This is a genomic window from Hominibacterium faecale (assembly GCF_020734085.1).
In the GTDB taxonomy this organism is placed as follows: Bacteria; Bacillota; Clostridia; order Peptostreptococcales; family Anaerovoracaceae; genus Hominibacterium; species Hominibacterium faecale.
In genome coordinates this window covers 230,687-288,357 of the sequence record NZ_JAJAGH010000007.1, presented here as the reverse complement: position 1 = coordinate 288,357, position 57,671 = coordinate 230,687, and the positions used below count along the sequence as shown (strand labels likewise).

At 47.8% G+C, this 57,671-nt stretch carries 48 protein-coding genes, 1 pseudogene and 2 CRISPR repeat arrays (2 of these 51 running past the window's edge); of the genes and pseudogenes, 40 read left to right on the top strand and 9 right to left on the bottom strand.

Annotation, left to right across the window (positions count from 1 at the left end):
• The 23 genes and pseudogenes from LG211_RS10960 to LG211_RS10850 form a co-directional block, all read left to right on the top strand.
• A protein-coding gene (locus LG211_RS10960; RefSeq protein ID WP_148398060.1) for a hypothetical protein crosses the window boundary here: on the top strand, positions 1 to 193 show its 3' portion. It extends 50 nt beyond the left edge of the window; the window shows 193 of its 243 coding nt (coding positions 51-243); its start codon lies beyond the left edge, outside the window; the stop codon is at positions 191 to 193.
• Between the two features lie 4 nt (positions 194 to 197).
• Positions 198 to 1,301, top strand: a complete 1,104-nt coding sequence (locus LG211_RS10955) for an aldo/keto reductase (protein ID WP_269477518.1) — start codon at positions 198 to 200, stop codon at positions 1,299 to 1,301.
• On the top strand, positions 1,298 to 2,413 hold the full coding sequence (locus LG211_RS10950; protein WP_269477517.1) for an MBL fold metallo-hydrolase: 1,116 nt from the start codon (positions 1,298 to 1,300) through the stop codon (positions 2,411 to 2,413). Before LG211_RS10955 ends, LG211_RS10950 begins: the two co-directional genes overlap by 4 nt.
• Before the next feature lie 17 nt (positions 2,414 to 2,430).
• The gene (locus LG211_RS10945) at positions 2,431 to 3,603 is read left to right on the top strand and encodes an iron-containing alcohol dehydrogenase (protein WP_269477516.1); all 1,173 of its coding nucleotides are present in this window, start codon (positions 2,431 to 2,433) and stop codon (positions 3,601 to 3,603) included.
• Between the two features lie 5 nt (positions 3,604 to 3,608).
• Positions 3,609 to 4,415 carry an alpha/beta hydrolase family protein gene (locus LG211_RS10940; protein ID WP_269477515.1) on the top strand — a complete coding sequence of 269 codons (807 nt, stop codon included), beginning with the start codon at positions 3,609 to 3,611 and terminating at the stop codon, positions 4,413 to 4,415.
• Positions 4,412 to 5,536 (top strand): aldo/keto reductase, encoded by a 1,125-nt coding sequence (locus tag LG211_RS10935; protein WP_269477514.1) that lies wholly within the window; start codon positions 4,412 to 4,414, stop codon positions 5,534 to 5,536. Before LG211_RS10940 ends, LG211_RS10935 begins: the two co-directional genes overlap by 4 nt.
• A 77-nt stretch (positions 5,537 to 5,613) precedes the next feature.
• A pseudogene (locus LG211_RS10930) lies at positions 5,614 to 5,793 on the top strand (DapH/DapD/GlmU-related protein); the annotation flags it as partial.
• Positions 5,794 to 5,803: 10 nt separating this feature from the next.
• Entirely contained in the window at positions 5,804 to 6,322 is a 519-nt protein-coding gene (locus LG211_RS10925) for a cyclophilin-like fold protein (protein ID WP_269477513.1), read from the top strand.
• A gap of 371 nt (positions 6,323 to 6,693) precedes the next feature.
• On the top strand, positions 6,694 to 7,953 hold the full coding sequence (locus LG211_RS10920; protein WP_269477512.1) for an NAD(P)/FAD-dependent oxidoreductase: 1,260 nt from the start codon (positions 6,694 to 6,696) through the stop codon (positions 7,951 to 7,953).
• Between the two features lie 51 nt (positions 7,954 to 8,004).
• The gene (locus LG211_RS10915) at positions 8,005 to 8,190 is read left to right on the top strand and encodes a ferredoxin (protein WP_148398067.1); all 186 of its coding nucleotides are present in this window, start codon (positions 8,005 to 8,007) and stop codon (positions 8,188 to 8,190) included.
• Positions 8,191 to 8,211: 21 nt separating this feature from the next.
• Complete coding sequence (locus LG211_RS10910) at positions 8,212 to 8,988, top strand: enoyl-CoA hydratase/isomerase family protein (RefSeq protein ID WP_269477511.1); 777 nt, start codon at positions 8,212 to 8,214, stop codon at positions 8,986 to 8,988.
• A 24-nt stretch (positions 8,989 to 9,012) separates the two neighbouring features.
• Complete coding sequence (locus LG211_RS10905; protein WP_148398069.1) at positions 9,013 to 10,443, top strand: acetate--CoA ligase family protein; 1,431 nt, start codon at positions 9,013 to 9,015, stop codon at positions 10,441 to 10,443.
• 18 nt (positions 10,444 to 10,461) lie between these two features.
• Positions 10,462 to 11,250, top strand: a complete 789-nt coding sequence (locus tag LG211_RS10900; protein WP_253020001.1) for an enoyl-CoA hydratase/isomerase family protein — start codon at positions 10,462 to 10,464, stop codon at positions 11,248 to 11,250.
• 6 nt (positions 11,251 to 11,256) lie between these two features.
• The gene (locus LG211_RS10895; protein ID WP_253020000.1) at positions 11,257 to 12,420 is read left to right on the top strand and encodes a thiolase family protein; all 1,164 of its coding nucleotides are present in this window, start codon (positions 11,257 to 11,259) and stop codon (positions 12,418 to 12,420) included.
• A gap of 46 nt (positions 12,421 to 12,466) precedes the next feature.
• Positions 12,467 to 13,831, top strand: coding sequence for an acyclic terpene utilization AtuA family protein (locus tag LG211_RS10890; RefSeq protein ID WP_148398072.1), 1,365 nt, complete (start codon positions 12,467 to 12,469; stop codon positions 13,829 to 13,831).
• Entirely contained in the window at positions 13,832 to 14,149 is a 318-nt protein-coding gene (locus tag LG211_RS10885) for an AtuA-related protein (RefSeq protein WP_148398073.1), read from the top strand. It abuts the gene before it with no gap.
• Positions 14,150 to 14,231: 82 nt separating this feature from the next.
• On the top strand, positions 14,232 to 15,431 hold the full coding sequence (locus LG211_RS10880) for an iron-containing alcohol dehydrogenase (RefSeq protein WP_269477510.1): 1,200 nt from the start codon (positions 14,232 to 14,234) through the stop codon (positions 15,429 to 15,431).
• Between the two features lie 108 nt (positions 15,432 to 15,539).
• Complete coding sequence (locus tag LG211_RS10875) at positions 15,540 to 16,517, top strand: SMP-30/gluconolactonase/LRE family protein (protein WP_269477509.1); 978 nt, start codon at positions 15,540 to 15,542, stop codon at positions 16,515 to 16,517.
• A gap of 63 nt (positions 16,518 to 16,580) precedes the next feature.
• Complete coding sequence (locus LG211_RS10870) at positions 16,581 to 18,194, top strand: class I adenylate-forming enzyme family protein (RefSeq protein WP_269477508.1); 1,614 nt, start codon at positions 16,581 to 16,583, stop codon at positions 18,192 to 18,194.
• 126 nt (positions 18,195 to 18,320) lie between these two features.
• Positions 18,321 to 19,676 carry an MmgE/PrpD family protein gene (locus LG211_RS10865; protein WP_269477507.1) on the top strand — a complete coding sequence of 452 codons (1,356 nt, stop codon included), beginning with the start codon at positions 18,321 to 18,323 and terminating at the stop codon, positions 19,674 to 19,676.
• A gap of 33 nt (positions 19,677 to 19,709) precedes the next feature.
• Positions 19,710 to 20,801 (top strand): zinc-dependent alcohol dehydrogenase, encoded by a 1,092-nt coding sequence (locus tag LG211_RS10860; protein WP_148396252.1) that lies wholly within the window; start codon positions 19,710 to 19,712, stop codon positions 20,799 to 20,801.
• 86 nt (positions 20,802 to 20,887) lie between these two features.
• On the top strand, positions 20,888 to 22,153 hold the full coding sequence (locus LG211_RS10855; RefSeq protein WP_269477506.1) for an MFS transporter: 1,266 nt from the start codon (positions 20,888 to 20,890) through the stop codon (positions 22,151 to 22,153).
• A 20-nt stretch (positions 22,154 to 22,173) separates the two neighbouring features.
• Complete coding sequence (locus LG211_RS10850) at positions 22,174 to 23,487, top strand: MFS transporter (RefSeq protein ID WP_148396254.1); 1,314 nt, start codon at positions 22,174 to 22,176, stop codon at positions 23,485 to 23,487.
• 230 nt (positions 23,488 to 23,717) lie between these two features.
• Here LG211_RS10850 and LG211_RS20240 read toward each other — a convergent pair whose 3' ends face one another.
• Positions 23,718 to 24,047, bottom strand: coding sequence for a hypothetical protein (locus LG211_RS20240; protein WP_269477505.1), 330 nt, complete (start codon positions 24,045 to 24,047; stop codon positions 23,718 to 23,720).
• Between the two features lie 35 nt (positions 24,048 to 24,082).
• Here LG211_RS20240 and LG211_RS10840 point away from each other — a divergent pair, with 35 nt between their 5' ends.
• Complete coding sequence (locus LG211_RS10840; RefSeq protein WP_148396256.1) at positions 24,083 to 24,958, top strand: LysR family transcriptional regulator; 876 nt, start codon at positions 24,083 to 24,085, stop codon at positions 24,956 to 24,958.
• Positions 24,959 to 25,028: 70 nt separating this feature from the next.
• Here the strand turns inward: LG211_RS10840 and LG211_RS10835 are convergent, their stop codons facing one another.
• Complete coding sequence (locus LG211_RS10835) at positions 25,029 to 25,958, bottom strand: SMP-30/gluconolactonase/LRE family protein (protein ID WP_253019992.1); 930 nt, start codon at positions 25,956 to 25,958, stop codon at positions 25,029 to 25,031.
• A gap of 225 nt (positions 25,959 to 26,183) precedes the next feature.
• On the opposite strand from LG211_RS10835, the gene LG211_RS10830 reads away from it, so the two are divergent.
• The 5 genes from LG211_RS10830 (at position 26,184) to LG211_RS10810 (ending at position 32,430) form a co-directional block, all read left to right on the top strand.
• On the top strand, positions 26,184 to 27,374 hold the full coding sequence (locus LG211_RS10830; RefSeq protein WP_269477504.1) for an MFS transporter: 1,191 nt from the start codon (positions 26,184 to 26,186) through the stop codon (positions 27,372 to 27,374).
• A 76-nt stretch (positions 27,375 to 27,450) separates the two neighbouring features.
• Positions 27,451 to 29,379 carry an NAD(P)/FAD-dependent oxidoreductase gene (locus LG211_RS10825; RefSeq protein ID WP_269477503.1) on the top strand — a complete coding sequence of 643 codons (1,929 nt, stop codon included), beginning with the start codon at positions 27,451 to 27,453 and terminating at the stop codon, positions 29,377 to 29,379.
• A 36-nt stretch (positions 29,380 to 29,415) separates the two neighbouring features.
• Positions 29,416 to 30,198 (top strand): N-acyl homoserine lactonase family protein, encoded by a 783-nt coding sequence (locus LG211_RS10820; protein ID WP_253019989.1) that lies wholly within the window; start codon positions 29,416 to 29,418, stop codon positions 30,196 to 30,198.
• 36 nt (positions 30,199 to 30,234) lie between these two features.
• Positions 30,235 to 31,464, top strand: coding sequence for an L-lactate MFS transporter (locus tag LG211_RS10815; RefSeq protein WP_148396261.1), 1,230 nt, complete (start codon positions 30,235 to 30,237; stop codon positions 31,462 to 31,464).
• A gap of 27 nt (positions 31,465 to 31,491) precedes the next feature.
• Entirely contained in the window at positions 31,492 to 32,430 is a 939-nt protein-coding gene (locus LG211_RS10810; protein ID WP_269477502.1) for a YitT family protein, read from the top strand.
• Positions 32,431 to 32,522: 92 nt separating this feature from the next.
• Here LG211_RS10810 and LG211_RS10805 read toward each other — a convergent pair whose 3' ends face one another.
• Positions 32,523 to 33,539, bottom strand: coding sequence for an MBL fold metallo-hydrolase (locus LG211_RS10805; protein WP_269477501.1), 1,017 nt, complete (start codon positions 33,537 to 33,539; stop codon positions 32,523 to 32,525).
• A gap of 220 nt (positions 33,540 to 33,759) precedes the next feature.
• On the opposite strand from LG211_RS10805, the gene LG211_RS10800 reads away from it, so the two are divergent.
• Positions 33,760 to 34,458, top strand: coding sequence for a FadR/GntR family transcriptional regulator (locus LG211_RS10800; protein WP_253019987.1), 699 nt, complete (start codon positions 33,760 to 33,762; stop codon positions 34,456 to 34,458).
• 42 nt (positions 34,459 to 34,500) lie between these two features.
• Here LG211_RS10800 and LG211_RS10795 read toward each other — a convergent pair whose 3' ends face one another.
• Genes LG211_RS10795 through hypB form a run of 3 tightly spaced genes read right to left on the bottom strand, consistent with a single transcriptional unit; the run spans position 34,501 to position 38,228 of the window.
• Positions 34,501 to 34,842 (bottom strand): hydrogenase maturation nickel metallochaperone HypA/HybF, encoded by a 342-nt coding sequence (locus LG211_RS10795; RefSeq protein ID WP_253019986.1) that lies wholly within the window; start codon positions 34,840 to 34,842, stop codon positions 34,501 to 34,503.
• A 4-nt stretch (positions 34,843 to 34,846) separates the two neighbouring features.
• Positions 34,847 to 37,525, bottom strand: a complete 2,679-nt coding sequence (locus tag LG211_RS10790) for an FAD-dependent oxidoreductase (RefSeq protein WP_269477500.1) — start codon at positions 37,523 to 37,525, stop codon at positions 34,847 to 34,849.
• Positions 37,526 to 37,556: 31 nt separating this feature from the next.
• Positions 37,557 to 38,228: a hydrogenase nickel incorporation protein HypB gene (gene hypB, locus LG211_RS10785; protein WP_253019984.1), complete on the bottom strand. Its 672-nt coding sequence runs from the start codon at positions 38,226 to 38,228 to the stop codon at positions 37,557 to 37,559.
• Positions 38,229 to 38,649: 421 nt separating this feature from the next.
• Between hypB and LG211_RS10780 the strand changes: the two genes are divergently transcribed.
• The 4 genes from LG211_RS10780 to LG211_RS10765 all read left to right on the top strand — a co-directional run bounded on the left by LG211_RS10780 (position 38,650) and on the right by LG211_RS10765 (position 43,108).
• Complete coding sequence (locus tag LG211_RS10780; protein ID WP_269477499.1) at positions 38,650 to 39,954, top strand: MFS transporter; 1,305 nt, start codon at positions 38,650 to 38,652, stop codon at positions 39,952 to 39,954.
• Between the two features lie 27 nt (positions 39,955 to 39,981).
• The gene (locus LG211_RS10775) at positions 39,982 to 40,755 is read left to right on the top strand and encodes an SDR family NAD(P)-dependent oxidoreductase (protein WP_148396273.1); all 774 of its coding nucleotides are present in this window, start codon (positions 39,982 to 39,984) and stop codon (positions 40,753 to 40,755) included.
• Between the two features lie 251 nt (positions 40,756 to 41,006).
• Positions 41,007 to 41,873, top strand: a complete 867-nt coding sequence (locus tag LG211_RS10770) for a LysR family transcriptional regulator (protein ID WP_269477498.1) — start codon at positions 41,007 to 41,009, stop codon at positions 41,871 to 41,873.
• Between the two features lie 143 nt (positions 41,874 to 42,016).
• The gene (locus LG211_RS10765; RefSeq protein ID WP_269477497.1) at positions 42,017 to 43,108 is read left to right on the top strand and encodes a zinc-dependent alcohol dehydrogenase; all 1,092 of its coding nucleotides are present in this window, start codon (positions 42,017 to 42,019) and stop codon (positions 43,106 to 43,108) included.
• A gap of 549 nt (positions 43,109 to 43,657) precedes the next feature.
• Here the strand turns inward: LG211_RS10765 and LG211_RS10760 are convergent.
• Complete coding sequence (locus LG211_RS10760) at positions 43,658 to 44,527, bottom strand: hypothetical protein (RefSeq protein WP_269477496.1); 870 nt, start codon at positions 44,525 to 44,527, stop codon at positions 43,658 to 43,660.
• Positions 44,528 to 44,764: 237 nt separating this feature from the next.
• On the opposite strand from LG211_RS10760, the gene LG211_RS10755 reads away from it, so the two are divergent.
• Genes LG211_RS10755 through LG211_RS10740 form a run of 4 tightly spaced genes read left to right on the top strand, consistent with a single transcriptional unit; the run spans position 44,765 to position 51,401 of the window.
• On the top strand, positions 44,765 to 47,611 hold the full coding sequence (locus LG211_RS10755) for a molybdopterin-dependent oxidoreductase (protein WP_269477495.1): 2,847 nt from the start codon (positions 44,765 to 44,767) through the stop codon (positions 47,609 to 47,611).
• Between the two features lie 3 nt (positions 47,612 to 47,614).
• Entirely contained in the window at positions 47,615 to 49,954 is a 2,340-nt protein-coding gene (locus LG211_RS10750; RefSeq protein ID WP_417448601.1) for a pyridine nucleotide-disulfide oxidoreductase/dicluster-binding protein, read from the top strand.
• Complete coding sequence (locus LG211_RS10745; protein ID WP_148396280.1) at positions 49,941 to 50,141, top strand: DUF7479 domain-containing protein; 201 nt, start codon at positions 49,941 to 49,943, stop codon at positions 50,139 to 50,141. The genes LG211_RS10750 and LG211_RS10745 overlap by 14 nt, the downstream gene beginning before the upstream one ends.
• A gap of 18 nt (positions 50,142 to 50,159) precedes the next feature.
• Positions 50,160 to 51,401 (top strand): MFS transporter, encoded by a 1,242-nt coding sequence (locus LG211_RS10740; RefSeq protein WP_269477493.1) that lies wholly within the window; start codon positions 50,160 to 50,162, stop codon positions 51,399 to 51,401.
• Between the two features lie 12 nt (positions 51,402 to 51,413).
• On the opposite strand, the gene LG211_RS10735 is transcribed toward LG211_RS10740, so the two are convergent.
• Both LG211_RS10735 and LG211_RS10730 read right to left on the bottom strand, forming a co-directional pair.
• The gene (locus tag LG211_RS10735) at positions 51,414 to 52,004 is read right to left on the bottom strand and encodes an SOS response-associated peptidase (RefSeq protein ID WP_269477492.1); all 591 of its coding nucleotides are present in this window, start codon (positions 52,002 to 52,004) and stop codon (positions 51,414 to 51,416) included.
• A gap of 167 nt (positions 52,005 to 52,171) precedes the next feature.
• Positions 52,172 to 52,951, bottom strand: a complete 780-nt coding sequence (locus LG211_RS10730) for an SDR family NAD(P)-dependent oxidoreductase (RefSeq protein WP_269477491.1) — start codon at positions 52,949 to 52,951, stop codon at positions 52,172 to 52,174.
• A 917-nt stretch (positions 52,952 to 53,868) separates the two neighbouring features.
• Positions 53,869 to 55,482: direct repeats of the CRISPR family, unit length 30 nt; unit sequence ATTAAATAAGTACCAGATTGGAATATAAAT.
• A 519-nt stretch (positions 55,483 to 56,001) separates the two neighbouring features.
• Here LG211_RS10730 and LG211_RS10725 point away from each other — a divergent pair.
• Positions 56,002 to 56,340 carry a nucleotidyltransferase domain-containing protein gene (locus LG211_RS10725; protein WP_253019977.1) on the top strand — a complete coding sequence of 113 codons (339 nt, stop codon included), beginning with the start codon at positions 56,002 to 56,004 and terminating at the stop codon, positions 56,338 to 56,340.
• The gene (locus LG211_RS10720; protein ID WP_253019976.1) at positions 56,333 to 56,731 is read left to right on the top strand and encodes a HEPN domain-containing protein; all 399 of its coding nucleotides are present in this window, start codon (positions 56,333 to 56,335) and stop codon (positions 56,729 to 56,731) included. Before LG211_RS10725 ends, LG211_RS10720 begins: the two co-directional genes overlap by 8 nt.
• 186 nt (positions 56,732 to 56,917) lie before the next feature.
• A CRISPR array of direct repeats spans positions 56,918 to 57,671; the repeat unit is 30 nt; unit sequence ACTAAATAAGTACCAGATTGGAATATAAAG; it runs 70 nt beyond the window's last position.

Sequence of the window (57,671 nt, the reverse complement as noted above, 5' to 3'; positions counted from 1 at the left end):
CAGCCAGCAAACAGCAAAGCAATTTATAAACGGGCTGAAAAACGGCAAAACTGCAGACAGCTTAAAGCTATTGACAGCCCATAGACGCACATTGCTGGATTCCCTCCACGATGCGCAGTGTAAAATAGACTGCCTCGACTATTTGCTATACATGATTAAAAAAGAAAAAACAAACTTAGAAAAAAGAAGGTGAGACTATGAAATATCGCACATTGCCCCATGGCGGCGAAACGGTCAGCGTCATCGGCCTTGGCAGCGGCTCTCTTACGGGTACGGAAGAGGAACTGACCGAGGTGATTGCAGCGGCCATTGAACAGGGTATCAATTACTTTGACATGGCGCCATCGGTAAAAGCGCCTTTCTTTGCTTATGCAAAAGCATTCGAAGGACGCAGAGAAAGGGTCATCACGCAGATGCACTTTGGCGCCATTTACAAAAGCGGAGAGTATGGCTGGACGCGAGACCTCGATGAAATCAAAAGCCAATTTGAATGGCAGCTGAAACTGCTGCACACGGACTATACGGACATGGGATTTATCCATTGCATTGACGACCGGGATGACTTGGACCAAGTGATGAAAGCAGGTTTATGGGAATATATGAAAGCATTGAAAGAGGAAGGGAAGATCCGCCATCTGGGCTTTTCCTCGCACAATCCCGATATCGCCCGCCGAATCCTTGACACCGGGCTTATAGACATGATGATGTTCAGCATCAATCCGGCCTATGACTACCAAGAGGGCGAGTACGCCATCGGAGAAGCGGCGGAGCGCGCGGCTCTGTATCGGCAATGTGAGCGCATGGGCGTGGGCATTTCCGTCATGAAACCCTTTGCGGGAGGCCAGCTGCTGGACGCTAAAACATCCATTTTTCAAAAGGCGCTGACCCATGAACAATGTTTTCAGTACGTTCTCGACCGTCCGGCGGTTCTGACGGTGTTGCCCGGAGTTCGCAATATGCAGGACCTGCAGACAGCTTTACACTACGTGACCGCAGCGCCGGAAGAAAAGGACTATTCCATCATTGGCGGGTTTACACCGCAGGACGCGGACGGAATCTGCGTTTACTGCAATCACTGCCAGCCGTGCCCTGAGGGTCTCAACGTGGGGCTCATCAACAAGTATTACGACCTGGCGCTGGCCGGAGATAAAATGGCAGCAGGCCATTACCGAAAACTGCCCATAAAGGCGGATGCCTGCATCCGGTGCGGACACTGCCAGATACGTTGTCCTTTTCACGTGAAGCAGGAACAGCGAATGGCGGAAATCGCAGCATATTTTATATCGGAGAATAAAGAATGACTTTTTTGAAGAGACACAAAGTAATGAGGGTAATGTTGATCCTCGTCTGCGTCCTCCTGCTCATTCTCGCAGCAGCGCTGATCTTTCTCAAAACCTGGCCGGCGTTCGGCGGCCAAGCGTCAAAAGCGGACATGGAGGATTATGAAAGACGAGCGGATCATTATTCCGGAGGCAAATTCAGCAACAGCGAACCCTTTGAAATGATGACGGACCATATGGAAGAAGACGACAAAATTCTCTCCCACAAAGGAGTGAAGCCGGAAGACACGATTCCCACAAAGCAGCCGGAACTGGAAAATGGGGAGGCACAGGTTACCTGGTTTGGACATTCTTCCTTACTGCTTCAGATCGGCGGCAAAAATATCCTGATCGACCCAGTATTCGCTCAGCGGGCTTCCCCCGTATCCTTTGCAGGGGGCAAACGGTTCAGTCAGCCTCCCCTTTCAGCGAAAGAACTGCCAAAGTTGGATCTGGTTGTTTTGTCCCACGACCACTATGATCATTTGGACTACCACACATTAAAGGAGATCGACAATAAGGTGGAAAACTACGTTGTTCCCCTGGGTGTTGAGAATCATTTGCAGCGATGGGACATTGCCGCAGATAAAATCACCAATATGGCCTGGTGGGAAGAAATCGAACTGGACGGCCTTACCATCGGCTGCACGCCCGCAAGGCACTATTCCAGGAGAAGTCTGAATGACCAGGACGCCACTCTATGGGCTTCCTGGGTGTTCAAAAGCGGATCCCTTCAAATCTTTGAAAGCGGAGACACCGGATATGGAAACCATTTTCAGCAGATTCATGAGCGATACGGAGACTTTGACTTTGCCCTGCTCGACTGCGCCCAGTACGATAGCAGATGGCCGGACGTACACATGTTCCCGGAAGAAGCGGTCCAGGCGGCGGCGTCACTGGGAGCGAGGACAGTCATGCCCATTCACTGGGGCGCTTTCAAGCTGGCCGACCATCCGTGGGATGATCCGGCCCTGCGATTTACAAAGGCCGGAGAAGCCAGCGGTCTGACTGTAGCTACGCCTTTGATCGGTGAAACCATGAAACTAAAAAACGCATCCGGCTATCAGCAGCGCTGGTGGCAGGGTATTCAATAATGAGGAGGATTTATATTATGTTAGGAACATTTACTTACGCAAACCCGACAAAACTGCATTTTGGCAAAGATTCACTGAAGAAGCTCAATGAAGAGCTGCCCAAGTACGGAGAGCATGTACAGCTTGTCTATGGAGGCGGCTCCATCAAGAAAAACGGGATTTACGACCAGGTAGTGGAACTTTTAAAAGCAAACGGAAAAGAAATCATTGAGGACGGCGGCGTCATGCCCAATCCGACGGTAGAAAAACTAAACGAAGGCTGTAAATTAGCCAGGGAAGGAAAGGCTGACCTGATTCTGGCTGTGGGCGGCGGGTCCTGCTGCGATTATGCCAAGGCTGTTTCTATTTCCGCTCACTGCGAAGAAGAACCCTGGGAAAAATACTATCTGAAATTCCAGGATGTTGACCCGGATACCAAGATTATCCCCGTGGGCTGTGTGCTGACCATGGTGGGAACCGGCTCGGAAATGAACGGCGGGGCAGTGATCACCAACCACGAGAGTAAACTGAAAATCGGCCACGTTTTCGACGAGCGGGTTTTTCCAAAATTCTCGATTTTAGACCCAACCTTCACCTATTCCCTGCCCAAATACCAGATGGCGGCCGGATTCTATGACATTCTCAACCATATCTGCGAACAGTATTTCTCCGGCGAAGACGATAATACATCCGATTATGTCATGGAAGGACTGATGAAATCCCTGATCCACAGCTCACGTATTGCCATCAAGGACCCGCAGAACTATGAAGCCAGAAGCAATATTATGTGGACAGCTACATGGGCGCTTAATACCTTCGTCGCCATGGGAAAATCCACTGACTGGATGGTGCACATGCTGGGTCAGGCGGTGGGCGCTCACACTGATGCCACCCATGGTATGACCCTTTCCGCAGTTTCCCTGCCGTACTACCGCTGCATCATGCCTTACGGCCTGGCCAAGTTCAAACGCTTTGCGAAAAACGTATGGAACGTGGACCCGGCCGGCAAAACCGATGAAGAGATGGCGAAGGAAGGCTTGAGAGCCATGGAAGCCTGGATGAAGGAAATGGGCGTCGTTATGAATATCAAAGACTTGGGAGTGACAGAAGACATGCTGGAGGCTGTAGCGGAGAGCACCCTCATCATGGAAGGCGGCTATAAAGTGCTGTCTAAAGAGGAAATTTTGAAAATTCTCAAAGAAAGTATGTGAGGAAGATGAGGCGAAAAATCCGGATCGCCGTGTGCCTGCTGCTGATAGCGGCCTGCTTTTCCGGCTGCGGTGGCGGCGTTCAGCAGCGGGCGCAGACCATGGGTCTTGGGGATGCAAAGGCTGTGAAAACGAGAATCGATTATACTATTTACGAACTGACTTTCCAGCGGGATAACCTGAACATCTATGGACAGCTTTATCTGCCTGCGGGCGATGAAAAAACCTATCCCACGGTCATTATCGGCCACGGGTTCGGCAGCACCTACCGCAATTCGGCTACGGATTGCAAAGCCTTTGCCAAGGCCGGGATCGCCAGTTTTGCCTTTGACTTCTGCGGAGGTTCGGAAGACAGTAACAGCGACGGCGACATGGACGATATGACCGTATTTACAGAATCAGCAGATATGGAAGCAGTTTTAAAGGGGATTCGAACCTACGATTTTGTGGATAAAGACAATGTCTTTCTGCTGGGAAAAAGTTTAGGAGGACAGGCGGCGGCCCTGCTGGCTCCCAGGAAATCGGAGGATATTAGGGGCATGGTTTTATTCTATCCCTATATGATCAATATGGGAGGCAGAGATTTTGACCTTTTCGGCAAGATCGCCAAATATGAGGAGGACGTTTTGATCGTTCAGGGGACCGAGGACAAAGCGGTGCCGGTAGAGCTGTCGCGTAAAACCGCCGAGGCATACAAATCGGCCCGGCTTGTTGAACTGGACGGCGCAGGCCACGGGTTCCGAGATGACGAGGACCGCAAGAAGGCGGATGAGGCAGCAATCGACTATATTCGAAAGAAGGTTTCGGAAAAATGATTTACAAACAATTTAAAAATGATAAGATTTCAGCGCTGGGACTTGGTTCCCTGCGTCTGCCAGAAGAAAAGAATCAGCCTAACCACATTGATCGAGCGGAAGGTCAGAAGATTATCGATGCGGCGATAGCAGGCGGCATCAATTTCTTCGATACGGCCTACACTTACCACGACGGCGACTCGGAGGTTTTCCTGGGAGAAGCACTCCGCAAATATCCCAGAGACAGCTACTATCTTGCGACAAAATTTTATGCAGCGGCGCAAGTCGATATCAGCGAGATGTTTGAACAGCAGCTGAAACGCTGTCAAACCGAGTACTTCGACTTCTACATGCTCCATGGGCTGGACGAGAATTATTATAACGCTTACACCGATAAAGAAAAGGATTATCTGGGCTACCTGCTGAAACAAAAAGAAGAGGGACGGATTCGCTATGTAGGTTTTTCGTCACACGCTGCGCCCAAAACGCTGAAGCGTTTTCTGGATTGGTATTCCGGCTATGACATGGCGCTGATTCAGCTTAACTATCTGGATTGGACCATCTTGGAAGCAAAACAGCAGTATCAGATTCTGGCAGACTACGGCATTCCCATTTGGGTCATGGAGCCCTTAAAAGGGGGACGGCTGAATTCTCTCAATGAAAAAGCAGGAAGCATCCTCAAAGAAGCGGCGCAGGACCGCTCCATATCCTCATGGGCTTTTCGCTTTCTCATGGGACTTCCAGGCGTGCAGACGGTACTGAGCGGAATGTCCGATGTAAGGCAGGTGGAGGAAAACATAGCACTGTTTTCGAACCCCGATCCTTTAAGCAAAGAAGAAGAGGAGGCTCTGCAGAAAGCGGCGGCAGCCTTTATGGACGATTTGGGGGTTCCTTGCTCCGGGTGCCGCTACTGCCTTTCAACCTGTCCGGAAGGGATCGATATTCCCTTGTTGATAAAGGGATTCAATGAAATGAGGGTCAGCGGCGAAACTTGGCGGATCGCGGAGCTTGAACAAAAAGGAAAAGGCCCGGAAAGCTGCAAAAGCTGCGGCGCGTGTCTGAGCCGCTGTCCGCAGAAAATCCATATACCTGAGATTTTGGAGCAGTTTTCCCGGATGTTGAAAGAGGAAGCGGCATCATGAATAACACAGCAGCAGTGACAATGGAAGATACGAGGTTGAAAGGGAGGAAACGACAGTGGAACTAAATAAGTTTTTACATCGTAGTAGGGAAGAAAGTCTGGATCGGCGCCAAGGCGACGATTCTCTCGAACGTAACGATCGGAGACGGCGCGATTGTTGCCGCAGGGGCAGTCGTAACAAAGGATGTACCTGCGATGGCAGTTGTCGGCGGTGTTCCGGCAAAAATCATAAACTATTTGGACACAGCGGAAGGATAATGGAGGAGATATGAAGATTGGAAAAAAAGGTTTCCTGCTGCTGACAGCGCTTTTGTGTGCTTTTATTTGGGCAGGGTGCGTCGACGGGCAGGATGCATCATCTGACCAGTCAACATCCGAAGAAAGCCCTCCTCAAACCGCAGTGGAAAAAAATCAGGGCAAAATACAAATAGGGGATAATGGGAACATGGAAATTGAAATTTATGCCGGCGGCCAGACTTTTGCATCAGTTCTCTTTGACAGCCCTGCGGCGCGGGCACTTGCAGAGCAGCTGCCGATAACTGTGAATATGCAGGAACTGAACGGGAATGAAAAATTCTATGATCTGCCCAATGCCTTGCCTACAGATACGAAAGACATCGACAGCATTCATGCCGGCGACCTGATGTTGTATGGCTCTGACTGCCTGGTGCTCTTTTATAAAGATTTCCAGACGACCTACCGTTATACCAAGCTGGGCAGGGTGGAAGACGCCGCGGGATTGGAAAAGGCCCTTGGCGTCGGTGATGTGCAAGTGACCTTTCGCTGAAGCGGGGAGAGCGTATGCGGTATAGAGCAAGGCCGCAATTATCTGTGTCCGCAGCTGATCGGCGATCATAGGACGCAACACGGAGAAAAAAGTGTTCAATGTCAAACTCTCCGCCTTCATTTATTTTTTTTGAGAATAAGTGAAGGCGGAGAGTTTTGCGTTTGTATTAAAAATTTTCTGATAGCTGCTATCATATCCTCTGTCTTCCCTGCGCAGTAAAACGTGTGTTAAGTTAAAACTGAAGCTAGCTAGTACAGTGCCTGATCGATAATTCGGCAAATGGCTTGCCGGATTTTCCAAGCATTAACCAGACACTGCACAGGAACGATGGAAATGAATGAACTGAAAAATTAAAGGGAGGACTTTTTATTATGAGTATGGAAAAATATTCGAAATCTTACGATGTAGTAGTCATTGGCTGCGGCCCCGGAGGCGCGGCAGCAGGCAAGTTCGCCGCAGAAAACGGCGCCAGAACTTTAATCTTGGAAAAGAAACGGGAAGTCGGACTGCCGGTTTACGATTCCACCGCCGTTATCTACGGTCTCTACGAACTGGAAGAATTCGCCGGATTCAAATTCAACAGAAACAAAGTGAACGAATATCACGTCAACGGCAACTGTTTTATCTCGCCCGACGGCAGCTACGGCGGATACCAGAAGTGGTCCGACGGCTACGGCATCCGCAGACCGGAATTTGAAAAAGCCATGGCAGTGGCAGCCGGAAATGCCGGCGCTCACATTCTGATGGATGCCAAATTCCTCAGCATTGAGCGGGACAAAGCTGGACAGATCAGCGGCGTTATCTTCAAAAAAGGCGGCATTACATACAGCGTGGACTGCAAAATCGTCATTGCAGGCGACGGAGTTTACGCAAGAGCCGTAAAACAGACAAACCACGAAGTATTTGAATCCGAAATCGCCGTATCCCTGGGATACGATATGGTGAATGTGAAAAAGACAAAGCCAATGGAAGGCGAGTTTTACGAACTGTACCTGATTCCCGAACTGCCAGGCTATTTCTGCTGGACCTCCCCAAAGGGAGACAACCGCTACGGCGTTGCCGTTATGTGCAACCCCAAAAGAATCCAGAAGGGCTACACACTGAGAACGGTTCACGACCGATTTGTAAAGCATCTGGAAGAACTGGGAAGATATGATTTCTCTGATGCGGCCGTCGTATCCATGATGTCGGGAACAAGCCTTTCTGTAAAAGAAGCGACCGACGATCTCACCGACGATGCCTTCCTGCTGGTAGGCGATGCGGCCTGGAGACCGATGATGGGAAGTGACTGGGGTACGCCGGGAATGCCGACCGCGGTACGTTCCGGAAGATTTGCCGGCGAGGTTGCCGCACAGGCGCTGAAAGACGGCGACTTGAGCAAAGAATATCTGCACAAGAATCTGAAGGCAAAATATGACGCCACTTACAACGATCCGATTGCCGACAGAAGGGCGATCAATGAGGCCAGACAGTGGTACTTCAAGCTGATGAACGCAACGCCGGAAATGCAGAATAAATGTATCGCGGCGATCGGCGATGCATACTCTTCTCTCCATCTGTACCTGCGGGGCGCGCTGCCGATGGCAGACTGCGTAGACAAGATCAGCGCATGGTGGGCGAAAAATGAATAAGCCGGTAAGGGAAGCAAAGAAAACACATTCAGATTTAGGAGGTAAAAATTAATGTATACAGTGAAAATAGACGGTGATAAATGCCTGGGCTGCAGATTATGCGCAATCGTATGTGAAGGGCTGGATGTACGTTCCGACGTACTGGCCTATGTGGCGGAGCCTGACAAACTGGACAATGTAAAAGAAGCGGCGGCGATCTGCCCGGAAAACGCAATCAAAGTAATCGAAGAAAACTAAGAGACAGATGGAGGTCACAAAATGGGACTTTTGTTAAAAGATTTAACCGAGGGTGTTCTCACACTCACCCTCAACCGAGATGAAAAGCGCAACTCGCTGAACCTGGAATTAATGTCAGAGATCGTCGATGCTCTGAGAGAAGCCAGAGATGATAAAGCCGTAAGAGTAATCGTTATCAAAGGAAACGGCAAAGGCTTCTGCTCGGGAGCAGACCTGGGGAACCTGGACGAAATGCGGAGCAGCGCAATCATGATCCGGGAGCACCTGAGCCACTACGGCGACCTGCTTGTTGAACTGACCGATGCGGGAAAGCCGACCATCGCAGCCGTTCACGGCTTTGCCATCGCAGGCGGCCTGGGCTTTGCGGTTACAGCAGATATTACCTTTGCCACGGAATTCAGCTTCTTCTGGATTCCGGAAATCACCAGAGGCATCTGGGGCATGATGATCACCGCTCCGGTAGCCAGACTAATCGGGACCAAAAAGAGCCTGGAGCTGATGTATTCAGCAGACAAGATCAGCGCTAAGGAAGCGGAGCGAATCGGCCTCATCAACCGGGTTGTACCGGACGATAAGCTGGACGAAGAAGTTGACAAATTCGCAAAACAGCTGGCGAAAAGAAGCCCGCTGGCCGTAAAACTGGGAAGAGAAGGCATGTACAAATGCAGGGACATGGAATTCTACAAATCCATGGATTACCTGACCGATCTGGTGGTACTGCTCAATTCCAGTGAAGACGCCCATGAAGGATCCGTTGCTTTCCTGGAAAAGAGAGAACCGGTCTGGAAAGGAAGATAAGAAAAAACGAAAGAGGTCGATAAAATGAGTATCAAAAATTATGAAATCGGATATGGTGCGGACGCCCTGATCTATGCCAAATCCGTAGCGTTAATCGGTGTTTCCGGTAATGCGGCAAAGAAAAGTGTTGTCGGCGGAACGGCCATCTTAAACAACCTGGTCCGTTTTGGCTATAAAGGAAACGTGTATCCGATCAACCCCAAATATGAGGAAATTTCAGGCAAAAAATGCTATCCATCAGTGGAAGATGTGCCGGAGAAGATCGATCTGGCCATTATCGCAGTGGGCGCAGACAGTGTGCTTCCTACCGTGGAGAGCTGCGGTAAGGCAGGCGTGCGCAGTGCGATCATCATCAGCTCGGGCTTTGCCGAACTGATGACGGAAGAAGGCGCGGCTATGGAAAAGAGCATCGTCGAAGCGGCAAACAAGTACGATCTGAGGCTTCTTGGGCCCAACAACCTGGGATCCTTTAACATGAACGACGGCATGTGTGCCAGCACATCCTCCAGCCTGCTTTATTACGATTCCATGCCAAAAGGCAGCATCGCCTGGGTTTCCCAGAGCGGAGCCATGTGCAGTTCCATCTACGGACGGGCGATGGATGCGGCGATCAATGTGCCGGTGGTCATCACCACAGGCAACGAATGCGATTTGCAGACAGCGGACTTTATCTGGCATCTGGCCGATGATGAACGGATTCATGTCATCTGTGTTTACTGCGAAGGGATCCGGGATAGATTGAAGTTTGAAGCAGCCTGCCGTAAAGCAAAAGAAAAGGGCAAGCCGGTGCTGGTATTCAAGAACGGCAAGACCGAGCGAGGCGGATTTGCCTGCGGCGCCCATACGGCGTCCGATGCGGGAGATATGGAGGATTACAAAAAGTTCTTTGAAAAGTGTGGAGCCGTCATGGTCGAAAGCATTGACGAGTTCTTCGATACGGCCAATCTGCTGGACAAGTGGGCGGACTACGGAGATATCGAAAAATTTGCCGTAATCAGCACTTCCGGCGGTAGCGGCGTCTGCCTGACCGACTGCGTGGAAGCGGCGGGAATGTCCGTTCCCGATCTCAGTGAAGAGACGAGAAACGCAGTTATGGAAAAGATCCCGTCCTTTGCTTCACCGCGGAACCCGATTGATGTTACCGCCCATATTTTACGGACCATCGAAAAAGTGGCAGAGGTGGGCGAAATTTTAGAAAAGAGCGGGGAAGTGGATGCCATGGTTCTGGCGCCTACTACCATTGAACGCAGCGCTTCCATTGCTATTGCTAAAGACTTTATCAATATTATTAAAGCATCCAAGATTCCGGCTGTGGTGCATTGGTATACTGGATCCACCAACATGGAGGCCATCCGTATGATCCGCGAAGCGGGGATACCGGCCTTCACCGAATATGATTCCATCGGCAGAGCCTTCAAAGCCAGAAAAACCTTCTTCGAGATGCAGGGAAAATAAAGAATGGAAGTGGAAAACATGGAAGAATTAATCAAGATTGAACAAAAGGGCAATATCAAAATTGTCACACTGAACAGGCCCAAAGCCCTCAACTCCATTTCCTCCCAGCTTGCCAGGGATTTTCATAAGGTGCTGGGTGAAATTAAGTTTGATATGGAAACCAGGTGCCTGATCATCACCGGCGAAGGCCGTTCCTTCTGCGCCGGCGCCGATTTGAAGGAGAGGCAGACCTATACCCCGGAGGAACGGGGCCGCAAGATTCAGGAGATGAACGAGCTGGTCACAACCCTCTTTGAAAAAATCGAAACTCTCGAAATACCAACTATCGCCGCAGTTAACGGCTTTGCCCTGGGCGGCGGCATGGAGCTGGCCATTTCTTGCGACATGCGCATCGCAGGAGAACAAAGCATCTTCGGTTTCCCGGAGATCGATTACGGCAGCTATCCGGGGGCGGGCGGACCAACCATGCTCCCGAGAAGAATCCCCATGGGAAAGGCCAAGCTGCTGCTCTTTACCGGCAGAAGAATTTCCGCCCGCGAAGCGGAAAAATATGATCTGGTAGAAGAAGTGGTGCCCCAGGATCAGGTTCTTGCCAAAGCGCTGGAGCTGGCCGAAGAAATCGCTCAGCATGCGCCTCTGGCTCTGCGGGAACTGAAAAAAGCTATTACTTACGGCCTGAATACAACTCCCGACCTTTCCCGGAAGATTTCCATCTGGCTCAGAAGGGCCATCGATGTATCGGAGGATTATCAGGAGGGGCTGCGGGCCAGAAACGAGAAAAGAAAACCAGTATTTAAAGGAAGGTGATCGACTATGGGAAAAGAATTGCGTGAAGCAGTGATTGTAGCCTATGGCAGAAGCGCCGTAGGAAAATCCAAAAAAGGATATTTTATAAATACCCATCCGGTTGAACTGGGAGCAGAGATCCTCAAGGGGGTCCTGGCAAAAGTACCCCAGTTAAAACCAGAAGAAATTGACGACGTGGCGATTGGGTGCGCCAGAACGGTAAACCGGTGCGGAAAGAACGTAGCGAGACTCATTTGCCTTCGGGCAGGGCTGGAAAGCGTCAGCGCACAGACGGTTAACCGATTCTGCTCGTCGGGCCTGCAGACCATCGCGGCCATGACCAACGCCATCGCAGTGGGGGATATCGACGTGGCCGTTGCCGGCGGCATTGAATGTATGTCCATGGAACAGACCTATAAGGACGATGACGACGATGCAATTTTAGATGAAATGGTTCCCGGAGCCTATATGGGCATGGGAATCACCGCGGAAAACGTTTGCATGGAAAAGGGCATTACAAGAGAAGAAATGGATGCCTTTGCGGTAGAAAGCCACAAAAAAGCAGCGGCGGCTCAGGAAAAAGGCTATTTGAACAAACCGATCATTCCGGTTGCGGGTATCGATAAGGAAGGAAATCCGGTAACGGCCGACCTGGATCAGGGAATCCGCCCGGGAAGTTCCATGGAAAGCCTGGCCAAACTGAAGCCCTGCTTTAAAGAGGATGGCCTTGTTACGGCGGCGACTTCCTCACAGACCGATGATGCGGCGGCCTTCGTGGTACTGATGAGCAGAGAAAAGGCAGAAGCCCTTGGCTTAAAGCCCATCGCCAAGCTGATCAATTTCGCCACTGCGGGATGCAAATCCGAGACGATGGGATTGGGTCCAATTTACGCAGTGCCCAAGGTTATGAAGCGTGCAGGACTGACTGTCGATGATATGGATGTCATTGAACTCAATGAAGCCTTTGCCGCTCAGGCGATTCCCTGCATCCGGGAACTGAAACTGGATGAGAAAAAGGTGAATCCGTGGGGCGGAGCAATCGCGCTGGGCCACCCGATGGGCGCTACCGGGTCCATCCTGACCATGAAGGCTCTGGACAATATTGCGATAAACGGCGGAAAATATGCGTTGGTGACCATGTGCGTCGGAGGCGGCCAGGGGGCTGCGGGTATCTTCGAATACTTAGGTTAATTGTGTAGAAACGTTAAAACTGATAAAAAAGTTCAGGAGGAAAAATATGAAGACAGTTAGAATCGGATGCGGTTCCGGTTACTGGGGCGATGATATCGAACCGGGTCTGGAGATCGCAAGAAAAGGAAATGTAAAATATCTGGCGTTTGACTATCTGGCGGAATTGACCATGTCCATTCTGCGCAGACAGATGTTAAAAGACCCAACAAAAGGCTATGTGCCGGACATTGTACCCCATTGGGAGAAATTCCTGCCAATTTGTCAGGAAAAAGGCATCAAAATGATCTGTAACGCAGGCGGCTCCAACCCTATGGGAGCAGCCAACGCCATCGAAGAGCTTTGCCAGAAGATGGATATCCACGGATTGAAATTAGGTCTTGTTACGGGAGATGATCTTTCAGATAAACTGGATGAGATTCGTGCGGCAGGCGTCAAGCTGACCAACACCGATACCGGCGAAGAGGACATTGACCGGGTTAAGGATAAAATCGTGGGAGCTTACGCTTATGCAGGTGCGGAAGGTATCATCGAAGCGCTAGATCAGGGATGCGACCATGTAATCGCAGGACGTGTTTCCGATATTTCCCTGTATGTTGGTCCGATGATGCATGAGTTCGGATGGGACTTTTCCGAGCAATACAACAATAAGATCGGCGCGGCCATCAATACCGGACATATCGTGGAATGCGGCAGCCCGTGCACCGGCGGCAACAGCAATCTCTGGGCCAGCTCACCGGAAAACTGGCATATCGGATTCCCAATCATTGAAATGGATGAAAACGGCGATGCGGTCATCTCCAAGGTGGAGGGCACCGGCGGCATGATCAACCAGTGGACCATGAAAGAGCATCTGACATACGAAGTAATTGACCCCAATAACTACATCATGCCCGACGGAATCGCCGACTTTACCTCACTTAAGCTGGACGAAATCGGCAAGGATAAAGTAAAAATTACAAATATGACCGGAAAAGGCCGTCCGGATATGCTGAAAGTCTGCATTGGCGTGGAAGAAGGCTTCATGAGCGAATCCATGCTCATCTACCCATGGCCCAACGCTTACGAAAAGGCTCAGAAGGCTGAAGAATTAGTACGCAAACGTCTTGATTATCTGGGCGTAAAACCGCTGGAACTGCGCTTTGATTATATTGGCGTCAACTGTCTCCACGGCAGCGTAGCCACAGAGCCGGATCCCAACATCAACGAAGTTGCACTTAGAATTTCATGCAAGACCAATACCTTTGCGGAAGCCGCGCTGATCAAGCAGAATACCACCCACCTGTGGACTTATGGACCGATGGGCGCTGCCTGCGGCGTAAACGGCAGACCGCGTAAAGTCATCGGACTGTGGCCGACTCTGGTTCCAAGAGAATTTGTTGTTCCTCAGCTGACCATTAAGGAGGTGAAATAAATGGCAAAAGTACAATTAAAAGATCTGGCCTTTGCCCGCGGCGGCGACAAAGGCGACGTAGCCACCATCGGGATTATGGCCTTAAACCATGATTACTACGAGCAGTTAAAACGGGAGCTGACGCCGGTAGCCATTAAAAAGTTTTTTAAAGACATGGTAAAAGGCGATGTGGAAGTATACCCGGAAGACAATATCGAAAGTTTTCAGATCGTTTGCAGAGGCGGACTTGACGGCGGTGCCACCAGGACTCTTCGCTACGATACAACTGGAAAATCATTAGGATGCGCTCTGCTTCGAATGGAAGTTAACATTTTTTAGTTCCACCATATTATGCGGAAAGACTTTGTGCAGAAAGATGTACAAAGCCTTTCCCGCTCATAAAAAGAAAGGAGTTGTAGTTATGAATTCGTTTGAAAAGAACAGACTTCCCCACATGGTCTTTGGTGAGGGTACGGCAAAGCAGGCCGGAGCAAAGTTCAAAGCAATGGGATGCAGCAAGTGCCTTGTTGTAACCGACAAAGGCGTTATGGAAGTAGGTCTTGTGGATCCAATTGTGGAAAGCTTGAAAAAAGAGGGCATCGATTATGTGATCTATGATAAGACACTGCCCAATCCCCCGGACTACATCTGTATCGAAGTGGCAAAACTTTTAACGGATGAAACATGCGATTGCACATTAGCTATCGGCGGAGGAAGCAGCATCGACACAGCCAAGGCGGCTAACCTGATCGCCAATATCCCAGATGAGATCAAGGACCTGCATGATTACAGCGCCCTTGGCACAAAGATGAAGCCCCAGTTCAACCGCACTGCAAAATTCATCTGTATCCCCACCACATCGGGTACCGGTGCCGAAGTAACCGGAAGCGCGGTTATCCACGATACCAAGCGGAACCTGAAATACAGTTTTGCAAACGAAAATCAGATTGCTGATGTGGTTATCATCGATCCTGAACTGACCTACGGAATGCCGCCAAGGGCTACGGCCACCGTCGGCCTGGATGCCCTGAGCCATGCCATTGAAGTGGTCGTAGGCACCATGCAGCATGATTTCGCAGCTCCCATTGCTCTGGATGCTATCGATCGCATCAGAAGATGGCTACCCATCGTATATAAAGATCCGGCAAACAAAGAAGCGCGCGCCCAGATGGCCTATGCCGCTGACATGGCGGAAAGCACCGGCGGCGCGGCCAACGGTCATGCGGTAGCCCATGCCATCGGTTCAAAATACAATCTGGTTCATGGACATTCCTGTATTATGGTTATGCCGACTCTGATCCGTCATCAGGCCAACACAGCTCCGGAAGGAATCCGCAAGCTGGCCGATATCTTCTCGGTACCTACAATCGGCACCAACGAGGAAGTGGCCGGCTATGTGGCGGATGCGGTACTTGATTTCTACAAGAGCTTTGGCTTTACCACCTGTAAAGAAGCCATCAAGGCCAGCGGTTTTGACGATGATAAGAAGACCTTCGTTGAGAATCTGATCCCCGCCATTCTCGATGATTACAAATCCCAGCTTTGGATGCCGCCGATCCACAGACCGGAAGACAGGCAGATGCTGGTGAAGGTCTGCGAAATGATCTACGACGAAGAATAGAAGGCTTTGCCCGCCATGAACATGGCAAAGCAGACACTTGTAACTTAATACAGAAGCTATATGTAGAAGGGAGAACGGGATGCCGCAGGTCCGGCATCCCGCAAAGAAATGATGATAAATGATTACACCGCTACCTTGAAGTATAATTCTGAAGATAAGTTTGCCCCCATCCCGCCCGCTGAAAGGATGCTGCAGACCATTATCGCCGAGCCCTGGCACAAGGTCCGCCAGCTGGACTTCAGCGACCTGGAAGGCCTGTGCTTTGACCGGGAAGGGAATCTCTGGTACGTGGAGGCAAAAGCTTCGGCCAGCAGGCTCCACAAGATCGACATGAAGACAAAAGAAGATATTGTTGTCTATGAAGATCCAAAAAAGCGAGCCATGTCGGCTGTCAAAATCCATAAGGACGGCACGGTGTTTATCCCCAGCGTAGGACCGGACTTTAACAGCGGCTACATTTTTACCATAAACCCCGACGGGACTGGTTTTGAGGTGCTCATGGAAGGACACGTGTACGATGATCTGGTTTTCGATTCCAAGGGCGGCTTTTATTACACCCATATGCTGGGCGATGTGGCCAATCCCATCGGCGGCGTATATTACGTCCATCCGGACAGAAAAACTGTGACACCGCTGCTGGAACGCCTTTGCTGCCCTAACGGCGTCGCCCTTTCAAAGGACGAAAAAGTGGTATGGATTACAGAATCCAATTCTATGCGGCTGACCCGCGTAAAGCTGGATCCGGAAGGCGGTCCTACCGATATCGCTCCATTCGGCGTGAACGTGCCTTACACTTTTACTGGAGGAGGCGTAGCGGATTCTTGCTATGTAGATAATGATGACAACCTATATGTGGCTATGTACGATCAGGGTAGGGTGATGGTGTTCAATCCGGCCGGCTGGCCCATCGGGCAGGTCCTGCTGGCAGGAAGAGAAGACGGCTTTCACCTGGGTTCGACCCACCCCATGATCCGTCCGGGAACAAACGAGCTGTACATATGTACCAATGACCCGGTAAAGGGAGCCTGGATTTTCAAAGCCGGCGCCTTTGCCAAGGCCAATGAAAACGGATATCAATTTAAGTAACAACAAGTTGGAATGAGCATCCAGGAGGCCGCCCGCAGCGTTTTTACTCAGCGGCGGCCGCGGATGCGAAAAATAGAAAGGAAGATGGTTGTGCTGTATCTGGGACAATTATTGCTGAATAATGTAACCAACGATCCTCTGAGAACTGCGGTTATCAGCTGCACGCGAACGTTAACCTATTATGAACTCAACCGTGAGAGCAACTGCATTGCCAATGCCCTCACAAAACGGGGGATCAAAAAAGGCGATACGGCCGGAATCGTGCTCAAAAACAGCGCTGAATGGGTCATCGCCTGGTTTGCGTGCCAAAAACTGGGGGTTGTGTTCGTGCCCCTTCATGTAAGACTGAGGGCCGAAGAACTGGTGGAAAGCATGAGAATGGTACAGTGCAAGCTTCTGTTCTTTGGCGAAAGTCTCCATGAAAAAGCCAAGGAGATTTGTAAGTCCTACGAAGATCTGCAAATTAAAATCTGTGTGGGAGCACCGGATTCTGCATACCCCTATTCATCGGAATATTCCCTTTCCTGGGAAGATTTGCTGCGGGAAGGGGATGAACGGGAGGCCCAGATTAAGCTGGAGAACGACAGCCCGGCAGTCGTTCTCTTTACCAGCGGAACTACAGGAGCCCCCAAAGGCGTTGTACGCACCCAAGAGCAGGTGGTGCTCCATGGCATGACCCTTGCTATGGAGAATAACCATCCGGGAGTAAGAGATGTGATGCTTTCCACAGCGCCCCTCTATCATATCGGCGGGCTGCAGGGCTTTTTAAAGATGCTGGTGCTGGGAGGAACTTATATTACCCTGGAAAGGATTCATCCGCCGGAAGTCTTTCATATGATTGAAACCTGGCAGGTCACCCAGCTGCAGATGCTCCCGCCTGTCACCTATGAAAGGCTGTATCGCTATGATGGGTGGAGTCAGAAAGATCGATCCTCTGTGTGGGAAGTATGCATTTCCGCCGGAAAATGTACCCGTGACTATATAGAGCACGTCTTTGAACTATTTCCCCAATGTCATCTCAGGCCATCCTGGGGTTCTACTGAAACCTGCAGCGTCACCTGTATGCAGGTGAGCAGAGAAGCGTACCGCCAAAATCCCGCATTATTGAAGGCAGTAGGGAGGGTGATCCCGCTGAATGAACTCCGTATTGTCGATGAACGGGGCCGCGATGTGAAAAAAGGCCAGTCCGGAGAAGCGGTTGTGCGGTCCCCGATGGTGTTCAAAGGCTACATCGGCCAGCAGGAAGAAGACAAAGATATTTTCCTGGATAACGAATGGTTTCGGACCGGGGATATTGTCAGAGCCGACCCGAAAAACGACTGCTATTATTTTCTGGACCGGAAAAAAGATGTGATCAAAACCGGCGGTGAAAATGTGTTTGCGCTGGAAGTGGAGCGGGCTTTGCAGGAGCATCCCGCGGTACGGGATTGCGCCGTGGTGGGAATTCCCGATCCCCGATTCGGAGAAGCCATCGCCGCAGCCGTTGTAACCAATCCGGGTTTTTCTGTGAACGGTATGGAGCTGGCTGAATTCTGCAAGAAAAAACTGCCCAGCTTTAAAAAACCCAGATACCTGGCCCTGATGGAGAAACTGCCGGTCAATAATATCGGGAAAATCGCCAAGCCGGTTTTGCGGGAGCAGGCGGAGCAGTTATTTGCGCCGATTTTTACTGAGTGAATATTCTGATATGTGATATCACTTTTTGTTGGTTCCTTTCACTGATTCTGAACGTTAAGATGTAAGTAGGAAGAGCCTTAGAAAAAAGAAAATGGTTATTTTAAAAGAGAAAAGGAGAAGGTGAAAATGGATATAGCAAAAGCCTTAGCAGAATTCGTGGACCAGGTGGAATTCGACCAGCTGCCCGAGGATGTGAAGGAAAAGAGTAAGACCTGCTTTATGAATTCCATCGGTATCGGCATTTCCGGTTATGAACTGGGACCGGCCGGCCATGCCAAACATGTGGCCAAAGAATTTGACAGCAAGGAATCCGGCAGACGGGCGACCCTGTTTATGGATGGAGCCAAGCTATCCATGCCGGGAGCAGTAGCAGCCAATACGGTTTTGTTCCATTCCCGGGCCCAGGAGGATACCCTGGGCGGCACCCACAATGGAACGATGATCGTGCCGGTAGTTCTAGCAGTTGCAGAGAATTTTCCATGCACAGGAAAGGAAATTCTGGCTGCCACGTTAGCCGGATATGAAGTGACTGCAGTTCTCGAGCGAAAAATGGCAAAGCTGTCAACGCCCAAAGGATTTCGGCCCAGCGCCATTTACGTGACTTTCGGCGTGGCCGCGGCCGCTGCAAAGCTTTTAAAGCTCAGCAAAGAGCAGATCGCTGATGCCATTCGCATTACGGCATCTCTTGTGGGAGGCATTCAGGAATCCTTTGCTGCCGGTACCACAGAATGGTTTTACCAGAATGGCTGCGCCGCAAGAAATGGCCTTACCGCCGCTCTGCTGGCAAGAGACGGTGTTACCGGTGCCGAAAGCGCCTTTGATGGATACAAAGGCTTTATGAATGTGTTCGCTGGCGAAAACGATTATGAGCTGGTACGAGAAGGAATTGAAAACCTGGGAAAAGAATACCGCATTCGCAATGTTACCTTTAAATTCAATCCTTGCTGCGCCATCGCTCAAACACCGTTTATTGTCAGCTGTGAGCTTGCGGATGAGAAAAAGATCGATCACGAGCAGATTGAATCGATCCACTATCATATGAACCCCTTCGACAGCAATTACCCTGGAACCAAAGGCAAAGGACCATTTGTTTCCGATACCCAGACAACCATGAGCTGCGCTTTCAATATCGCCAATGCGATCGTCAATCGAACGTGTACGAAAAAAGGACAGCAGGTCTTTGATGATGAGAGAATCCTCAATCTGGTCGATCGGACTACGGTTGTCGACGACGATCATTACCCGATTCTATGCGGGAAAGTGGTGATCAAGATGAAGGATGGCACGGTCTATGAAAAGGAAATGATGATTACCGAAGAGTATTATCAGCTTTCCTGGGAGGAAAATGCCAAGCTGATGATCAAGGTACACGATGAAGTGGGCCTTGATCCCAACAAGACCAAGAAGCTATTAGACTTGGTTTACACGCTTGAAACTGCTGAAAACGCAGATGCGTTGATTGAAGAAATGAGCAGGCCGTAATAGGCATAAGGAAACAGCGGGAGGCCGTATACCATGAAAAAAACATGCAGGGCAGCAGTGCTCAAAGGCGTCCGGGATATGGAAATACAAGAGTTTCCCATACCTAAGATCAGCGAGGACGATGCTCTCTTAAAAGTAGAAATGGTCGGTGTGTGCGGAACTGATACTCATATGTATCAAGGGAGCGGCTCCAACGTCTGGCCTCTCATCATGGGTCATGAATTTGTCGGTACCATTGAAGAAATCGGCGCTGTGAAAGCGCAGATCAGCGGCTGTAAAAAAGGCGACCGAGTGGTGGTCGAATCCAGATTTGGCTGCGGCGTCTGTGAGCCTTGCATCCGTGGTAAGTACAACCAGTGTGTCCATAAGCTGGGATACGGATTTATGGTTTCCTGCGACACGCCGCCCCACCTATGGGGCGCTTACAGCGAGTATGTATATCTGCCCAAACGAGCAATTTTACATAAAATCAGCAAGGATGTACCGCTAAAAGCAGCAGTACTGACCTGTGCGGTACTGGGTGATTCGGTTCGCTGGCTGGGACATATTGGCGGTGTTTCTCTGGGTGATACGGTTGTGATTCTGGGCGCGGGACAGCAGGGCCTGGGCGGAATCGTAGCTGCAAAAGAGGCCGGCGCCAAAACCGTGATCATAACCGGCAGAAACAAGGATAAAGAACGTTTTAAAATGGCTGAAAAACTTGGTGCCGATCACATCATCAACATTGAGAAAGAAGATGAAGCCGCGGCAGTAAAAAGGATAACCGACGGAGAGATGGCAGACATTGCCTTTGATTGCAGCGGCAGTACGGCAGCCATGGCAAAATCGACGGAACTGGTGAAAAAAGGCGGTGTGATCGTTACCCCGGGCATGTATGGCGGGAAAAAGACGCCCATTGATTTCGATACGGTAGTATTCAATGAAATCCAGATTCGAGGCGCCCACACCCATAACCTGGCATCGGTCAAAGCGGCCATCGATATTATCAACAGCCGGAAATATCCGCTGGAAGAGCTGGTAACCCATGTATACGGCCTTTCCCAGGCAGAGCTTGCCGTACAGGCTGCCGGATATGAAATAGAAGGTGAATTTCCAATTAAAGTGGCGATTGACCCGAGCAAGTAAATTCGATTTCGCATTTGGGGCTTTCAATTTTTGGGATTAAAACGGTTTGCTGCAAAAGACAGCGGCAAAAGAAGGAGGAAGTAGGTATGGAAAAAAAGAAAATTTCCACAAAAGCATGGATCTTCATAGCCATCGGTGTCCTGGCCACGTTTATGATGCCGCAGGTTTCATTTATCATTACACCGGCCGTACAATCCTTGTCGGAAACCTATCCGGACATCGCATATTCGAATATTTTGATGCTCCAGACAGCCGTATACCTGATGATTATACCCTTTTCGATCATTTCAGGGATCGTTACCGGTACCAAACTCAGCTACCGGACCGTGGCCTGTGTGTCCGCAATTTTAATCGGTGTGGGCGGACTTTTTCCGTATTTTGTACAGGATCATTTCTGGCTGATTTACGCCAGCCGGTTTGTCTGCGGAGCAGGAGAGGGCCTGGCATTCCCTCTGGGATCGGCTCTGATCATTGAGTACTTTCAAGGCCGGCGCCGTAACATTATTCAGGGCATCTCCATGTTTGTCCTCAATATATCGGGCGTGGTCTATCAAAATGTATCCGGTTATCTGTGCACCCAGAATGTGGGGCTGATCTGGCTGCTGCATGCATGCCTGATTATTCCGTTGGTACTGATGTTGTTATTCTTAAAGGATCCTGAAAAAGTCAGCGCCGAAGATAAGGCAATGATTGCCGGAGCCACGGAAGAGGAAATACAAGCGGCAAATACGGATCAGGAGAAGGATGAAGGTCAAAAACCATCTCGCCACCCGAGAGCCTTCTGGCTGACAGCGGCCTTTGGAATTATGTTTATACCGTACTACGCGATTCTCCTGAACATGTCCCAGATGCTCGATTACCGGGATATCGGGGATGCGGCTACTGCCGGCATGGTAGCTTCCTGCTATACGGTTGCGGGACTGGTATCTGCTTTCCTTTATCCGGTGCTGTTCCCAATTTTCAAAAAGTTCCTCGTACCCTTTGCCATTGTGTTGGGTTTGATCGGCGTGCTCTTTGCCTTTATTGGAAACAGCGTCATTATGATGATGCTGGCGGAATTGTTCATCGGATTCAGCGCCTTCCTCGTATGGCCGGCATGCCTCAGGGATTATGCAGCTATGACCAATCAGCGCGGCGTGATGTTCTACTCCGGTCTCTTCGCTGCCTTCTGGAATTTGGGAGCCACCATCAGCGGATACTGGATTTCCGGCTGGTATGCTTTCATCGGGGAACAAAATCCGGTCAGCTTTGCAGGAGCCAGCGTTGTATTCGGAGCCATCGTTATCGTTATTTGGATCATCATCCGCCTGAGAAGACCGGTCGAACTGGAAGCGGATTATAAGTATAAGTAAAAGAGAAAGAGAGAAGAAAGATGGAAGCAAACAAAGGTATAGAACCTTTATACACGAAAAAACAATATCAGTTGATTTCCTTTGCGCTGTACATTTATGCGACATCCAATGTTGTTTACATGATTACGCAAAATGTGCGCGCTTATATTGAAATGGAGTATCCGGATATATCACCGGTGGCAGCGGCGCAGCTAATTTCATTTCCGACCTTGTTCGGGTTGTTCACCTCATTGATTATCGGGTTTGTGGCATTAAAGTTCAGTAAGGTGGCACTCCTGGTCATTATCCGAACCTGCATGCTGGCATTCTCAATCCTGATGATTATCGGCGGCGTTCTTCACGCGCCGTTCTGGGTCTATTATGTAGGAACCGTTTTATGCGGAATCAGCTTGGGCGGCTTCGGTCCTTTGATGAACTCCATTGTCGGTGAAATCTTCGATGAGGATCAGCGAGCCTCAAAGATATCCATGTACAATGTATTTGTTAACATCGGCGGCGTGATCATGCTCCAGCTGAGCGGCAGGATCGCTGCCGGAAACGACGGACACAACTGGCCCTTCGCCTATACCCTGGGCTTGTGGTGTGTGATTGCTATTACGGTTTTCCTGATCATGATTAAAAAGGGCGGCTATTCAGACAGCAAGGAAGCAAGGGCGGCAAGAATTGAAAGAAGAAAGCAGCTGGGCCTGGAAGATGAAAACGCTACCACGAAAGTTCGTTTTAAAGATTTACCAAAGAAGGTTGTTGGCTTTGTGATGACCATCGCGATTCTTCACTGCGTGTTCTACATTGGAATCAATGGGTACTATCTGAACCTGTCCAATTATATTATCACCGAACATGAGTTGGGGACATCGGCCCAGGCCGGTAACTGCACGTCTCTGACCAGAGTGCTGTTGATTGTGGTCCAGTTTTCTTACCCCATCTGGATCAAGCTCTTTAAGGATTGGCTGATTCCAATTGGTTATGCCTTTGTCGCCGTTGGTCTTGCGGCCGCATACTTTATTGACAGCAGTATGTTTGGAATCTACTGCGCGGCAGCCTGCGCCGGAATTGCGACAGGTCTTGTTCATGCGTCGGTATTTGCCAAAGCATTGAATTTCGTGCCGCAGGCGTTCCGTTCCATTTCATCCTCGGTAGCTTGGGGAATCGCCAATGCCGGTCCTTTCTTTGCGACCTATGTATATGCCCTGGTAAACGCTACCATCGCACAGGGAATCGGCGCACAGCTGGTTGCTGGCATCGTGATCGCATGTATCACAGTAGTAGCAAGTATCATCATCTTTGTCGTCAAGTATCCGGAGCGCAAAGCGGCGGAAATCAGACTGGGATAAGGATATTCCGTAAAGTTTAGTAATATATCATGTAATTGAACAAATTCGATTCTGAGAGGCAGGGAAAACCCCCTTAGCTTGTCCGCCTCAACGGGATCGAATTTGTTGTGGTTATTGGAATAAGTGGGCCAAGTAGCGCCGGGAACATATATGATCAGGAGCAGTGGCGGATTGGAAATAAAGGTGTACATAAAACGGGAAATCAAGTAAAATATAGAAAGAGAGGCAGCTTATATGGATTTGAGCAGGATGCCGGATGGATGCCCGGATTTCCTAGACATATCTTTCGGCGATCCTGCTCGGAACATATTCAATTCCGATCCGCTGGAATACTTGGCGATGGGCAGCAAGCCGGTCATATAGGCAAGCTCCACGTAGGGGAGCACAACTTTATGAATGATCGAATTTACGAAGCCTATTTTGGGGTCACGGAGGACGAGGTAAGGGACCTTTTCCGGGAGTATAAAAGCGTCAGCTTTGAGGAACTGAAGCAGTGGTACGATGGTTACCGTATGAGCGACGGACGGCGGCTCTTTAATCCCCGCTCGGTCTTGACTCACATATTTGCTATTGCACAAAACAATGAGGGGAAAGAATGGATACAAAAAAACTTGCGGTTTTCCAGGAAGCCATAAAAAACGGAAGCTTAAAAAAGACGGCGGAGAAACTCAATTACACACAGTCAGGGCTGATCTACATGATGAATTCTTTGGAAGACGAGTTCGGCATTCATCTGCTGAACCGGACCACCAAAGGAATTGAGCTTACACAAGAAGGGATTCTGCTTGAACCGTACATCAAGAAAATCGTTGATTGTGAGGAGGAACTGACAAAGGTCATCGCGGATATACATAAAGAGGGTACGAAAAAGATCCGAATCGGCGCGTATCCAATCTATGCGTGCCACTATTTACCGACGATCATGAAATCCTTTTTAGTCGATAACCCGGAAAATGAAATTACCATCCGCGTCGCGACTGCCGACAATTTATCCAAGATGCTGGAAGAAGATGAAGTGGATCTGGCCGTCGGAGAAAAAGGACTGATTAAAAATACCGATTGGATTTTCCTCATGAAATATGAGATCTATGCGGCGCTGCCGCAAACCATCAAGCTGGCGGACGATGTGGAGGCTGTGACCTATGATCTTTTAAAGGATTACCCGCTGCTGTTTTCTTCTTACAATAAAGTCAGTGAACATGTGGAAGAAATGCTGGGCAAGGGGAAAGAAAAACCATATAAAATTAACGTAGCCTCCGAAGACGGATCCGCGCTCCTGAGTATGGTAGAAGAAGGGTTAGGGATCGCCTTTTTATCCAGCCTGTATTTGAGAGAATGCCCGGATACGGTGCGGATGCTGCCGCTGGATCCCCATATTACCAGGGAACTGGGTGTTATTCTGAAACCAGAAAAGAAAAAGTCCGTACAGATCAAAAAGTTCATTGAATATCTGCAGAAACAGCAATACTAAGAATACGATAAAAAATACGGCCTGCTTTGAGGAGTGAAAACAAAGCGGGCCGTATTTTTGTTAAAGGCATTTATTTAAATTGAAAGCTGTTTTCGTTGGCTTTGGCGAAGGCCTCTGTTTTAAAGAGCCAGCAGCCATCGTCACCGGTGTCGTCGGCAGCAATGATATACAGCTGCCTGGTTCCCGGCTTGATATCCGTATGGGTCACCCATAAATTGTGTTCCCGATTGGGAAGCAAAACCTGGCCAATGGGCAGGCCATTTTTGTTTAGGACCAACACCCGGCCCTGCCCGTATACGGCAATGTACAGATTGCCGTCACCGTCCACTTCGCAGGAATCCGGACCGTAAAATCCGGTGATAGTATAGACTACATTTTTTGTCGTGTAATTTTTTCCTTTTAGCATGACTCTGTGGATGCGGCCGGTATGGCTCTCAGTGATCCACAAAACATCGTAATCCGGCGAGATGGCAATACCATTGGGGCCGGCCATACCTGTCATATAGGGTTTGACCTTCTTGAAATCCGGCGTCACATAATGTACCGCTCCGATGGGGTTGGTGGCATCGCCGGTAAGTTCAGTAAAATAAAAGCCTCCATCTTCATCAAAGACCAGATCGTCAATGCTGTATCCGACAACGATATCTTCATAGCCGCTGCCGTCGGGACGGATGGCAAACACCCGGCCTTCTTTGACCCGGTTGAGGCAGCTGATAAAGAGCCTGCCGTCTTTATGTATCTTGACGGAAGCGCATTTGCGTTCCGGATCTTCAAAGATGGTTTTTACCTCCCTGGTGCCGGCATCAATGCGGCAGACCTTGCCCTCATATATAATGGTAAAATAAAGATTTCCATCCTGATCAAAACAGGTGCCTTCTCCGTGGAGTGCCTGCTTGTTGTGGATCTGCAGCCAATAATCGGCCGTAACCGTCTGCAGGCTTTTTTCGTGGGGAGGAATGGGCACGCTGCGATCCTCTTCTCTGTAAACCAAACCGCTCATCTTCATAATCTCCTTCTGCTGATTCAATAATATCTACCATACAAGCATAGCATACCCCCGGGCAAGCGGGAAGACAATGATACTGATACAACCTCTCACAAAAAAAGATATCAAATTTCTTTAACATGGATATCGCTTTTTCAGACTTCCCGCCTAATAAAAAAGGAACGTATAATGGACATAGAGTAAAAGAAAGGAACATGTTGAAGGCAGAAGGTGTTGGCAATGGGAAAAAAGACATTCATATGCGTATTTTTGGTTATCGCGATAGAAGGGATCGATTTGAGCACTTTATCGGTGGCGCTCACAGTGATCAGCGGTGAATTTGGCTTATCATCCATTCAGGCGGGAATGATTTTTTCCATCAGTACGGCCGGAATGCTGGCGGGCGGAGTGGCATGCGGCTGGTTTGCCGATCGTTTCGGACGGCTTAAGACCATGCAGGCAGCGACGCTGACCTTTACGGTATGTATCTGCCTATCGGTCCTCACAAGCAGCTTTACCCTGTTTTGTATCATTCGCTTCTTTTCGTCCGCGGGGATGTCGGGAGCATGGGCCGGTGGTACGGTCCTGGTTTCAGAATACATACCAACCTCGAGACGAAATACGGTTTTGGGCTTGATCCAGGGAGCCAATGCGGTTGGTTCCTTTGCAGCTACTCTGCTCAATGGCGTCATCACCCCGGTCTTTGGATGGAGACCGATCGTACTGCTGGCTGCAGCCTGCGGCGTGGTCATTCTGATTTTTACCCGCTCCCTGACAGAACCCCCGGTCTTTGCCACGCACAATAAACAAAAAGGCGCAAAAGCAGGCAGCTTGAAGCTGATTCTTGCAGACCGGCGATGCAGGAGAAATCTTGTAAAATGGATATGCTGCTCTATGTTTCTCATGGCTGGGTTCTACGGAACCAATACCTGGCTTCCAACTTACATGACGTCGGAGTTTGATGTGGAATTCCGATCCATGACTTACTTTATCGCCGGAAACTACGCCATGGTTTTCATTGGAAAAATGCTGGCAGGAGTTTTGTCGGATAAGATCGGCAGAAAAAAAGTATGGTTTTTGGCTTGCATTTGTACGGCTGTCATACTGCCCATTGTGATTAACCTGGCGACAGCGGATAACGTGGGTATCATTTTACTTGCTTTCGGATTGTTTTACGGAGCGCCGATGGCATTATGCTCCACCTTTATGAGCGAATCCTTTCCCACAGAATGCAGAGCGCTGGGAACGGCTCTTTCCTATAATCTGGGCAGGATCGGCGCTATGCTATCACCTGTGATCATTGGCGCCATTGCAGCCGGTAACCATTCCTATTCCATGGGATTCATGCTCATCGCGGGTTTCTATTTCGCATGCGGCTGCGTGGTGCTGTTCATCAAAGAAAAACAGTTTGATCCCCAGGGCCGCAGTTGATCCGGGAGATGATGGATAAAAACAGCCAGGCGCGGATAATTTTAAGACGTTTCAAGAAAATTGATTGGAGGAAGACATGAAGCATAAAAATCTGTTTAAAGAAGGTAAAATCGGAAATCTGACCATTTCCAGCCGGGTGATTATGGCGCCCATGGGGACCAAGAGCGATCCGGACGGCGGCTTTTGCACAAGAGACATCGACTACTTTGTTGAGCGGGCAAAGGGCGGCGCAGGGATGATTATCACCGGCAGAGTGGCCTGTTCCACAAAATATGAAATGCGGTCCCATCATGTGCTGGATAATTATCATCAGGTAAATCGGCTGGCGATGCTGTGCGAAAAAGTGCACCACTATGGAACAAAGCTTTGCGTTCAGATCGGACCGGGGCTGGGGCGGCTGGTTCATCAGGATCCTTTTACACCGCCTTATTCGGCCAGCGCGGTTCCTTCCCATTACTATCCGGACTTGAAGTGCAAGCCCTATGAAAAAGAGGACATCAAATATCTGGCCTGGGCGACGGGTTTTTCCGCATCCCTTGCAAAGCGTGCGGGAGCCGACGCAGTGGAACTCCACGCTTATGGCGGCTATCTGCTGGATCAGTTCATGTCCACCCTTTATAACAAAAGAACCGATGAATACGGCGGCAGCCTGGAAAATCGGATGCGGTTTACTCTGGAATGTATTGAGCAGATCCAGGAGCAGTGCGGAAAAGATTTCCCCTTGATCGTTAAGTTTACGGCAGATCAGGCCTGCGAAGGGGGTCGGCAGCTCCCCGAAGGGATCGAAATCGCCAAAATGCTGGAAGCAGCAGGCGTACAGGCTATCCATGTGGATAAAGGCTGCTATGAGTGCTGGTATACGCAGATCCCCACGGTTTACGGAAAAGAGGCGCTCCAGCTTGAGGATGGGGCAGCAGTTAAAGCGGCAGTTCATATCCCGGTAATCGGCCACGGAAAACTTAATCGGGCTGCGCTTGCAGAGCGGGTGATAAAGGAAGAAAAGCTGGATTTTGTCGCCATGGCTCACCAAATGATTTCCGATCCCTATTGGGCGCAGAAAGTTAAAGAAGAACGGCTTGACGACATTGTTCCATGTATCGGCTGCAATGAATGTCTGTATGGCAGCCATCAGGGAAAAGATCACAGCTGCGCGGTCAATCCGAGGGCGCTGCGGGAAGCCGATTATCCGGTCATGCCTGCGGAAGAAAAAGATTCGGTGCTGGTCATCGGCGGCGGTCCCGGCGGCATGGAGGCTGCCATTACCGCAGTGCGAAGAGGTTTTAGAGTGGAACTATGGGAAAAAGACGGCGATCTGGGCGGAAATTTGCGAACAGCCGGCGCGCCTTCCTTCAAACAGGATGTGATTCGCTATAAAGATTATTTGATCGGACAGATAAACAAGCTGCCGATTAAAGTGAAGCTGAATTACCCGGCTACAGCCAAGACAGTAGAAGAAGGTGACTTTGATAAAGTAATCCTGGCCAGCGGCGCTGCGCCGTTTATTCCGCCCATACCGGGCGCGGATAAAGACCATGTCAAGGAAGCCATGAACGTGCTGCTGGGCAGAGAAGATCTGGGCAAAAAACTGGTCGTCATCGGCGGCGGCCTTGTGGGCTGCGAGGTGGCGCTTCATCTGAATGAAGAGGCCGGGCAGGTGACGATTGTCGAAATGCTGGATGATATTCTGGCCGTAGCCCAGCATTGCCAGAATAATGATGCGGAACTGAGAAAAATGATTGCAGATTCCAATATCAATGTACTGGTTAAGACCAAGACCACCTGCATCACAGACGATTATGTGGAGGTTTGCGGCCCGGACGGCGTTTCACAGAAGATTCCTTGTGATAACGTAATTATCGCTGCTGGTTTTCGCACCAACCATCAACTGGAGGAAGAATTGAAAGAGCTTTTGGAGGATCATTTGCTGGTGATCGGCGATGCGGTGGCACCCCGTAAGATCTATACGGCCGTCCATGAAGGATTCCATGCGGCCCGGTTAATTTAAATGTAATTGTTTTTAGGCGTGAAGGGAGAGCCTGATATGAATACACAAAAACCGACTTATACCATTAAACCATTATATTTGGGAGAGCTGACAGAATACGAAAAATCCATGCACACCTACCGGGCGGACTACGAAGTGAAGGTCAATTCACCGTTTCTGGCATTTCTCGTACAGGGAGACGGCCTGAATATCCTTGTCGATACCGGACCAAAGGATATAGAGCGGGTCAAAAAAAATCACGGCCACGTAAAAGTTAAACTGCCGCCGGAGCAAAAGCTGATGACGGTACTCGAACGCCACGGGCTGACAGCCGAGGATATCGATTTTATCATTTGCACCCATCTCCATTGGGACCACTGTCAGAACAATGACTGTTTCCCAGGGAAAAAAGTATATGTGCAGAAAAAAGAAGTCCGCTATGCCATCGATCCGCTGCAGGTCCATTATTATACGTATGAAGCCCCGGAGGCCGGGCTGGTTCCCATATGGGCAACTGCCGGAAACAAATTGGTGATTGTCGATGGGGATGTTGAAATTATTCCGGGTATTGAGGTAATCCTCACACCTGGACACAGCCCCGGGTCGCAGTGCGTTCGTGTCAATACAACACAGGGAAAGTATCTGATTGCCGGGGATACGGTCAATCTCTATGAAAACTGGTACGGAAACGAATTATATGACCATATTCCGGGAGGCATTCATGTGAATTTGGCTGAGGTGGAGGCATCTTTCGCTAAACTGGATAATACGGAGTTCGTAGAAATCCTCCCAGGTCATGATATGAAGGTTCTGGCTCATGCCAGCTACCCATATAAGTAACAAAATTTGTCGATCAGAAATGGAGCACAGATAGCTATGGATTTGACGAAAAAAAGATGGTTTATTTTAATAATTTATTGCCTGATTAATCTCTGTATCGGGTCGATCTATGCATGGAGCGTCTTTTCGGTTCCCATGGAGGAGTTTCTCAACGAGACTTATCATCGGAATCTGAGCGACGGCAGTTTATCCATTGTCTTTATGGTGACCAGCACGCTGGCGCCCCTGGTGATGATTATCGGCGGCAGGCTCAACGATAAATTCGGGCCCAGATGGCTGATATTCTTTGGCGGCCTGCTCTTCGGCGGCGGGACATTTGCTTCCGGCTTTGCTGCGGATACGCCTTTTCTGATCGCAAGCTACGGAATTGGATGCGGTGCGGGAATGGGGCTGGTCTACTCCTGTACCATCGGCAATTCCATCAAGTTTTTTCCCGATAAGCGGGGACTGGCCGGGGGAATCGCAACCGCCAGCTATGGGATCAGCTCTATTTTAGTTCCGCCCATAGCGAGTGGACTGATCAACGCCATAGACGTGGTGCATGCCTTTCATATACTGGGTATCGCGTTTCTTTTGATTATCTGCGCCGGAGCCTTTCTGGTTGATCAGTGTCCGCAAGGGTTTGAGCCTGCCGGATGGGAGGGTCCGCAAAGCGGCTCAGCCTCCAACCAAACCCCGTCTGAATTTACGTGGCAGGAAATGATCAGAACACCGATTTTCTATGTGATGATGCTGATCCTTATGTGCGGCACTCTGAGCGGCATGATGTGCATTTCCCAGACCTCCGGCGTTGCGCAGCAGATGATCGGATTGTCCGTTTCCACAGCGGCCCTCTGTGTATCCCTCTTATCCTTGTTCAATACAGGGGGAAGGGTGGCCGCTGGTTTTCTTTCGGATCGGATCGGGAGAGTGCATACCCTTACCATTGGTTTTATTTTATCCCTTGGGGGCTTGCTGCTGCTGTTTGTTTCCAATGCCAATATGACGATTACCTTTTATGGGGCTATTGCTTTGATCGGCCTCAGCTATGGCTCGATTATGGGAACTTTTCCCGCTTTTACTGCGGACCGGTTCGGCAGTAAAAACAACAGCGTCAATTATGGAATTATGTGCATCGGCTATTCCATCGCAGGTTTTGTCGGGCCCATGATTATGCGGACCATGTATGCCAGGCAGGGCGTGTATAACAATGCCTTCCTGGTTGCCGCATTGTTTACGCTGACCGGGCTGTTATTGATTTGGATTTACAAGAGGAAGCGCACATGAAGGCGGAGCGCAGTTAGGTGCAAGATTATGAAAGGAAGAAGAAAGATGGTTCGGGAGAAGATCAAATATTGGAAAGAGAACACCTTTACAAAGAAAAAAATAAACACCTTTTTAAAGGATTTTGTCATATTGCTGGCGGCCTGCTGCATCAGCGCATTTTCTACGGTGGGCGTTCTGATTCCCAATGGACTTACCTCGGGCGGAATCACCGGCATCATCCGTATCATTCAAAATTTTGTCGATGTGGATTTTTCCATACTATATTATGGAGCCTCATTTCTTGTACTCGTTTTAGTAGCGATATTTATGGGGTGGAAGGAGCTGCGAAAGATTTTGCTGCTATCGGTCATGTACCCGGCCGTGCTGATGGTCTTTGAACACTTAGATATCCAGCTGCTGGAGTCCAATGACACCATTTTGGCAGCGGTATTCTGCGGGGTGTTTGTAGGAACCTTTGTCGGGCTTGTATTCTGGCGGGGTTACGCTTCCGCGGGGATGGACGCCATTGCAAAGATTCTCAGGAAGAAACGGTTCCCCGGAGTCAGTCCCAGCAAAATCCTGCTCTGCATGGATGCGATGGTGATCATTGCTTCGGCTTTTGTGTACGATCGGAACATCGCGCTCTATGCGCTAATCACCCAAGTGATCGCCACCAAGACATCGGAAATCATCTTGTTTGGAATGGAAAGCAAGATTGTGGAACTCACCATTCTTACTACCCAGAGAAACGTAATCACGGAGTATATTATCAAAGAGCTGCACAGAGGTGTTACCAGCGCTGCGGTAAGAGGGGAGTACAGCGACAGAAATATGCGCCAGCTGATTCTGCTCTGTTCGCCCCGTGAAAGTATCCTCATTAAGAAAAAGCTGGCGGAAATCGATGCCAACGCTTTTGTAACGGTGACCAAGGTGGAAACCGTTTGGGGAGGAACGGGCAAAGGATTCAGCGATATTGTGAAGGATTGAATAAGATGCTGAAATAGCAAAAAAGGGAAGCGCTTGGTATGAACATATGCCGGGCGTATTTTCGTGGTGCGTACCGAGGCTTCCCCGTCCGATCAGCGGTACCTGTAAAATCCGCCGCTGAATGTCTGTTCAATCTTTTTTTGAAACCGCAGATAATCCAAGTGGCACAGACATTCCCCAAAAGCGTAGCGCAGCAGGGGAAGGGGAATACCCCTGGTTCCTCTTGGTCTGCGAATCTTCCAGGAAAGCAGCCGGGTGATCTCCAGGGCTGTTTTGTCAGGGTAGAGCTTAACCAGCGATTCACATTCGTTAAGCCGCTGCTTATGATGTCTAATTTGATCATCGATCCGTGCGGATAAGCTCCCTGGCTGGCGATGCCCGGGCAGGGCAATGGCTGCCGGGTAGTTCTGGAGCTTTTGCAGACTGTATAAATAGAGTCCCAGAATATTGGGGATCCCTGGCCAAGGAATAATGTTGGGCGAAATATCAAAGAGGATATGGTCGCCGGTAAACATCAGCCCGTGGGCTTCGTCCCAATAACACATGTGCCCGGGAGTGTGTCCGGGAGTGTGAATCGCAGTCAGGGTATAATCCCCGGCGGCAAAAGTCTGCCGATCATCGACAGGTGAAAACTGCCCGGCAAAAAAGTCCGGTCCCTTGGATCCCGGCAGAGTAATGTACATCATTTTTTCAAATTCTTCATCAGAGAGACCTTCTTTAAGATAACGAGGCCGCCTGGATTCCGTATAAACTTTCGGATCATCGCCAATACCAAAAAATTGATATTCCTGCGCCGGAACATAGATTTTTCTCCATGGATGGATCAAATCGGTTGCCGCGCCCGAATGGTCGTTGTGAAAGTGGGTCAGCAGGATATCCGTTTTTTCCGGCCTTACTCCCAGCAGGGATAAGCTGCTTTGGATCGTTTCGATACACGGCTTGGCCCGGTATCCGGTGTCGATGAGAAGGTTGCGGTCACCTCCTCTGATCATGTAAGAATTAATGGTTCCCAGAGAGCTTCCATTTAGTGGAATCTGAATTCGATAAATGTCCTTGCATATCTCGGTAATATGCTCGTTTTCCTGTTTACGGTTGTTTAATATCTCCATTTTCATACCTGCCTAACTGATTTTACAGTAATCTTTATTTCTTACAGTATACGGCTTTTGCAAAAGAGCGGGAAGTCGAAGAATGTGATAGCAAGTTCAGGATTTTATATAGCAAGCGGCTTGAACGCCCGTGTAATAATAAGCTATAATGGAAGCATGGCAGATTGTGAGATTATTACAGTTTTTTCGATGGTATTTGTGCGGGAAAAGGAAGTAGAACATGAAGTTTACAAAGATTTCGGCCCCTAGTATGAAAGAACTCTTTGTCCGGCAGCTGACAGAAGCGATTTTATCAGGTGAGCTGACAGTAGGAGAAAAGCTGCCTGCGGAAAGGGAGCTGGCACAGCAGATGCAGGTGAGCAGAGCGGTTGTAAATAGTGGAATCAATGAATTGGCAAGGTGTGGATTTGTAGAGGTACGTCCCCGTCAGGGAACTTTTGTAGCAGACTTCCGGCGTTATGGCAATATGGATACGTTGATTGCGATTATGGAATATAATGGTGGACAACTAGCTGAGAAACAGGCCAGAGATCTGTTACAGGTACGCAAAGAAATGGAGCACCTGGCTTGTGAGCTTGCTATTGATTGCGCAAGTGAAGAGGAACTTGGAAAGCTGGGAACCATTATAGGGGAGATGAAACGCGCCAGAACATCTCGTCAGGCAGCGGAATTGGCATTTCAATTTCAGCACGAATTGACATATGCGGGAGGAAACAGCATGCTGCTTTTAATCTACTATTCCTTTAAAGGACCTGCTATGGCGCTTTGGGAGTGGTTTTGCAAAAGGCATGGTATGGAAGAATTATGCCACAATTATGCCAGTCTCTATGAATATGTAAGAATGCGGGATAAGAGGGCAGTCCATCAATGGATCGATTACTATCTGGATGGTCTGATAAAAGAATGCGAAAATCCTTGATTGAGGATTTTCGCATTGGCAGTCATTTGATGATTAGTACAATTAGCTGCATAGGATTTCTTTAATAATAAATTCTTTCCCGCATAGCATTTCGTATTGAGCGCTGCCGCATTCAGGGCAGCGTCCCTTGAAAGCAGTCAGGGAGAAAACCTTTGAGCAGCACCTGCAGCAGCCATTGGCAGGCAGTGTTTCAATCTCTAATTTAGTACCTTCCAATATAGTATTGTCACAAGCTGCCGGCCAGCAAGCGTGAACGAAATGTGGTACGCAGCCGGATAATTCTCCGATTTGAAGAATGACTTTCCGGACTTTGGTCACCTGGTTTTTTTCTGCGGTTTCGCATACTGTACGGGCTACCTCCATAACGATACTTAATTCGTGCATAATATCACCTGATTTCTTTGGCGTTTTTCTGCGATTCTCTTTCTGCAATGCGCATTTGGCGTTCCTTTGCAGTTTTCATAATAACAGATCCGGCATTTTCATAGGAAACTCCAGCTCCATCATAACGGCGCACAAGAGACGCGGCATCAAATTTACATTGAGTGGTACATTGTCCGCAGCCAACACAGAGAAATTCGTCTACCAGTGTAGCTCCGCAGCTAAGACAGCGTTCTGTTTCTTTTTTGAGCTGTTCCTCGGTCAATCCGCTGCGAGGATCTGAAAAATCCAAAGAGGCGGCTGGCGAGTATGGGCGCTGGCGAGGGGTACTGTCATAATCAGAAAGCTGTAGATGATTTTTTTCCAGAGACTGGTATGCATGGCGGTCGCGGCCATAGACTAAGCTCTGTCCGGGCTGAACATACCGATGTATGGAAATGGCAGCCTCCTTTCCGGCAGCAATGGCATCAATTGCAAAACGAGGACCGGTGAAACAATCACCGCCCGCGAAGACATCAGGCTGCCCGGTTTGATAAGTAAATCCATCAGCTATGACTGTATTTTTTTCACTCAATTGCAGCTCACTTTCATCTAATAAGTTGCCCCAGTCGATAGACTGGCCGATGGAAAGCAAAACAAAATCAACTGGAGCCGTTCTTGTTTTTTCCCGGTTGAAGACAGGAGAAAAGCGGCGTTCTTTATCAAAGACACGAAGACATTTTTTGAAAGTAATAGCATGAATCTGTCCATCCATGACGGTAAGAGATTCCGGTCCCCATCCATTTTCGATGATAATATTTTCTTTCAGCGCTTCCTCAATTTCCTCATCTAAAGCAGGCATTTCTTCGCGGCTTTCCAGACTGTATAAGGTCACCTGGCTGGCTCCGGCACGTATTGCGGTACGTGCCACATCTATGGCAACGTTTCCGCCGCCGATGACTGCTACTTTTCCAGATAAAGCGGGAGCGCGATTCAAATTTGTCTGTTTGAGGAAATCTACACCGGAAATGATGCCGGATGCATCTTCGCCGTCCAATCCCAGCGCACGGCCTTTTTGAGCACCAACAGCCAGATAAAATGCGGAGTAACCATCTTTACGCAAATCATCTATAGAGCGGTCGTGACCAATTTCTATACCGGTTTTAAATACAACGCCCAGGCGTCGTAGAATTTCGATTTCGGCGTCTACCACGTCTTTTTCAAGGCGAAAGGCAGGTATACCAAGGCGCAGCATTCCACCTACCTGCTGTTCTTTTTCAAAGACTGTCACCTGGTATCCTTCTATGGCCAGATAATAGGCACATGAAAGACCTGCGGGACCGGAACCGATAACCGCAATTTTTTTGTTATAATTGTGGCGAATCCTGGGTATGTAACGGCGATCGCTATCCAAATCCTGCTGGGCGATAAATTTTTTAATATCGTCGATGGCAAGCGGTTCATCGATATGATTACGGGTACATTCAGTTTCACAGTTGTGAGGGCAGATTCGCCCGCAGACAGCAGGGAACGGATTGTTCTTTTTGATCAGTTCCAGGGCTTCTGTGTACTTGCCCTGGCTTGCAAGTTTGATATATCCCTGAACGCTGATATGGGCGGGGCACTCTGCTTTGCATGGGGAAGTTCCGGTATCGACCACGTTCTTTCGATTAATGCGATAGTCCGGATTCCATTTTTCCTTTCCCCAAAGACTATCGCGCGGCGTTTCTTCCCGCTGGAGACTTTCCACAACAGGGATTGAACTGCACAGTTTTTGTCCCAACTGAAGGGCATTGACGGGGCAATGGATCACACACTCCCCGCAGGCAACACATTTTTCCTTGTCGATCTGCGAAACATAGTTGGAGCGTACCATATCCGTATTCAGATACATTTCCGCATGGCGCAGAGAAAGGCAGGAACACCCGCAGCAGTTGCATATAGCGTGGGTTTTGCCGCTGCCATCCATGTTGGGGATGGAATGCATCAATCCGTTTTCTTCAGCGCGCTTTATGATTTCAAAAGCTTCCTCTCTGGTAATTTCACGTCCTCTGCCGGTGCGAATATAGTATTCGGCGGCATGCCCCATCTGTATACACATATCTTCTTTCAAATGCCCGCATCCTTCGCCCATAGCTTCGCGGACGGTCCTGCAGGCGCAGTCTGATACGGAGAAAAGCGTGTGTTCGTTCAGATACTTGCTGATTTCTTCGTAGGATGCGCGGCGGGATTCGCCGGAGATAGCAGTTTCTATAGGAATTACACGCATCATTCCTACACCAACAGGGAAATTGCCAATAGTGCTTTCACCCCGCAATCGACTGTATTCCTCAAAGGCTTGTGCAATTTGAGGATATTTTTTTACATTTTCCAGGTTGTTTGCCATCATTTCCATGACCCCGGGTACCCAAAGATCAAACCAAAAGACGTCTTCACCATCGATCGAATTGACAAAGGCTACCCCGGCGTCTGCCAGTTCCAGTAGAAGTTTTGTTGTTTCTGCAAGAGGCATTCCAACGAGTTCCGCTACCTGTGCGGCGGTTCTTTTTTGGCGAAAGGCCAATCCCATGCCAACTTGTGCCATTTCATCGGTGACCACCGGTTCCAGTATTTTATACTCCGGATCTTGAAACGTATAAGAGTCTTTGCTTCCCGGCTTTTTTAAACCAATGTGGTTTGCCAATTCCAATACTTTTTGTTTTCCCATAATTGTTCCTCCAATTCATTCAGTGACAATATCATGACTTCTTCCAAAGGCGTATTTGCTCATCCAGCCAATTGATCCATTGATTGATTCCTTCACCAGTCTTGGCGCTGATGGGGAAGATGAGCGCTTTTGGATTTCGGTCTTTTATATATTTTTGACAGGCAGCGAGATCAAAATCAAAGCAGGCAGCCGAATCAATCTTATTAATCAGAACCACATCGCTGATAGAGAACATCAAAGGATACTTTAAAGGTTTATCATCTCCTTCGGGAACCGATAAAATCATGGCATTTTTTACAGCGCCAGTATCGAACTCTGCGGGACAAACCAGATTGCCTACATTCTCTAAAATAGCAAGGTCAGGAGATGGCGTTCCCAGACCTTCTAATCCCTGCCTTGTCATGGCTGCGTCTAGATGACACATGCCTCCGGTGTGCAGCTGGATAGTGCTGACACCGGTCTGGGCAATGGTGCGGGCATCCACATCGGAATCGATATCCGCCTCCATGATGCCGATTTTCCATGTTTTCTTTAAATGCTCAATCGTGCGCAGCAGGGTGGTAGTTTTACCGCTTCCCGGACTGCTCATCAGATTTAAAAGAAAAGTCTGCTGGGATTTCAAAGACCGGCGCAGCGCATCGGCTTGTTTGTTATTGTCGTCAAGCACATTTTGCTTGACTTCTAATACTCGAATGTTTTTCAATGTATTTCCTCCTTTTTGAGCGACTTGGATGTACCAAGAGTTTAACTTATTGTAATCAGAGACGAGAGATAAATCAATTAAATTGAGAGAGCCATTGAAAAATAGAGAAAGAAAAGGGCATAATTGTCTTTTTTTAAGAAATGTGGATCGTGGTATGACCAGTACCTGTCAACGAATCATTTTTTACTGCTGAAGGTAACTCAGATGTCTATGCCAGCGTGCAAAATGTAAAATGGGAACTTTTTATTTTATACGCCAGCAAAGGGAGCATCCGGTATCAGAAATTTTGATGTAGGGTGTGGGATTTATGGGGATTCCATAAAATATTCAGACTATTATAATAATAATCATAAAGAAGCTGCGCGGCTCAAAGCAAGAAGAAACATTGGTACCGTCTATGGAGAAATAGAAGGAGAAAAAAATGGAGAGAAACGTTGTGGTTGGTGATAGCGCCCTGACAAGGAAACGATCTATGCAGGGTATGGTCGCCGCCTGTCTGCTGATGATCAGCTGGACGGGCATGGGTTGGAACGCACTGGGAACGTATTCGGTATTTGTTGTTGAGGATCTTGGTTGTTCGACTGCGCAGTTCATGATTATCTTTACGATATTAAGCTGGGTCAATGCTGCGATCAGCATGACCATTTACGGTTTATGCATTGATAAGTTTGGTGCTCGCAAAATGATTTTATTCGGCGGACTCTTTTGCACGGCAGGATTTGCCTTGTTCGGCTTGTCACAATCGATCCAGTTCATGTGGTTTGCGGCGACAATATTCGCCATCGGGCTGGCATTTATCAATATTAACACATTGAATGTAATGATCAACAGCTGGTTCAAAAAGAACACAGCCAGATACATGGGCATCGCCCAGAGCTTTGGGCCTCTGGGAGGGGCATTTTTTAACTCCCTATGGGGAATTGTCATGGTCATGATTGGCTTTCGGATTCCGTTCTATATCAGCGCTGTGATTTCCCTGGTTTTTACCTTCCTGGTATATATTCTCTACGTGAATCAAGAGAATGCGGGGTGTCCGGCAAGAGGCGAGGCTGAACTGATGGAGGAAGCCAGGGAGAATGCCGGCGCTGAAGAGGAAGTAACCATCGAAACCGGTCTCTCCTTTGGCGCTACGGTTAAAAAGGGCCGGTCCTGGCTGCTGCCAATCTGCTATATCCTGGCAGGTATATGCGACTACGGTCTGTTAGGAAACTTCGCACTAATCGCGGCTTCCCACGGCTACGCGGAGCAGGCCGGATTCATTATGGGATTCAGCTGGTTATTCCAGATCGCGGCCTTCCTGGTGCTGGGTACGGTCTGTGACAAATTGGGAAGCAAGTATTCTCAGTTGGTCTGTTTCATCATGGTGATTATCGTTTCAGGGCTATTTCTGGCTGATTTTGTTTCGCTTCCAGTGGTATTTCTGGCGGCAGCGATGCTGGGATTTGCCGACGGCGCCGTACAGCTGCCAATGGGCGCATCGGCGAGAGAAGCACTGGGTACGAAAGACTTTGCAAAAAAGATGGGACTTGTCGGCGGCGGATGTTATATCGGCGTGGGCGTTTCAACGGTAGTCGTTGCAAGAATCTTCGATGTGACAGGAACTTATAAGCCGGCCTTTATACTGATTATCGCATTGAGTATCGTAACTGCACTGCTGTTCTTCGTGGCTACCAGAAGCGTTTACACGGATAAAGAAGTCGCAGAGGAAAGAATAACTGTAAAATAATTCAATAAGAATGTGGAGGGAATTTTTATGAAAGCGAGAATGTTAGACGGAAAAGTGGCAATTATCACAGGAGCAAGCTACGGCATGGGCTGTGCCATGGCAGAACTCTTTGCGGAAGAAGGCGCCAAGCTGGTAATTACGGCCCGCGGCAAGGAACAGCTGGACGCAGAAGTGGAAAAAATCAAGAAAATGGGGCATGAGGATGTGATCGGTGTTGTTGCTGACAACCAGTATACGGAAGACATAAAGAGAGTAATTAAGACGGCGGTTGATGCTTACGGGGATCTGGATATTGTACTCAACAATGCCGGGATCGGAGAACAGAAATCCATCGAAGAAACAGAAGATGAATGGATGGAGTTTATCCTCAAGGTGAATCTGGAAGGACCGATGAAATGGATTCGGGAATCGCTGAAGATTTTCCGCCCCAAAAATGACGGAGTTATTATCAACGTATCCTCAGTAAACGGAGAACGTCCCATGTGCGGCGCAGCCTACACTTCATCTAAAGGCGGCCTCAACACGCTGACCAAGAATGTGGCAATGCTGCTCAACGATACCAATATCAGAGTCAATGCGCTGGCTCCGGGAGCCACACGCACACCGGCCCACCTTGCCAATCTGGAAGGAAAGCAGGAGGGCGGAAAGTCCTGGGAAGGCCACAACGACAAGTATATGTACTTCCCAGGGCCTGAATGTGAATGCATCGATCAGGCTTGGGCATGCCTGTATCTGGCCAGTGAAATGGGAAGATGTGTAAAAGGCCAGGTACTGCAGGTCTGTAACGCGGCATTCTTATAATATACCACCCCTTGAAAGGCCATGGAGCTGCATACGCAATTTCATGGCCTTTTCACTGAGCGATTAAGCCGTAACCGGCCGGGTTTAAAGCTGCTGCAATAGATATGCCTGTTAAACATAGTATAATATATATTATAGGTATTTGTTATTATAAATAATTTGTTGTAATATTAAGACAAGTTAAAGATGTCGGGCGACCCAGCCCTCTAGGTTAATAATCGTTCGTACAGATTATATGTGAGGTGGATAATATGGATACGAAAAAGATCGCGGTTTTTTTAGAAGCAGTTAAAATGGGCAGTCTGAAAAAGACCGCAGAAAAATTGAACTATACTCAGTCAGGACTGATCTATTTGATGAATTCACTTGAAAATGAACTGGGAGGTTTAAAGCTCCTCAACCGAACCTCAAAGGGTGTATGTCTGACAGAAGAAGGCATCGCTTTGGAGCCGTATATCAGACAAATCTATGAAAGTGAAGGCGACCTTATCGACAAGATCCATGAAATCCAAAGGGAAGGTACCAGGAAATTAAGAATCGGTACCTATCCCATCTATGCCTGCGACGGCCTGCCGGGCGTGATCAAAACGTTTTTAGATGATCATCCGGACAACGATATTACAATTCGAGTGGCCACAGGTCAGGAACTTCCCAAACTTTTGTCAGAGGATGATATTGATCTGGCGATCGGTGAGGCCGGATTAGTGAAGGATGCAGCATGGATTCCGCTGATGGAATATGAAATTTATTCAGCGATCCCCCAGGCGTTTGATATTGGGGAAGAGGAATCGATTACCTTTGAGGCCCTCAAAGATTATCCGCTGCTGTTTTCTTCTTACAATCAGGTCAGCAACCAAATCGAAAAGCTGTTGGAGCGGGAAAATCCCTATAAAATCAAAGTGGAGTCCAGCGATGGATCGGCTTTGCTGCATATGGTCAGTGAAGGGCTGGGAGTTGCGTTTCTTTCCAGTCTCTATTTAAAGGAATGCCCCCAAACCGTTACCATGCGGCCGCTGGATCCGCCGCTGACAAAAGAATTGGGCGTCCTGGCAAAGCATGAAAAGATGAATTCACCCTTGATCAAAGCTTTCCTGCCATACTTGAAGGAAGCACAGTAATGGTCTCAATATAGGATGTTTTGATAGCTGGTATCATGTTTTCAGACTTCTTTGCGCGGATGTTCTATGGTAAGGTAAATCTATCAAAACAATGGATTTTAATTTAAAGTTTCGATGGATGAATCACGAGGAGGATGTATATTATGAGTAAAACTTGCAGAGCAGCAGTATTAAAAGCAGTGGGAGAAATGGAGATTCAAGAATTTCCAATTCCTGAAATTAAAGATAACGATGCACTATTAAAAGTGGAGATGGTAGGCGTATGCGGATCAGATCCCCATATGTATGAGGGGACCAACACCAACGCTTTTCCGCTGATTATGGGACACGAGATGGTGGGAACCATCGAAGAGATCGGCGAGTACAAAGCAAAGATCAGCGGATGCAAGAAAGGCGACCGAGTGGTCGTTGAGACTCGTTTTGGATGCGGTGTCTGTGAACCCTGCATACAGGGCAAGTATAACCGCTGTGTGGATGGACTTGGCTATGGATTCAGGATACCATGCACAGAGCCGCCGTATTTATGGGGCGCTTACAGCGAATATTTATATCTTCCGGAACGGGCGATTTTACATAAAATCAATGAAGATGTTCCGGCGGAGGCTGCAGTACTGACCTGTGCAGTTCTGGGAGATTCCGTCAACTGGCTGCAGATGATCGGTGGTCTTACTCTGGATGATACAGTCGTAATTATGGGGCCGGGGCAGCAGGGACTTGGCGGAATTGTCGTCGCCAGAGAAGGCGGTGCCAAGAAGGTCATCGTCACCGGTAAAGACCGCGACCAGGAGCGCTTTAAGATGGCAAAACGTCTGGGGGCTGACCACATTATCAATGTAGATAAAGAGGATGTTGTGGCTAAAGTAAGAGAATATACAGGCGGCGCGCTGTGCGACATCGCTTTTGACTGCAGTGGTAACCCGGAGGCTCTGGAACAGTCCACGGAGTTTGTAAAGAAAGGCGCGACCATTGTTACACCGGGGCTTTACGGAGGGAAGAAAACCCCTATCGATTTTGACACGGTTGTTTTCGGTGAACTGCATATTAAGGGAGCGCATACCCATCATATGGGCTCTGTTAAAAAAGCCATCGATATCATCAACAGTAAAAAATACCCGCTGGAGGATTTGGTAACACATAAATACACCCTCGACGAAGCGGAACATGCAGTAAGAGTTACTGGCGGCTGGGTCGAAGGCGAATTCCCGATCAAGGTTGTTATTGAGCCAAACAAATAAACCTGCTGGCATGAAATGAGGGGCATCGCAATGCACTCTGAACATTTGCTTTCGTGCGGTGTCCGGCTTACCTTTTATCCAAACACCAACGTAGTGACATGTGATGTTCCTTAAAATTTATCTTGTATTCCGTTTACCGTTTTTGTATAATGAAAGCAAGAAAGGCGGGACCGATGTCAACGGTCAGCTGTTTTCAGTTAAAAAATAACCGACTTGCTGCGAGAGGCGGTTATTTTTTTATGTATTCGATCAAAATACCTACCACAATACCCACAAAAACGAGCATTAGTGACAAGATTTCAAAATCCGACATAAACTTCGCCCTCCCTTCCAAGATTTCCACAGAGTGGATTCTCATGCAGTTCGGGTAACTTTCCTTCTTCTGAAGGCTAACCGCTTTCGCCGCCGTTTCCTGCCAGATTCATTATAAGACATGCCACTTTAAATTACAATATATTACAGTAAAAAAATACCTTTTGCTTAGTCTGATTCAATGTTCAATGGGAAGAAATCGTTCTGTCATATGTGGCCTGAGGAGGCGTTTGTTTGCTACAGTAAAACAGAAAGGGTCTCCAGCAGTACGGTAAACACGATCTTCTGCTTTCTGTCATAAGGCCATGTGAGAAGATCCTGCTGCTTTAGCCGGATCTGGCCGCATTTTTCTCTTTTTCGCAAATCCTGATGGGTCTGCAGCGCGCCTTGGATTCCGTCTCCGGGCTGCCCCTGGATTCCAATTTCATAGCCGATAAAAGTGGTTTCTCCAGTTGCCGCTAAGACAGCTTCATTGAATTTTTTCACAATTAGCGCCGTTTCTTCCAAAATCCTGACGGCTGTCCGATTATGGTAATCGACCGGTTCACCCAGCAAAGACATCATATGGGTCCGGATCCAGTCCGCCGTATCGTTGAGCTGGCTATGAACGTTCAACACAAGGGAGTAATCATAGCGCTTTCTTCCAAAATCCGGACGGTGCTTTCCTGCCTTTTCATACAGGCGTTCCAGCTCCGTAAACGTTTGGGAAACAGGGTCATTGAGGACATAACCCATTTGCAGATATTCCCTTCCCATAACTGATAGATACTGGATATAATCCTCATCCGTGATGCCCACAAAATCCTGCTGTTCCAGTTTAATGGCAGGATGTCCTTCAAGACTATACTGCCTGACGGCGGATTGCATAGCGTTTTCATTGAGATCGATCAAGGTTATCTCCCGGAAATGGCCGGCCAGCCGGGACAAATCCATGTCATTTCCGCGACCGGCTCCGAAGATGGCCAGCGTCTTACCCTGGTCGCAAGCAGTAATCAGCAGGTTTGTCACCTGTTTCCGATATTCCTCCCACTGATTGAAGGCGTGCTCCCGTACTCTGGAGTTTTGCAGATCATAGTAAAATTTTTCAGCTGATATGGTTTCTCTCATCGTATTCACCTCTACCTTTTCTGCCACTATTATAAAGCCCCGGCGCCACAAAAGGAAAAGGGAGAATATGATAGCGAATTTGGAGTTTTTGATACGAGATGACGTAGCATGTTTTTCGATAGCGGGTATCATTTATTCAGACTTCTCTGACAAATGGGCCTATGGTAAGCTAAATACATCAAAAGAACAATGATTGAATGTTTGAAGAAAATAAGATTCAGAAATGGAGGAAAAACAATGGGAATGAATCGTATTGTATTGACCATTAACGGTGCCGAACGATCCTTGATCTGTGATATGGAAAAGGATACGCTGGCGGACGTTCTTCGCAATCTGGGGTTGACGGGGACAAAAGTCGGGTGCGGAAAAGGGCAGTGCGGCGCCTGCAATGTAATCCTGAACGGCAAACTGACCAGGTCCTGCACCTTAAATATCAAGCGGGTGCCGGAATATAGCCGGGTTGAAACCATAGAGGGTATTGGGACAGCAAACAATCTGCATCCCCTGCAGCTGGCGTGGATCGTATACGGAGGCGTCCAGTGCGGCTTCTGTTCGCCGGGGTTCATCCTATCAGCAAAAGCATTGCTGGAAACAAACCCTTCTCCCACCAGAGAAGAAGTGCGAGACTGGTTCCAGAAAAACAGAAACGCCTGCAGGTGCACCGGCTACAAGCCTTTGGTAGATGGTGTTATGGCAGCGGCGGAAGTTATGCGGGGCGAAAAGACGATGGATGATTTGTACAATATGATTCCGGAAGATCAGGTATTCGATACCCGCTATCCAAAGCCTACTGCATTGGGCAAGGTTCTGGGAACAACTGATTACGGCGACGATATTTCGCTGAAGGTCCCTGACATGCTCCATCTGGCGCCGGTTATGCCGACCATCTCCCACGGGCTTTTAAAGAGCGTCGATACGGCGGCAGCGGAAAAGGCAGAAGGCGTCGTCAAAGTCATTACGGCAAAAGACGTACCAGGTACCAATCGAATCGTATTTCCAATCGGAACCAGCTGGGCGGACGGCGGAGGATCCGAACGGCCGATTATCTGTGATGAAAAGGTATTTCGCCGCGGCGATGTAATCGCACTGGTGGTTGCGGACACCAGAAGACATGCTAGGGATGCGGCAAAGCTGGTTACCGCAGAATATGAACAGCTGCCCGAATATTTGGACGCACTGGATGCGGTTGCGGAGGATGCGCTGGAAATCCATCCGGGAATGCCCAATGAATTCCTGAGAAAAGCCAGATTCCACGGAGAAGACACCAGGCAGACACTTCCCAAATCCGCGCATCAGGTTGAGCTGAGCGTAAGAAACCAGACCCAGCCTCATATGCCCATTGAACCGGATACTGCAAATGCTTATATCGACGGAGACGGCAGGCTGACGATCATGTTCAAAACCCACGCCTTATACATGCAGAAAGGGTTTATCGCTTCGGGTCTGGGAATCGATCCGGAAAACATACGCCTGATCTTAAACCCGTCCGGCGGCTCCTTCGGGTACGCTTTCTCGCCGGGAACCATTGCTCTGGTAGGGTTGGCATCACTTTTGACCGGCAGCCCCTGTACCCTGACCTTCAGCTATGAAGAGCATCAGGCGTTTACCGGAAAAAGGCCGCCTACTTATCAGAATGTACGGATCGGCTGCGACGAAAAGGGAAAAATCACCGCAGCGGAGCTGGATATCCTCTACGATAATGGATGTTATTCTGAAGCAGCCAACAGCGGCGCTTTAGTGCCGACAAAATATTTCATGACTCCATATACAACACCGAGTGCCAGAGTTCTTTCGAGAACGACCTTCTCCAATACCCCGTTCAATACGGCTTACCGATGTCCGGCAGCCGCCAATATGTACACCGGTCAGGAACAGGCTATGGATATGCTGGCGGAAAAAATGGGCATGGACCCGATGGACTTCCGGCTGCTCAACGTATGGCAGGAGGGCGATACCGCCATCTACGGCGAAAAGCCGACCGTATATGTTGCAGAAGGAATTTTCAAGGAAATGAAACCGATCTATGAAAAGCTCAAAAAGCATGCGGCGGAAAATACCACCGAGGAAAAGAAATACGGTGCCGGCGTGGCCTTTGGTTCCTTTAATATCTCCAACAGCGGCGACCATGCGGAAATCGCTCTGGAGCTGAACCCGGACGGTACGGTGACCCATTACAGCACTTGGGAAGATATGGGGCAGGGCGCGGACGTGGGATGTCTTGCTTATACCCACGAAGCCTTAAAGCCGTTAGGTCTCAAACCGGAACAAATTCATATTGTCATGAGCGACACGGACACTTGCCCGGATACGGGGCGTGCGGCGGCCAGCCGGTGTAATCTCATGACCGGACAGGCCACGGACGACGGCGCCAAAAAGATGCTGGACGCTATGCGCAAGGAAGATGGCACCTATAGGACGTATGATGAGATGGTGGCGGAGGGTCTACCAACAAGATTTGTAGGTGCCTTTACCCAGCCGGTTAACGAAAAGCTCAACGAAAACGACGGCTTCGGCAAATTCCCGCCTGACCAGAGTTACGCAGGATTTGTTTGCGAAGTGGAAGTGGATGCTGCCACCGGTAAGACGAAAGTCATCGCCATGCACTGCGTATCCGATGTGGGCAAGGTGACCAACTGGCTGTCCCTGGAAGGTCAGGCTTTCGGCGGTATGATGCATTCCATCGGTTATGCGCTGAGCGAAAATTATTATGACTTTAAAAAACATAACAACCTGATTGGCTCGGGATTCCCCTTCATTAAAGATATTCCTGATGGAGAGAACTTCACCCTCACCAACCTGGAGACAGTCAGAGACTATGCGGCCTTTGGCGGTACGGGAATATCGGAAGGATATCAGTCAGCGGGCCATGTAGCAGTCTTAAATGCATTATATGCGGCAGTGGGCGTGCGGATCGGCATGCTGCCGGCTACACCGGATAAAGTCAAGGCGGCAATGGAAGCAAAGGCAAATGGTACTTACAAGGAACAGGAGCCATTCTTCTTTGGAAAGGACTTCCATGAATATCTGGACTATATCAAGGCTCATCCGAGAATCGAATATAAAGGAGCTGTCGTACATCACTAAGGATTGCGGCTGGCTGCGGAATTAAGAAAGAGCTGCTGCGCGAACTGCTTTGCGCAGCAGTGTATTTGTGTTCTGGGATGCCGTGCGAAAGCAAGTTTTACGGAGGTACATATGGATTTTTACCAACTCATTGAGGACGGAAAGAAAAAATGTCTCAGGGATTCACCAGCTCCATGCTCCCATGCCTGTCCACTGGGGATGGATGTACGGGATTTCATCAAAAAATTTCGCAGCGGATTGATATCGGCGGCGTATAAAACCTTTAGCCAGTCTGCGGTGCTGCCGGGGGTCGTCTGCCACATTTGCGGGGAGCCTTGCAAAAACGATTGCGTGCGAAAAGAGATCGACGAAGCGGTATCTTTGAAAGGTCTCGAACGTTTTTGTTGGCAGCAGGCACATGGACAGCCGAAAAAAACCTATTATATCCGCGAAAAGAAAGAAAGGATCTTGATCTGTGGCGGTGAGATAGGGGAACTGGTCTGCGCCGTTAAGCTGGCTCGCCGGGGCTATCCGGTGGATCTGGCGGTAAAGGGCAATCAGCTGGGCGGGTCCTTGTGGGACCTGGATCATGAGGTTTTGCCCCCACAGGTTCTGGAGGAAGATTTGAATGAAATCCTGGAGGAAAAGTATATTCATGTACTCTGGCGCACATCGGAGATCCCTTCCCAAATGCTGCCTGAATATGACGCGATTCTTTTATCTGAGGAGGATTACGGAATCAACAGTGAAACCTTGAGGGACAGCAAAGTATTCAAGATAAAACAGGAAGGATCCCCACTTGAGAATATTCATCAAGGCAATCAGTTGTCCTATCAAATTGAAGAATACGTGAAAATTCATAAGGTGTTCATGACGCAAACATCTAAAAGCGCAGAACCATATGCGCCTGATCCAGCCGGCCTTGAGAAAAAAGCGAGGACCCTTCCGGCCGATGAAGCCCATTGGACACGGGATGAGGCTATGGCGGAGGCGGAGCGGTGCATCCAGTGCCAGTGCAGCCTTTGCTCCGATGTCTGCCCGATGATGCAGCATTATCATGAAGACTATAAGCAGCTGGCTTCGGCGGTTCTGGATACGGTGGAAGCCCAGGAGATTGACAGAAAGCGGGGACTTTACCCGTTGATGTCCTGCCTGCAATGCGGCGCATGCGAACAGGTGTGTCCGGTAAACATCGACACCAGGAGACTCTGCCTTTCTTCCAGGCGAATGATTCATAAGAAGAAAATTCTTCCCCAGGCTCACTATCATTTCTGGCTGATGGATATGCGTCATGCCAACGATCAAGCAGAGCTTCTGATTCCGGCCGCAGGGAGCAGCAGGTATGTTTATTTCCCCGGCTGTCAGATGGGAGCATCTTATCCCGAATACGTGGAGCATTCTTATGATTGGCTGCGGCAGCTTTATGGGGATCAGGTGGCATTGTGGAACCGCTGCTGCTGCGCACCGGCATATTGGTGCGGCAATGAAGTTTTATATACAGAGGAAACACAGGAAATTCGCAGCAAATGGCTTGAATGGGGAAAGCCGGCCTTTATTTTGTCCTGCCCTACCTGTATGGAACAGTTTCAGGCTCATTTCCCGGAGATTGAGGTAGTTTCCTTATGGTCGCTGCTGGCTGGAAACATGGAGCAAAAGGAACCCAGGAACCAGAAATTCGCCATCTTCGATTCCTGCGCAGCCAGAAAAGATGACCAGCTGCTGCAGGATATCCGTAAAATCGTTTCTTTGGCAGGTTACGAGGGAATCGAATTGAGCAAGAATAAGGAACATGCTCAGTGCTGCGGATACGGCGGTCTTGTTTATTCCACAAATCCTCAGTTGGTGGAGAACGTGATTGCTGAAAACAGCCAGCAGGAAAGCTGCCCCTTTGTCACTTACTGTACCAACTGCATGGATAGCTTTCGATTAAGCAAAAAAGACGCTCGCTTTATCTTTGATCTGGCCTTCGAGATACAGCCGCAGCAGCAGGTGCCCGACTTGACCGGCCGCCGCCAAAATCGTATGAGCTTGAAATACCGCCTTCAGAAAAAATACTTGCATATAGAAAGAATGGAGGAAAGCATGGCTTATGAGACGATCAGTCTGAGGATGGGTGAAGAAACAAAACGCAGTATCAACAAACAGCTTTTGCTTGAAGACGATATTCAGCAGGTGATTGGTTATGCGGAAGAAAACAGCCTTTATCTATACGATGGGGATACAAAGGAACATATCGCGCACAAACAGACGGGATTCATCACCATCTGGGTCAGATATAAGGCCCTGGGTGACGATGTTTACCAAATCAGCAGCGTGTATTTTCACCGTGTAAAGCTGAAGGGAGAACAAAATGACGGAGAGTAAAAAGGAACGAATCTTTTGCGGAAAATGCAAAGTCGAGTTAGTCCTGAAAAAGACGGATTTTCAGTATATGCGCTTTACCTTTAACCACCAGGTTCCGGTGTGCCCGGTCTGCGGGCAGGTCTATCTTTCGGAAGAACTGGTGAACGAGAAGGTCAAGGAGCTGGAGAAAAATTTTGAAGAAAAATAAGTTAGGAGAATCAAAAAAATGAACAAAACCAGTGCTGCGAAAGAAAGTAAATATCCTTGGGCGGTCTGCGCCGCATGTGCGATGGTGTTTTTTACCAGCATCGGCATGACGCCGGGAACTTTTTCCGTACATGCGCCCTTTATGATCGACCAGTGGGGCCTTACCAATGTCCAGAATTCAACGATTGTCTCGGTAAGGACTTTCGTTGGCCTGGTTACGATGTTTTTTTGCGGGGCGTACTACAAAAAACTATCGCTGCGGATGGGCATGACTCTGGGCGTTCTTCTGGGCGCGATTGGTTTTGGTGTTTTTGCTTTTGCAGATACCTTTGCTATGGGCTGCGTGGCAGCCGTATTTACCGGGGCTTGTTATGGATTTGCCGGTTCGATTCCGGTTTCTATGATTCTGGTGGCTTGGTTCAACCGGCATCGTATGCTCGCTATGAGCATCAGTTTTGCGGCATCGGGCTTTGCAGCCATGCTCGTTCCGCCCATCGCTACCTATCTGATTCTGCGATTCTCCCTGCGAACCGCTTTTTTATGTGAGGGCATCTTTGTCCTGATTATGGCAGCGCTGGCTTATGCTATCCTGCGGGATAAACCGGAAGATTTAGGTCTATTGCCTCTTGGCGGCAGTGAAGAACTTGAAGAAAAAAAGGAAAAGAAAAGGGTAAAACATTTGGAACAATATGCTCCCAATAAAGTCAGCCTGGCCTTGATGTTTGTCGTCACGTTTTTGATCGGCGCCATGAATTACACTGCATATAATCATTTCAGTGTGCTTTATTCAACATCGGGATGGGATGCCCAATCAATCGCCCTTTTGATGTCCCTGGCCGGGTGTTCACTGCTCTTGGGAAAAGTCCTGTGCGGACAGCTGATCGATCTTTTTTCTGCCAGAAAGACAGCTTTTGTCTTTTTTGGATTCACCTTCATATCCATGATTATGGCTGCAATGGCAGCAAATCCCAACTTTGGGCTTCACATAGCTACCATGCTGATTTACGGCCTTGGAGGCGTTCTGGCGACAACCGGCATCTCCGCTTATGCTCTGGATTTGTCCACAAAAGAAACATACGGCGATGTGGTGCGGTACAGCTATGTGATCTATGGCGCAAGCGGGGTAGTCTGCAGCTTTGGTATGGGCCTGATCGCCGATCTTACAGGCAGCTATGTTCCGGCGTATATCGCCTTGGCCGCACTGACGATCCTGGCCTTTATTCTGCTCCAGACTGCTTATCGGCTGGCTGCGAAGATATAAGATTGTGCCCGGCTACGCTTCAAGAAATCTGGATTCCAACAGCGGCGAGGCTTTGAGAACGCGGCCGGCGGCAAATTGGTCATCGAACAGCCAGTCCTTTAACTCGTGATTTTCGAGGATCAGCGGCATGCGGTGGTGAATGGGCGCCATAGACGCATTGGCCCCGGTTGTCAAAATGACAAACCTTAGCTGGTCCTCATACGCGTTGAATAGGCCAGCCATATATACCGAATTTTTCCCGGGCAATGTAAAATAATATTTATCCTTGCCTTTGCCGGTTTCTTGTTTCTTCCATTCGTAAAATCCGGTGGAAGGGATGATGCATCTTTTGCTTTTCAGGGGATAGGCAAACGTCTTTTTTTCTGCTGCCGTTTCGCTGCGGGCATTGATAATCAGACCTTTTCCATCCCAGCGCGGAAATCCCCAGGCGAGTAAATCCGCATCAATTTTTTGGCCCTGGCCCACCAAAATCGGCACTCGGTTATCAGGGTAAATGTCGCCGGACGGGCAGGAACCTTTGCCGTATTTTTCTTCGATCATTCTGACCACCCGGTTCATTTCCCGATATTCTTCACTTGTATAAAAGGTATATCTTCCGCACATAAATTCTTTCCTTTCTTTTCTCCACAGGCGGGCGATTCAATCACCATGCTAGGAGCAACTATCCTAAAACGATTTTTTTATCAGGAATTAAGATAATCTGACGGTTCTTTTTCTTGTTATGTAAACTAACACAATAAGAAAGTCTCATTAGTTTGAGAAAGCTATCGTCATTTTGCCACATATCCGCCATCGACCATGAGGGTTGTACCAGTGATGAAAGAAGCCGCATCAGATGCCAGGAACAAATAGGCTTCCGCAACTTCAGTGGCTTGGCCCATTCGTCCAATCGGATGGAGCTTTGCGAACTCTGAACAATATTCATCTATAGTCTGCCCGTTTTGACGGGCATCATCCTCTGCCATTTCAGTAAGAATATATCCGGGAGCAACGGCATTGACGCGGATTTGAAAGCCTTGCTCTCCGCAGTATAAAGCAGCACAGCGGGTCATGGACTGTACCGCGGCCTTGGTGGCGCTGTAGCCGAAGAAGTTGCTGTCTCCTACGACGCCATCAACAGAAGCGGTACTTACGATTGCTCCTGGCTTACCGTTTTCTGCGATGGCTGCAATTCCAAACTGCATGCCGTAATATACGCCGGTCTGATTGGTGGCGATCATTTTGTTCCATGTTTCATCGGTGATTTCCCCTAAATTTTCGCGAAAACTGATGCCTGCGTTGTTAATCACAATATTCAATTCACCGAATGTTTCTTTTGTGAAAGCGATAGTGCGCTCCCAGCTTTTTCGGTCTGTCACGTCCAATCTGCAAAATGCTGCTGAGCCGGGAAACCTGCTGTTCAGCCCAGCCGCCAAATTGCTTCCGTCATTTTCATTTCTCCCGCACAGAACGACCTTTGCGCCTTCTGATGCGAAAAGCTCTGCTGTTACTTTTCCGATTCCTTTTGTCGCGCCTGTAATTAAGGCTGTTTTTCCTTCTAGTCTGTTCAATTTATTCAGCTCCTTCCTTTTAACTGACATTATAAGGGGCTTTGCGTAGAAAGATCAAGCTTCTGAAGCAAGAAAACTCCATTGTCCGTCTCCCTGTTCAACCAAATTGACATAGAAATACTACGGATGCTTCCCATAATGAGGTTTGTGCAGGAATCCCCGTTGATCCCGACTCTGCTGATGATCCTCTTCCATCCAGGTCTGAATTTTTTTACTCTTCAACACATCAAAGGGTTAAAACAAGCAATGCATTATAATTTGCTCTGAGGAGATGATGCACAAAACGGATACTAAAAGAAGCAGGAGTAGTGTGGAATGGACGGTGCTTTTTTGAAATGATCCGGGGTTTTAATGAAAAGGGCGTTGAAGGTGGTGAGGATGAGGCATTTTGCCGGCGCATAATTGAACTATAATTGAAAAGTTTAGTCAGCGGCTGTGAATAGTTGTATGTTGCTTTTGCGCGATGGTGGGCTTGACTCATATATATTTAAAAAGTAAAATATATAAAATTGAACTTGAGGGGAAGATACAGGTGAAAGTTTTAGCAAATCATTAGACATAATGCGCATTTTTGAAAGAAAAAGATAAATTGTGAGAGAGTGTGAGAGGGTGAGAGCAAGGCATGATTTTTTTCATAGCTTCAAGAGAAGAAAGGCGAGACTAATTGCTGGCATTGATGGTTTGGGAAATTTTTGTGGGATGTAAAAGTATACTTGGAAGATTTGTTTTGATGGCGGGATTGTCGACCTGCGATCGTGTAAAAAGGGCCGGGGGTCGACAATGCTTGAATTAAAAAGAGCTAGATATGTAATAAACAACTTTCGTGCAGCTAATAATGCGACATTTGAGGTGTTAAAACATAGGTCGACAAAAAAGGTGATGAAAAGCGTTGGTAATAGCCGACTTTAGGGCGGCGGATTAAATAAGTACCAGATTGGAATATAAATTCTCATCGTCAGGAAGTGTAGAAGCTGCATCGCTTATTAAATAAGTACCAGATTGGAATATAAATGCAGGTAGATTTTTGCATCTGATTCTTTGGCTCGGAATTAAATAAGTACCAGATTGGAATATAAATGCATTTTAAAAGAGGGCGTTCGTGATCCAATTATATATTAAATAAGTACCAGATTGGAATATAAATGACGTTTTGAAGCGTCGATGATCTTTATACCCAATATTAAATAAGTACCAGATTGGAATATAAATTTGGCGGAGGCCTGATGGTGATCAAGAGCGCTTTAAATTAAATAAGTACCAGATTGGAATATAAATCGGTCAAAGCTTTGGAAGATCAATACCTGAACACGAATTAAATAAGTACCAGATTGGAATATAAATGAAGAAATTATTTTAAAAGAAGAGTAAGAAAGAAGAATTAAATAAGTACCAGATTGGAATATAAATCAGTAGTTTCTTTTACACTTTCGGTTGTGGCTTCGCCATTAAATAAGTACCAGATTGGAATATAAATAAGTAAGGGTTATAGTATAAGCGAATATCGTGCTCTATTAAATAAGTACCAGATTGGAATATAAATCATAATAAGGAGGGCGGGCTTGCCACCGCTCCCCGATTAAATAAGTACCAGATTGGAATATAAATACGGCTTGGCGATTGCCTGGGGCGGCGAACAGAAAAATTAAATAAGTACCAGATTGGAATATAAATTTTTAATCTCGTTGTCCTCTGAAAAAAAGCACTGCACATTAAATAAGTACCAGATTGGAATATAAATTATCAATGGGTGCTGTCTTGGGACGCTGAATGAGATCATTAAATAAGTACCAGATTGGAATATAAATGGATGTAAAAGAGGCCATGTCGGAGCGAATATGGGATTAAATAAGTACCAGATTGGAATATAAATAGACTTATACGGCGGAAGAAATGAGTGCGGAAATTGATTAAATAAGTACCAGATTGGAATATAAATTGCCACCCCATCCACACGCTTAAGGGTATCCGCTGTCATTAAATAAGTACCAGATTGGAATATAAATTTGCTTATGAACCTCAATTTCTGCCAGCACGATATCAATTAAATAAGTACCAGATTGGAATATAAATAAATCAAAGTGTGGCAACTCTGCCTTTACAGAAATGATTAAATAAGTACCAGATTGGAATATAAATTGAAAGTTTCTGCATTGCCCTACAATCAAAATTCAATTAAATAAGTACCAGATTGGAATATAAATGAAGAGTGGGCCTGGTGTCCACTACGCCTTATGCGAAATTAATAAGTACCAGATTGGAATATAAATGTGAAGATATCGTTCCTTATTTTTATAGAACGCCCCAATTAATAAGTACCAGATTGGAATATAAAGTTTTTATACCACCACCCCGTTTATCGTATCTAGTACAATTAATAAGTACCAGATTGGAATATAAATAAAGGCAAAAATATTGAATAGTACAAGCAGACATAAATTAATAAGTACCAGATTGGAATATAAAATCCGGTATCTGTCACACGATCAATTAGTCCTTGCTGCATTAAATAAGTACCAGATTGGAATATAAAGGGGACAACGTGAGTTGCTTGAGGAGCCGGGAAAGTGATTTACTAGTACTAGTTTAGTTAGAACAAAACTTAGATTGAATGGTGTGATAAGTTACAGGGTTGTTATAATTGAATTAATCATAGACTCATGTATAAAAAATTGTATAGGCGGTATTAATATAGGATTATGTCAAGTGTCCTTATGTACTACAGAACTGAATATTATTTTATACGATGAAACCTATGCGCTCACTATGTTAGCTGGTATTTCTGGTATAAAATCTGCCTTGCAGTTCGCCTGCGACTCGCTGGTTAGAATGTTTTATAATGTTCTCCATTACGTGCGGTGTTAACATGACACTAAGTATTGTGAAACGTACTCGGCTTGCAAGATTATAACTTGCAGACAAATTAGTTTGATGTTGCCGCAAGGTCCAAAAATAAATGAAGAGTGTTCGACATGGTCCATATATTTAAACGCATATATTGCATAATTCCCTTTGACAAAGTAAAATATAGGAAAACAGAGGAGAAGAAGATTATGTCTGCGGAGAATTTAAGAAAGTTACTGAACATAATATGCACTGAAGCTACCACGATTGTTGGTTCAGACCTTGAAGAAATCATTTTATATGGTTCATACGCGCGTGGCGATTTTGATAGCGAATCAGATATAGACATTGCGCTCATTGTCAAGACAAACAGAACAGATTCCGTGAAATATCGTAAGGAAATTGTAAATTTGATGAGCGATTTGAGCCTTGATTTTGACGTGCTTGTAAGTATTTCCTGCATTCCACGAAATGATTTTGATAGGTATAAAGAAGTGCTCCCCTATTACAGAAATATTAATTGTGAGGGGGTGAGGTTAAGTGCATGATGATTTGGCTGTGACGCTTGCTAAATATAGGTTAGATCGTTCCAAAGAATTGATAATGGATGCGAGGCGGTTATATGAGGCAGCTAGCTATAAGAGCGGAAATAATAGGGCGTACTATGCGATCTTTTATGCAATGCGCGCGATCATCGCTTTGGACGGCGTTGACTTTAAAAAGCATTCTGGGGTAATTCAATATTTCCAGAGAGAGTATGTGAAGACTGGGAAGTTTAAGAGGGAGTATTCGCAGATCATTATGGAAGCAAATGAAATCAGGAATGCCAGCGATTATGATGATTTTTATATAGCCTCGAGAGAAGAAACGAAAAAGCAAATCGATGGTGCGGAAAAATTTTATACGGCAGTAAAAGTGTACTTAGAAGAAATCTTTTAATGGTGAAAACTGTCGACCTGTGATCGTGTAAAAAGGGCCGGGGGTCGACAATGCTTGAGTTATAAAGAGCCTGGCCCGTAATGACCAACTTCCGTGCACCAGTAATATGATGACTAAGGTAAAAAATCGTAGGTCGACAAAAAAGGTGTTGAAAAGTGTTGATATTAGCCGACTTTAGGGCGGCGGACTAAATAAGTACCAGATTGGAATATAAAGTACTTGAGGGGTACTGACAAATAAGCTGTTTGGTAAACTAAATAAGTACCAGATTGGAATATAAAGAAAGCAGCGCAGGCAAACCGTAAAACTGTTGAAAAACTAAATAAGTACCAGATTGGAATATAAAGGCTACAAAGTTTATTTTATAATTCCGCCTAATTTTGCACTAAATAAGTACCAGATTGGAATATAAAGGGTGTTCTGCCTCTTTTATAAGTGATCTCAATTTTTTACTAAATAAGTACCAGATTGGAATATAAAGTTTTTGTTACGCCTTTAACCATGTCTCGAAATGTTGACTAAATAAGTACCAGATTGGAATATAAAGCCGCCAAAATCGCAAGGATGATGATAAATAAGGTAATACTAAATAAGTACCAGATTGGAATATAAAGAGATGTGTTGTTTACCGTCAACCGTGATGGTCGGACTAAATAAGTACCAGATTGGAATATAAAGATTCTCCAGCTCTAACAGCTTTTTTTGTAGTTCTGCACTAAATAAGTACCAGATTGGAATATAAAGTTGTTTGTCGTATTCTATCCGGTAAAATTTGATTCGACTAAATAAGTACCAGATTGGAATATAAAGTTTCGACAATCGCTTTATTATGGTTGAGGGAGGACTACTAAATAAGTACCAGATTGGAATATAAAGATAATTCGGCTGCACCTTCATTTGCTTGCCATTCAATACTAAATAAGTACCAGATTGGAATATA

Excerpts from the sequence above, each read along its gene's own strand:
- LG211_RS10955 (WP_269477518.1), top strand. The coding sequence starts at position 198 with ATGAAATATCGCACATTGCCCCATGGCGGCGAAACGGTCAGCGTCATC.
- LG211_RS10950 (WP_269477517.1), top strand. The coding sequence starts at position 1,298 with ATGACTTTTTTGAAGAGACACAAAGTAATGAGGGTAATGTTGATCCTC.
- LG211_RS10945 (WP_269477516.1), top strand. The coding sequence starts at position 2,431 with ATGTTAGGAACATTTACTTACGCAAACCCGACAAAACTGCATTTTGGC.
- LG211_RS10940 (WP_269477515.1), top strand. The coding sequence starts at position 3,609 with ATGAGGCGAAAAATCCGGATCGCCGTGTGCCTGCTGCTGATAGCGGCC.
- LG211_RS10935 (WP_269477514.1), top strand. The coding sequence starts at position 4,412 with ATGATTTACAAACAATTTAAAAATGATAAGATTTCAGCGCTGGGACTT.
- LG211_RS10925 (WP_269477513.1), top strand. The coding sequence starts at position 5,804 with ATGAAGATTGGAAAAAAAGGTTTCCTGCTGCTGACAGCGCTTTTGTGT.
- LG211_RS10920 (WP_269477512.1), top strand. The coding sequence starts at position 6,694 with ATGAGTATGGAAAAATATTCGAAATCTTACGATGTAGTAGTCATTGGC.
- LG211_RS10915 (WP_148398067.1), top strand. The coding sequence starts at position 8,005 with ATGTATACAGTGAAAATAGACGGTGATAAATGCCTGGGCTGCAGATTA.
- LG211_RS10910 (WP_269477511.1), top strand. The coding sequence starts at position 8,212 with ATGGGACTTTTGTTAAAAGATTTAACCGAGGGTGTTCTCACACTCACC.
- LG211_RS10905 (WP_148398069.1), top strand. The coding sequence starts at position 9,013 with ATGAGTATCAAAAATTATGAAATCGGATATGGTGCGGACGCCCTGATC.
- LG211_RS10900 (WP_253020001.1), top strand. The coding sequence starts at position 10,462 with ATGGAAGAATTAATCAAGATTGAACAAAAGGGCAATATCAAAATTGTC.
- LG211_RS10895 (WP_253020000.1), top strand. The coding sequence starts at position 11,257 with ATGGGAAAAGAATTGCGTGAAGCAGTGATTGTAGCCTATGGCAGAAGC.
- LG211_RS10890 (WP_148398072.1), top strand. The coding sequence starts at position 12,467 with ATGAAGACAGTTAGAATCGGATGCGGTTCCGGTTACTGGGGCGATGAT.
- LG211_RS10885 (WP_148398073.1), top strand. The coding sequence starts at position 13,832 with ATGGCAAAAGTACAATTAAAAGATCTGGCCTTTGCCCGCGGCGGCGAC.
- LG211_RS10880 (WP_269477510.1), top strand. The coding sequence starts at position 14,232 with ATGAATTCGTTTGAAAAGAACAGACTTCCCCACATGGTCTTTGGTGAG.
- LG211_RS10875 (WP_269477509.1), top strand. The coding sequence starts at position 15,540 with ATGATGATAAATGATTACACCGCTACCTTGAAGTATAATTCTGAAGAT.
- LG211_RS10870 (WP_269477508.1), top strand. The coding sequence starts at position 16,581 with ATGCGAAAAATAGAAAGGAAGATGGTTGTGCTGTATCTGGGACAATTA.
- LG211_RS10865 (WP_269477507.1), top strand. The coding sequence starts at position 18,321 with ATGGATATAGCAAAAGCCTTAGCAGAATTCGTGGACCAGGTGGAATTC.
- LG211_RS10860 (WP_148396252.1), top strand. The coding sequence starts at position 19,710 with ATGAAAAAAACATGCAGGGCAGCAGTGCTCAAAGGCGTCCGGGATATG.
- LG211_RS10855 (WP_269477506.1), top strand. The coding sequence starts at position 20,888 with ATGGAAAAAAAGAAAATTTCCACAAAAGCATGGATCTTCATAGCCATC.
- LG211_RS10850 (WP_148396254.1), top strand. The coding sequence starts at position 22,174 with ATGGAAGCAAACAAAGGTATAGAACCTTTATACACGAAAAAACAATAT.
- LG211_RS10840 (WP_148396256.1), top strand. The coding sequence starts at position 24,083 with ATGGATACAAAAAAACTTGCGGTTTTCCAGGAAGCCATAAAAAACGGA.
- LG211_RS10835 (WP_253019992.1), bottom strand. The coding sequence starts at position 25,958 with ATGAGCGGTTTGGTTTACAGAGAAGAGGATCGCAGCGTGCCCATTCCT.
- LG211_RS10830 (WP_269477504.1), top strand. The coding sequence starts at position 26,184 with ATGGGAAAAAAGACATTCATATGCGTATTTTTGGTTATCGCGATAGAA.
- LG211_RS10825 (WP_269477503.1), top strand. The coding sequence starts at position 27,451 with ATGAAGCATAAAAATCTGTTTAAAGAAGGTAAAATCGGAAATCTGACC.
- LG211_RS10820 (WP_253019989.1), top strand. The coding sequence starts at position 29,416 with ATGAATACACAAAAACCGACTTATACCATTAAACCATTATATTTGGGA.
- LG211_RS10815 (WP_148396261.1), top strand. The coding sequence starts at position 30,235 with ATGGATTTGACGAAAAAAAGATGGTTTATTTTAATAATTTATTGCCTG.
- LG211_RS10810 (WP_269477502.1), top strand. The coding sequence starts at position 31,492 with ATGAAAGGAAGAAGAAAGATGGTTCGGGAGAAGATCAAATATTGGAAA.
- LG211_RS10805 (WP_269477501.1), bottom strand. The coding sequence starts at position 33,539 with ATGGAGATATTAAACAACCGTAAACAGGAAAACGAGCATATTACCGAG.
- LG211_RS10800 (WP_253019987.1), top strand. The coding sequence starts at position 33,760 with ATGAAGTTTACAAAGATTTCGGCCCCTAGTATGAAAGAACTCTTTGTC.
- LG211_RS10795 (WP_253019986.1), bottom strand. The coding sequence starts at position 34,842 with ATGCACGAATTAAGTATCGTTATGGAGGTAGCCCGTACAGTATGCGAA.
- LG211_RS10790 (WP_269477500.1), bottom strand. The coding sequence starts at position 37,525 with ATGGGAAAACAAAAAGTATTGGAATTGGCAAACCACATTGGTTTAAAA.
- LG211_RS10780 (WP_269477499.1), top strand. The coding sequence starts at position 38,650 with ATGGAGAGAAACGTTGTGGTTGGTGATAGCGCCCTGACAAGGAAACGA.
- LG211_RS10775 (WP_148396273.1), top strand. The coding sequence starts at position 39,982 with ATGAAAGCGAGAATGTTAGACGGAAAAGTGGCAATTATCACAGGAGCA.
- LG211_RS10770 (WP_269477498.1), top strand. The coding sequence starts at position 41,007 with ATGGATACGAAAAAGATCGCGGTTTTTTTAGAAGCAGTTAAAATGGGC.
- LG211_RS10765 (WP_269477497.1), top strand. The coding sequence starts at position 42,017 with ATGAGTAAAACTTGCAGAGCAGCAGTATTAAAAGCAGTGGGAGAAATG.
- LG211_RS10760 (WP_269477496.1), bottom strand. The coding sequence starts at position 44,527 with ATGAGAGAAACCATATCAGCTGAAAAATTTTACTATGATCTGCAAAAC.
- LG211_RS10755 (WP_269477495.1), top strand. The coding sequence starts at position 44,765 with ATGGGAATGAATCGTATTGTATTGACCATTAACGGTGCCGAACGATCC.
- LG211_RS10745 (WP_148396280.1), top strand. The coding sequence starts at position 49,941 with ATGACGGAGAGTAAAAAGGAACGAATCTTTTGCGGAAAATGCAAAGTC.
- LG211_RS10740 (WP_269477493.1), top strand. The coding sequence starts at position 50,160 with ATGAACAAAACCAGTGCTGCGAAAGAAAGTAAATATCCTTGGGCGGTC.
- LG211_RS10735 (WP_269477492.1), bottom strand. The coding sequence starts at position 52,004 with ATGTGCGGAAGATATACCTTTTATACAAGTGAAGAATATCGGGAAATG.
- LG211_RS10725 (WP_253019977.1), top strand. The coding sequence starts at position 56,002 with ATGTCTGCGGAGAATTTAAGAAAGTTACTGAACATAATATGCACTGAA.